The 44,728-nt window shown below is 70.5% G+C and carries 35 protein-coding genes and 1 pseudogene (1 of these 36 cut by a window edge); 13 read left to right on the top strand and 23 right to left on the bottom strand.

Going from position 1 to position 44,728, the window contains the following annotated elements; translation table 11 throughout:
• From AB0H86_RS36180 to tkt, 5 genes and pseudogenes are all read right to left on the bottom strand, one after another.
• Positions 1 to 350, bottom strand: a pseudogene (locus AB0H86_RS36180) (glucose-6-phosphate isomerase); the annotation flags it as partial.
• Positions 343 to 1,278, bottom strand: coding sequence for a glucose-6-phosphate dehydrogenase assembly protein OpcA (opcA, locus tag AB0H86_RS36175; protein WP_362448890.1), 936 nt, complete (start codon positions 1,276 to 1,278; stop codon positions 343 to 345). The pseudogene AB0H86_RS36180 and the gene opcA, both read right to left, overlap by 8 nt.
• Positions 1,275 to 2,858, bottom strand: a complete 1,584-nt coding sequence (zwf, locus tag AB0H86_RS36170) for a glucose-6-phosphate dehydrogenase (protein ID WP_362448888.1) — start codon at positions 2,856 to 2,858, stop codon at positions 1,275 to 1,277. The genes opcA and zwf overlap by 4 nt, the downstream gene beginning before the upstream one ends.
• Entirely contained in the window at positions 2,855 to 4,024 is a 1,170-nt protein-coding gene (tal, locus tag AB0H86_RS36165) for a transaldolase (protein WP_362448886.1), read from the bottom strand. Before tal ends, zwf begins: the two co-directional genes overlap by 4 nt.
• 19 nt (positions 4,025 to 4,043) lie before the next feature.
• Positions 4,044 to 6,137, bottom strand: coding sequence for a transketolase (gene tkt, locus AB0H86_RS36160; RefSeq protein ID WP_362448884.1), 2,094 nt, complete (start codon positions 6,135 to 6,137; stop codon positions 4,044 to 4,046).
• 146 nt (positions 6,138 to 6,283) lie between these two features.
• Here tkt and AB0H86_RS36155 point away from each other — a divergent pair, with 146 nt between their 5' ends.
• A complete protein-coding gene (locus tag AB0H86_RS36155) occupies positions 6,284 to 7,189 on the top strand; it encodes a helix-turn-helix domain-containing protein (RefSeq protein ID WP_362448882.1) in 906 nt (301 codons plus the stop codon).
• Positions 7,190 to 7,260: 71 nt separating this feature from the next.
• On the opposite strand, the gene AB0H86_RS36150 is transcribed toward AB0H86_RS36155, so the two are convergent.
• From AB0H86_RS36150 to AB0H86_RS36125, 6 genes are all read right to left on the bottom strand, one after another.
• Positions 7,261 to 8,661, bottom strand: coding sequence for a glycoside hydrolase family 16 protein (locus AB0H86_RS36150; protein WP_362448880.1), 1,401 nt, complete (start codon positions 8,659 to 8,661; stop codon positions 7,261 to 7,263).
• A gap of 167 nt (positions 8,662 to 8,828) precedes the next feature.
• On the bottom strand, positions 8,829 to 10,931 hold the full coding sequence (locus AB0H86_RS36145; protein ID WP_362448878.1) for an MMPL family transporter: 2,103 nt from the start codon (positions 10,929 to 10,931) through the stop codon (positions 8,829 to 8,831).
• Between the two features lie 291 nt (positions 10,932 to 11,222).
• Positions 11,223 to 11,891 (bottom strand): response regulator transcription factor, encoded by a 669-nt coding sequence (locus tag AB0H86_RS36140; RefSeq protein WP_362448876.1) that lies wholly within the window; start codon positions 11,889 to 11,891, stop codon positions 11,223 to 11,225.
• On the bottom strand, positions 11,888 to 13,090 hold the full coding sequence (locus tag AB0H86_RS36135) for a sensor histidine kinase (RefSeq protein WP_362448874.1): 1,203 nt from the start codon (positions 13,088 to 13,090) through the stop codon (positions 11,888 to 11,890). The genes AB0H86_RS36140 and AB0H86_RS36135 overlap by 4 nt, the downstream gene beginning before the upstream one ends.
• Before the next feature lie 57 nt (positions 13,091 to 13,147).
• Positions 13,148 to 13,978, bottom strand: coding sequence for an IclR family transcriptional regulator (locus AB0H86_RS36130; protein WP_362448872.1), 831 nt, complete (start codon positions 13,976 to 13,978; stop codon positions 13,148 to 13,150).
• A 4-nt stretch (positions 13,979 to 13,982) separates the two neighbouring features.
• Entirely contained in the window at positions 13,983 to 14,408 is a 426-nt protein-coding gene (locus AB0H86_RS36125) for a MarR family transcriptional regulator (protein WP_362448870.1), read from the bottom strand.
• A 337-nt stretch (positions 14,409 to 14,745) separates the two neighbouring features.
• Between AB0H86_RS36125 and AB0H86_RS36120 the strand changes: the two genes are divergently transcribed.
• The 4 genes from AB0H86_RS36120 to AB0H86_RS36105 are packed head-to-tail and all read left to right on the top strand — an operon-like array spanning position 14,746 to position 18,544.
• Positions 14,746 to 15,663 (top strand): SDR family oxidoreductase, encoded by a 918-nt coding sequence (locus tag AB0H86_RS36120; protein WP_362448868.1) that lies wholly within the window; start codon positions 14,746 to 14,748, stop codon positions 15,661 to 15,663.
• Positions 15,664 to 15,674: 11 nt separating this feature from the next.
• Positions 15,675 to 16,550, top strand: coding sequence for an amidohydrolase family protein (locus AB0H86_RS36115; RefSeq protein WP_362448912.1), 876 nt, complete (start codon positions 15,675 to 15,677; stop codon positions 16,548 to 16,550).
• A gap of 12 nt (positions 16,551 to 16,562) precedes the next feature.
• Entirely contained in the window at positions 16,563 to 18,074 is a 1,512-nt protein-coding gene (locus AB0H86_RS36110; protein ID WP_362448866.1) for a long-chain fatty acid--CoA ligase, read from the top strand.
• Between the two features lie 14 nt (positions 18,075 to 18,088).
• A complete protein-coding gene (locus AB0H86_RS36105; RefSeq protein WP_362448864.1) occupies positions 18,089 to 18,544 on the top strand; it encodes a MaoC family dehydratase in 456 nt (151 codons plus the stop codon).
• A gap of 98 nt (positions 18,545 to 18,642) precedes the next feature.
• On the opposite strand, the gene AB0H86_RS36100 is transcribed toward AB0H86_RS36105, so the two are convergent.
• From AB0H86_RS36100 to AB0H86_RS36070, 7 genes are read right to left on the bottom strand one after another with little or no spacing between them, the layout of a single operon-like run.
• A complete protein-coding gene (locus AB0H86_RS36100; RefSeq protein WP_362448862.1) occupies positions 18,643 to 20,319 on the bottom strand; it encodes a histidinol-phosphatase in 1,677 nt (558 codons plus the stop codon).
• 56 nt (positions 20,320 to 20,375) lie between these two features.
• Positions 20,376 to 22,217, bottom strand: a complete 1,842-nt coding sequence (locus AB0H86_RS36095) for a LamG-like jellyroll fold domain-containing protein (RefSeq protein WP_362448860.1) — start codon at positions 22,215 to 22,217, stop codon at positions 20,376 to 20,378.
• Positions 22,218 to 22,265: 48 nt separating this feature from the next.
• On the bottom strand, positions 22,266 to 25,190 hold the full coding sequence (locus AB0H86_RS36090) for a glycoside hydrolase family 2 TIM barrel-domain containing protein (RefSeq protein ID WP_362448858.1): 2,925 nt from the start codon (positions 25,188 to 25,190) through the stop codon (positions 22,266 to 22,268).
• Positions 25,187 to 26,050, bottom strand: a complete 864-nt coding sequence (locus AB0H86_RS36085) for a carbohydrate ABC transporter permease (RefSeq protein ID WP_362448856.1) — start codon at positions 26,048 to 26,050, stop codon at positions 25,187 to 25,189. Before AB0H86_RS36085 ends, AB0H86_RS36090 begins: the two co-directional genes overlap by 4 nt.
• A 15-nt stretch (positions 26,051 to 26,065) precedes the next feature.
• Positions 26,066 to 27,028 carry a sugar ABC transporter permease gene (locus tag AB0H86_RS36080; RefSeq protein WP_362448854.1) on the bottom strand — a complete coding sequence of 321 codons (963 nt, stop codon included), beginning with the start codon at positions 27,026 to 27,028 and terminating at the stop codon, positions 26,066 to 26,068.
• Entirely contained in the window at positions 27,028 to 28,314 is a 1,287-nt protein-coding gene (locus AB0H86_RS36075) for an extracellular solute-binding protein (protein WP_362448852.1), read from the bottom strand. Before AB0H86_RS36075 ends, AB0H86_RS36080 begins: the two co-directional genes overlap by 1 nt.
• 48 nt (positions 28,315 to 28,362) lie before the next feature.
• Positions 28,363 to 29,382: a carbohydrate kinase family protein gene (locus AB0H86_RS36070; protein ID WP_362448850.1), complete on the bottom strand. Its 1,020-nt coding sequence runs from the start codon at positions 29,380 to 29,382 to the stop codon at positions 28,363 to 28,365.
• Between the two features lie 140 nt (positions 29,383 to 29,522).
• Here AB0H86_RS36070 and AB0H86_RS36065 point away from each other — a divergent pair, with 140 nt between their 5' ends.
• The 4 genes from AB0H86_RS36065 (at position 29,523) to AB0H86_RS36050 (ending at position 36,133) form a co-directional block, all read left to right on the top strand.
• Positions 29,523 to 30,299, top strand: coding sequence for a DeoR/GlpR family DNA-binding transcription regulator (locus AB0H86_RS36065; RefSeq protein WP_362448848.1), 777 nt, complete (start codon positions 29,523 to 29,525; stop codon positions 30,297 to 30,299).
• Positions 30,296 to 31,633, top strand: coding sequence for a 6-phospho-beta-glucosidase (locus AB0H86_RS36060; RefSeq protein ID WP_362448846.1), 1,338 nt, complete (start codon positions 30,296 to 30,298; stop codon positions 31,631 to 31,633). The genes AB0H86_RS36065 and AB0H86_RS36060 overlap by 4 nt, the downstream gene beginning before the upstream one ends.
• A gap of 72 nt (positions 31,634 to 31,705) precedes the next feature.
• Positions 31,706 to 34,762, top strand: coding sequence for a glycoside hydrolase family 38 C-terminal domain-containing protein (locus tag AB0H86_RS36055; protein ID WP_362448844.1), 3,057 nt, complete (start codon positions 31,706 to 31,708; stop codon positions 34,760 to 34,762).
• 120 nt (positions 34,763 to 34,882) lie between these two features.
• Positions 34,883 to 36,133: an alpha-L-fucosidase gene (locus tag AB0H86_RS36050; protein WP_362448842.1), complete on the top strand. Its 1,251-nt coding sequence runs from the start codon at positions 34,883 to 34,885 to the stop codon at positions 36,131 to 36,133.
• 75 nt (positions 36,134 to 36,208) lie between these two features.
• Here the strand turns inward: AB0H86_RS36050 and AB0H86_RS36045 are convergent, their stop codons facing one another.
• Positions 36,209 to 37,882, bottom strand: coding sequence for a carbohydrate binding domain-containing protein (locus AB0H86_RS36045; protein WP_362448840.1), 1,674 nt, complete (start codon positions 37,880 to 37,882; stop codon positions 36,209 to 36,211).
• Between the two features lie 186 nt (positions 37,883 to 38,068).
• A complete protein-coding gene (locus tag AB0H86_RS36040) occupies positions 38,069 to 39,208 on the bottom strand; it encodes an ATP-grasp domain-containing protein (protein ID WP_362448838.1) in 1,140 nt (379 codons plus the stop codon).
• 471 nt (positions 39,209 to 39,679) lie between these two features.
• Between AB0H86_RS36040 and AB0H86_RS36035 the strand changes: the two genes are divergently transcribed.
• Together AB0H86_RS36035 and AB0H86_RS36030 are read left to right on the top strand one after the other, a co-directional pair.
• Positions 39,680 to 40,540 (top strand): metallophosphoesterase, encoded by an 861-nt coding sequence (locus AB0H86_RS36035; protein WP_362448836.1) that lies wholly within the window; start codon positions 39,680 to 39,682, stop codon positions 40,538 to 40,540.
• Positions 40,537 to 41,217, top strand: coding sequence for a 4'-phosphopantetheinyl transferase superfamily protein (locus tag AB0H86_RS36030; protein WP_362448834.1), 681 nt, complete (start codon positions 40,537 to 40,539; stop codon positions 41,215 to 41,217). The genes AB0H86_RS36035 and AB0H86_RS36030 overlap by 4 nt, the downstream gene beginning before the upstream one ends.
• Positions 41,218 to 41,293: 76 nt before the next feature.
• Here the strand turns inward: AB0H86_RS36030 and AB0H86_RS36025 are convergent, their stop codons facing one another.
• Positions 41,294 to 41,533, bottom strand: coding sequence for a hypothetical protein (locus AB0H86_RS36025; protein WP_362448832.1), 240 nt, complete (start codon positions 41,531 to 41,533; stop codon positions 41,294 to 41,296).
• Between the two features lie 219 nt (positions 41,534 to 41,752).
• On the opposite strand from AB0H86_RS36025, the gene AB0H86_RS36020 reads away from it, so the two are divergent.
• Entirely contained in the window at positions 41,753 to 42,790 is a 1,038-nt protein-coding gene (locus tag AB0H86_RS36020; RefSeq protein ID WP_362448830.1) for an alpha/beta hydrolase, read from the top strand.
• 144 nt (positions 42,791 to 42,934) lie between these two features.
• On the opposite strand, the gene AB0H86_RS36015 is transcribed toward AB0H86_RS36020, so the two are convergent.
• Positions 42,935 to 43,585, bottom strand: a complete 651-nt coding sequence (locus AB0H86_RS36015) for a helix-turn-helix transcriptional regulator (RefSeq protein ID WP_362448828.1) — start codon at positions 43,583 to 43,585, stop codon at positions 42,935 to 42,937.
• Positions 43,586 to 43,809: 224 nt separating this feature from the next.
• On the opposite strand from AB0H86_RS36015, the gene AB0H86_RS36010 reads away from it, so the two are divergent.
• A complete protein-coding gene (locus tag AB0H86_RS36010) occupies positions 43,810 to 44,481 on the top strand; it encodes a hypothetical protein (protein ID WP_362448826.1) in 672 nt (223 codons plus the stop codon).
• Positions 44,482 to 44,681: 200 nt separating this feature from the next.
• On the opposite strand, the gene AB0H86_RS36005 is transcribed toward AB0H86_RS36010, so the two are convergent.
• Positions 44,682 to 44,728: the 3' portion of an ABC transporter ATP-binding protein gene (locus AB0H86_RS36005; protein WP_362448824.1), read on the bottom strand. It continues 769 nt past the right edge of the window; the window shows 47 of its 816 coding nt (coding positions 770-816); the start codon falls outside the window, past its right edge; its stop codon occupies positions 44,682 to 44,684.

Raw genomic sequence — 44,728 nt, 5'->3', positions numbered from 1 at the left:
TCGACCTCGACCACCGCACTCGCCGGAGCACGCAACGCGGTGTGCAGCACCGCCCGGTCCTCGGTGATATTGATCCGCTCACCCCCGAACATGGCGTCACGCAACCCGAACACGTCCGTGGCGACGGCCAGTTCCCGCAACAGGGCCAGCGTCTCGTCGGTGACCAGGTTCTTGGAGAAGTCGACGCGCAGGTCCCCCACGCGTACGACGTACCGCTCCGCGCGCCCGGGGTCCGTCGCGAACAGGTCACGCAGATGCGCGTGCCACTCGGCGCGGTGGTCCGCCAGAGCGGTCCACTCCGGCCGCTGGGTGAGCTTCGGGGTGTCGGCTTCGGAAGGGGAGTCAGACATGAGAGGGGATCTCCTTGGTGGCCTCGCCGCGCAGGGCGACGGCGTACATCTCGTCCGCGTCGAGGCGCCGAAGCTCCTCGGCGATGAGTTCGGAGGTGGTGCGGACCTTCAGTGCGAGGGTGCGCGAGGGCTGGCCGGGCAGGGTCAGTGTGGCCAGCGGGCCCTCGGGGCGGTCGATGACGATCTCGCCGTTCTCGGTGCCGAGGCGCACGGCCGTCACCACCGGCCCCGCGGTGACGACCCGGTCGACGGTGACGCCGAGGCGGGCCTCAAGCCAGCGGGCCAGCAGTTCCGCCGCCGGGTTCTCGTCCTCGGCCTCCACGGCCGCCGAGATCACCCTCACCCGGGCCTGGTCCAGGGCCGCGGCCAGCATCGAGCGCCATGGGGTCAGCCGGGTCCAGGCGAGGTCGGTGTCGCCCGGCGCGTAGGTGCGCACCCGGGTCCTGAGCACCTCCAGCGCGTTGTCCACCGCGTACAGGTCGGTGATCCGGCGCTGGGCCAGCGCGCCCAGCGGGTCCTTCGCCGGGTTGGCCGGCGCTTCCACCGGCCACCACACCACCACCGGGGCGTCCGGCAGCAGCAGCGGCAGGACGACGGAGTCGGCGTGGTCGGACACCTCGCCGTAGGTCCGCAGAATCACCGTCTCGCCGGTGCCGGCGTCGGCGCCCACCCGTACCTCGGCGTCGAGGCGGGAGCTGGTGCGGTCGCGCGGGGTGCGGGCGTGCCGCTTGATGACGACCAGGGTGCGCGAGGGGTGCTCGTGTGAGGCCTCCTCGGCCGCCTTGATCGCGTCGTAGGCGTTCTCCTCGTCCGTGACGATCACCATCGTCAGGACCATGCCCACGGCGGGTGTGCCGATGGCGCGGCGCCCCTGCACCAACGCCTTGTTGATCTTGCTTGCCGTGGTGTCGGTCAGGTCGATCTTCATGGCCTGCGCCAGCTCCGTCCGTCTCGTGCGAGCATCTCGTCGGCTTCCTCGGGTCCCCAGCTGCCGGACGCGTACTGCGCCGGCCTGCCGTGGTTCGCCCAGTAATCCTCGATCGGGTCGAGGATCTTCCAGGACTCTTCCACTTCCTGGTGCCGGGGGAACAGGTTGGCGTCGCCGAGGAGGACGTCCAGGATGAGTCGCTCGTACGCCTCCGGGCTGGACTCCGTGAACGACTCGCCGTAGGCGAAGTCCATGGACACGTCCCGGATCTCCATCGAGGTACCCGGCACCTTGGAGCCGAACCGGACCGTCATGCCCTCGTCGGGCTGGACGCGGATGACGATCGCGTTCTGCCCGAGCTCCTCGGTGGCGCTGGAGTCGAAGGGGGAGTGCGGTGCCCGCTTGAAGACGACGGCGATCTCGGTGACCCTGCGGCCCAGCCGCTTGCCGGTGCGCAGATAGAAGGGGACGCCCGCCCAGCGGCGGTTGTCCACCTCCAGCTTGACGGCCGCGTAGGTGTCGGTCTTCGACTGCGGGTCGATGCCCTCCTCCTGGAGGTACCCGGCCACCTTCGCGCCGCCCTGCCAGCCCTGCGTGTACTGCGCCAGCACGGTGTGCTCGCCCACCTCCTCCGGCCGCCGCACCGACTTCAGCACCTTGAGCTTCTCGGTGAGCAGCGACTCGGCGTCGAAGGCGATGGGCTCCTCCATGGCGGTCAGGGCCATGAGCTGGAGCAGGTGGTTCTGGATGACGTCACGGGCGGCGCCGATGCCGTCGTAGTAGCCGGCCCGGCCGCCGATGCCGATGTCCTCGGCCATCGTGATCTGCACGTGGTCGACGTACGACCGGTTCCAGATGGGCTCGTACATCTGGTTGGCGAAGCGCAGCGCCAGGAGGTTCTGGACGGTCTCCTTGCCGAGGTAGTGGTCGATGCGGAACACCTGGTCCGGCTCGAACACGTCGTGCACGAGCGCGTTCAGCTCACGGGCGCTCTTCAGGTCGCGCCCGAAGGGCTTCTCGATGACCGCCCGCCGCCAGGAACCCTCCGGCGGGTTGGCCAGCCCGTGCTTCTTCAGCTGCCGGACGACCTTCGGGAAGAACTTCGGCGGTACGGACAGATAGAAGGCGTAGTTGCCGCTCGTACCGCGCGAGGCGTCCAACTCGTCCACGGCGGACCGCAGTTGCTTGAACGCGGTGTCGTCGTCGAAGTCCCCGGGGACGAACCGCATCCCCTCGGCGAGCTGCTGCCAGACCTCCTCCCGGAACTCGGTGCGCGCGTGCTCGCGGACCGCGTCGTGCACGACCTGCGCGAAGTCCTGGTCCTCCCAGTCCCGGCGGGCGAACCCCAGGAGCGAGAAGCCCGGCGGCAGCAGACCGCGGTTGGCGAGGTCGTAGACGGCCGGCATCAGCTTCTTGCGGGACAGGTCGCCCGTGACGCCGAAGATGACGAGTCCGGACGGGCCGGCGATCTGCGGCAGCCGACGGTCCTGTGGGTGCCGCAGTGGGTTGGACCAGTCGGCGGGCGGCACGGCCGGGAAGGTGGTCACGGCCTCGGCCGCCTCGGTCGGTTCCTTGCTCATTCCTCGTCAACCCCCTTGCTGTTCAGGGACTTCGTCACGGCGTCCAGCAGGTCCTGCCAGGCCGCCTCGAACTTCGCGACACCCTCGTGCTCCAGCTGCCGCACGACCTCGTCGTACGAGATCCCGAGCCCCTCCACCGCCGCGAGGTCGGCGCGGGCCTGGGCATAGCCGCCGGTGACGGTGTCGCCGGTGATGTCGGCGTGGTCGGCGGCTGCGTTCAGGGTGGCCTCCGGCATGGTGTTGACCGTGCCGGGGGCGACCAGCTCGTCGACGTACAGCGTGTCCTTGTACGCCGGGTCCTTCACCCCGGTCGAGGCCCACAGCGGGCGCTGCTTGTTGGCACGGGCGCCGCCGAGGGCGGTCCAGCGCTCACCGGCGCGTGTCGCCTTGTCGGCAGAGCCGAACCTGTCCTCGTACGCCTCGTAGGCGAGCCGCGCGTTGGCGAGGGCGGCCCGCCCCTTCAGCGCCAGGGCCCCGGCGGTGCCGAGCAGGGTCAGCCGCTTGTCGATCTCGGAGTCGACGCGGGAGACGAAGAAGGAGGCCACGGAGTGGATCCCGGAGAGGTCCAGGCCCTTCGCCCGGGCCTTCTCCAGACCGGCGAGGTAGGCGTCCATGACCTCGAGGTAGCGCTCCAGGGAGAAGATCAGCGTGACGTTGACGCTGATGCCGAGGCCGATGACCTCGGTGATCGCCGGGAGGCCGGCCTTCGTCGCCGGAATCTTGATCAGGACGTTGGGGCGGTCCACCAGCCAGGCCAGCTGCCTGGCCTCGGCGATGGTGGCCGGTGTGTCGTGGGCCAGCCGCGGGTCGACCTCGATGGAGACCCGGCCGTCCCGGCCGCCGGTCGCGTCGTACACAGGCCGCAGGACATCGGCGGCGGCACGGACGTCGGCGGTCGTCATCATGCGCACGGCCTCGTCGACCGTGACGCCCCGCACGGCGAGGTCGTCGAGCTGCTCCTCGTAGCCTTCGCCGGAGCCGATGGCGGACTGGAAGATGGACGGGTTGGTGGTGACGCCCACCACGTGCCTCGTCCGGACGAGTTCGGCGAGGTTGCCGGACTCGATCCGCCCGCGGGAGAGGTCGTCAAGCCAGATGGAGACGCCCTCGTCGGACAGGCGCTTGAGTGCTCCCGCGTTCGCGGTCGCTTCGGTCACTGTGATCATCTTCTTTCGGGCGATCTGATCAACCGCGGGCGGCGGTCGGGTCTGTAGGCGAATCGAGCACGGCCCGGGCGGTCGCGGCGACGTTCTCGGCGGTGAAGCCGAACTCGGCGAACAGGGTCTTGGCGTCGGCGGAGGCGCCGAAGTGTTCGAGGGAGACGATGCGTCCCGCGTCACCCACGAACCGGTACCACGTCAGACCGATCCCGGCCTCGACCGCGACGCGGGCCTTCACGGACGGCGGAAGGACACGGTCGCGGTACTCGCGCGACTGCTCCTCGAACCACTCGACCGACGGCATCGACACCACCCGGGTGCCGACCCCCTCGGCCTCCAGTTGTTCCCGCGCGCCCACGGCGAGCTGGACCTCGGAGCCGGTGGCGATCAGGACGACGTCGGGGATCTCGGTGGAGGACTCCACCAGCACGTAACCGCCGCGCGCCGCGTCCGGGTTCGGCGCGTACGTCGGCACGCCCTGGCGGGTGAGCGCGAGGCCGTGCGGTGCCGGGTCGGTGGCGTGCCGCTTGAGGATCTCGGCCCAGGCGATCACGGTCTCGTTGGCGTCGGCCGGGCGGACGATGTTCAGGCCCGGGATGGCGCGCAGGGACGCGAGGTGCTCGACGGGCTGGTGCGTGGGCCCGTCCTCGCCGAGGCCGACGGAGTCGTGCGTCCAGACGTAGGTGACGGGCAGCTGCATCAGCGCGGACAGCCGGACGGCGTTGCGCATGTAGTCGGAGAACACCAGGAAGGTGCCGCCGTAGATACGGGTGTTGCCGTGCAGCGCGATGCCGTTCATCTCCGCGGCCATGGAGTGCTCGCGGATGCCGAAGTGGATGGTGCGGCCGTACGGGTCGGCCTCCGGCAGCGGGTTGCCCTTCGGCAGGAAGGAGCTCGCCTTGTCGATGGTGGTGTTGTTCGAGCCGGCCAGGTCGGCGGAGCCGCCCCACAGTTCGGGGATGACCGCGCCGAGCGCCTGGAGCACCTTGCCTGAGGCGGCGCGGGTGGCGACCGCCTTGCCCTCCTCGAAGACCGGCAGGGCGTCCTGCCAGCCCTCGGGGAGCTGACCGGCGACCACGCGGTCGAAGAGCCGCGCGCGCTCCGACTGGGCGCCGCGCCACTTGTCGAGCTGCTTGTCCCAGGCCGCGTGCGCCTCGGCACCCCGGTCGAGGGCCTGACGGGTGTGGGCGAGGACGTCGTCGGCGACCTCGAAGGTCCGCTCCGGGTCGAAGCCGAGGACGCGCTTGGTGGCGGCGACCTCGTCCTCGCCGAGCGCGGAGCCGTGCGCGGCCTCGGTGTCCCGCGCGTTCGGGGCGGGCCAGGCGATGATCGTGCGCATCGCGATGATCGAGGGGCGTCCGGTCTCGGCCTGCGCGGCCCGCAGCGCCGCGTGCAGGGCGTGGACGTCGATGTCGCCGTCCTCGCCGGGCTCGACGCGCTGCACGTGCCAGCCGTAGGCCTCGTAGCGCTTCAGGACGTCCTCGGAGAAGGCGGTCGCGGTGTCGCCCTCGATGGAGATGTGGTTGTCGTCGTAGAGGAAGACCAGGTTGCCGAGCTTCTGATGGCCGGCCAGCGAGGACGCCTCGGACGAGATGCCCTCCTCCAGGTCGCCGTCGGAGACGATGCCCCAGATGGTGTGGTCGAAGGGCGAGCCGCCCTCGGGGGCCTCCGGGTCGAACAGACCGCGCTCGTATCGGGCGGCCATCGCCATGCCCACCGCGTTGGCGACGCCCTGTCCGAGCGGCCCGGTGGTGGTCTCCACGCCGGCGGTGTGCCCGTACTCGGGATGACCGGGCGTCTTCGACCCGTGCGTGCGGAAGGCCTTGAGGTCGTCGAGCTCCAGCTCGTACCCGGCGAGGAAGAGCTGGGTGTAGAGGGTGAGCGAGGTGTGTCCGGGGGACAGCACGAAGCGGTCACGGCCCGTCCACTCCGGGTCGGCCGGGTCGTGACGCATCACCTTCTGAAAGATCGTGTACGCCGCCGGGGCCAGGCTCATCGCGGTGCCGGGATGGCCATTGCCCACCCGCTGTACGGCATCCGCGGCCAAAAGGCGGGCGGTGTCGACGGCACGCCGGTCGAGATCGGTCCATTCGAAGCTGTCCGGTGTCTGCGTGCTCATCTTCAAGAAGTCCTCGATCGGAGCGGGATAGCTGGTCTGACGTGTTCAAAGTTAAAAGTCTGACTTTTACGAGGGAAGGTCGTGGTGTGTCAGCCTGTGGTGAAAGTGGGACACCGGGCGCGTGATCGAGGCGGCACGAGAAGGACATGGTGGACAGAACCATCCAAGCCGGAGACGGTGACGGCGATATTGACGCGATCAGAACGTTCCCCTTCCCGGTCGAGTTGAGCGTCGGCGGTGTCGGCATGCAGGTCGGCCCCATGGGAACCGGCCGCCCCTGGCACGCCGACGCGCCCCTGCACCGCGTCCACCGCATCGACTTCCATGTCGTGATGCTCTTCGACGACGGCCCCGTACACCACATGATCGACTTCGCCGAGTACGAGGTGACGGCCGGCGACCTGCTGTGGATCCGCCCGGGGCAGGTCCACCGCTTCTCACGCACCAGCGAGTACCGCGGAACCGTACTGACCATGCAACCCGGCTTCCTGCCCCGGACCACGGTCGAGGCCACCGGGCTCTACCGCTACGACCTGCCGCCCCTGCTGCACCCCGACGAGCCCCGGTCGGCCGGCCTGCGCGCCGCACTCGCCCAACTCCAGCGCGAGTACGAGGACACCACGACCCTCCCGCCGAGCCTGCACACAACGGTCCTGCGCCACACCCTGACGGCGTTCCTGCTGCGGCTGGCCCATCTCGCGGCGAGCTCCGCGGAAGCGGCCCGGCAGTGGTCGGACACCACCTTCACCCTCTTCCGCGAGGCGGTCGAGCAGGGCTTCGCCACCAACCACAGCGTCAGCGCGTACGCCGACGCCCTCGGGTACTCCCGCCGCACCCTCGTGCGCGCGGTCCGCGCCGCCACCGGCGAGACCCCCAAGGGCTTCATCGACAAACGTGTCGTCCTGGAGGCCAAACGCCTCCTCGCCCACACCGACATGCCCATCGGCCGCGTCGGCGCCGCCGTCGGTTTCCCCGACGCGGCCAACTTCTCCAAGTTCTTCCACCAGCACACGGAGATGACGCCGGCGGCGTTCCGGGCGGAGCTGCGCTGAGTGGTGCCGGCGCCCGCCGACATGGAGGAGGGGCTCCACGCGCGCGTGGAGCCCCTGGTGGAAGTCGCCGGTCAGTGGCCGAAGTTGAACCAGTTCACGTTCACGAAGTCGGACGGCTGGCCGCTCGTGAAGGTGAGATACACGTCGTGTGTCCCCGTCACCGGGCTGATGTTGGCCGGGACCGTTCTCCAGGACTGCCAGCCGCCCGTGCCGGCGAGGGCGAAGCTGCCGACGGGGGTGGCGGTACGGCTGTCCAGACGGACCTCGACCAGGCCGCTGACGCCGCCCGCCGCGCCGCTCGCGACCCGGGCCACGAACTGGTTGGCCGCCGTGGAGCCGAAGTTGACGCCTTTGTAGAGGGCCCAGTCGCCGTTTGCGAGGGCGCCGATGTTCTGGCCGCCGCCCGTGTCGGACGTGGTCTCGGTGGTCGTACCGGACTGGGTGTCGTACGACTCGGCCTGGATGGCGGCGTAGGCGTCGCGGTTGCCGGTGGGCGGGGGAGTGGTGCCGCCCCCATCGGACGACAACACCTGGACGTAGTCGACGACCATCGGGACGCCGGAGCGGGTGTCGCCGTCCAGACCGCCGCCGAAGGCGTCCGGGAAGCCGCCGCCCATCGCGACGTTCAGGATCACGAAGTAGCCGTGGTTGGTGGCGTTGGTCCAGGTCGTCGCGTCGACCTGGTTCGCGGTGACGGTGTGGTAGTTGACGCCGTCGACGTAGAAGCGGATCGCCTCCGGGCTCGCCGAACGGTCCCACTCCATCGAGTAGGTGTGGAAGCCGGACTGGCAGGTCGTGTTCGGGCAGGCGACGGAGTTGCCGATGCCGGTGGTCTCGTTGCAGGGGCCGCCCGGGTTGGTGCCGCAGTGCATCGTCGACCAGACCTTGTTCAGGCCCTGCACGTTCTCCATGATGTCCAGCTCGCCGACGCCCGGCCAGTTCTGGTAGTTGCCGCGGTAGGGCGAGCCGAGTGCCCAGAACGCGGGCCAGTAGCCCTCGGCGGCGGTGCCCGTGACGTTCGGCATCTGGATCCGGGCCTCCACCCGTAGCTTGCCGCCGGACGGGGGCTGGAAGTCGGTGCGGTTGGTCTCGATGCGACCCGAGGTCCACTTGCCGGCCGCGTCACGCAGGGGGGTGATGCGCAGGTTGCCGTTGCCGTCGAGGGAGACGTTGCTGGTGCTGTTCGTCATCGTCTCGACCTCGCCGGTGCCCCAGTTGGCGGGGCCGCCCGGGTACGAAGTCCCGGTCGAGTACTGCCAGTTTGCGGTGTTCACGCCGGTGCCGGCGGTGCCGATGAAGTCGTCGAGGAAGACCTGTGTCCAGCCCGACGGGGGCGTGGGCGCGGCGGCGTCGGCGGACGGCGAGGCGACCGCGGCGGCCGCCGCCGCGAGCCCCAGTGTGCTGACGACGGCGACGAGTGCCCGTCGAAGCGGGCGGCGCCGTCTGCGGGGGGTGCCGGAGGTGTCACTCATGGGGAGGCCTCTCGGGTACGGAGGGGAATGAGCGGGTGCCTTCGAGAGCCCTGCCCCAACGTCCTGAGAGCGCTCTCACGGCGCGGCCAATGTGCTCCTCGTCGCCCCGGTCGTCAAGAGTTGAAGCAGGGAAAGTCCTTGCGTCGCAGGTGACTTCACCCCATGAATCACGGGCGCGTCGTCACGGACGGCACGGTCGCGGCCTCTTCGCGCAGCCCCAACCGCTCATGCGCCCGGCGCAGCGGCTTCGGTGCCCACCAGGCCCGTCGGCCGAGCAGGGACATCGTCGCGGGTACGAGCAGCATCCGTACGACCGTCGCGTCGATGAGGACGGCGAGGGTGACCCCGAGACCGAGCTGCAGGATGGGGGAGAAGCCACCCGTCATGAAGGCGCCGAAGACGACGGCGAGGAGCAGGGCGGCGCAGGTGACGACCCGGCCGGAGCGGCGCAGGCCGGTCACCACGGCCTCCTGGTCGTCCCCGCTCCGCAGCCGGGCCTCGCGCATCCGGGCGAGGATGAACAGCTCGTAGTCCATGGCCAGACCGAAGGCGATCGCGATGATCAAGGGCGGCGCGGACAGGCTCAGCGCGCCCAGGCCCTCGGCGCCGAGGAGTCCGGCCAGATGACCGTCCTGGAAGACCCACACCACCACGCCGAGCGCGGCGCCCAGACTGAGCAGGGTGGTGGCGATCGTCCGCAGCGGGATCAGCACCGAGCCGGTAAAGGCGAACAGCAGGACGAAGAGGCCGGCCAGGACGATCACGGCCGCCCAGGGCGCCCGGTCACCGAGCATCGCGCGGAAGTCGACCAGCTGGGCCGCGACGCCGGTCACCTCCACCGGCTCGTCGCCGCGGAGCTCACGTACCCGTTCGACCAGGCCGGTGGCGGCCGGGCCGTCCGCACTGCCGGGCGGCGGCAGTTCCACGACGGTGGCGCCGCCCCCCGGCTCGTGCGACTCGGCGTTCGGCGACAGGGCGCGGATCCGGTCGGCTGTCGCGCCGTCGGTGCCGGGTTTGAGGACGACGGTCACCGCGGGCACCCCGGTGCCGGGCGGGAAGTGCGCGGCGACGGTGTCGTACAGCTGCCGTGCCTCGGTGCTCGACGGCAGCTGGGTGGCGTCCCCGATGCTGATCCTCATGCCGGTGACGGGCAGCGCCAGCACCAGCAGGGCCGGGACGACCGTGACCAGGACGGCGACGCGGCGGCGCGATGCGAAGCGGGCCAGGCGGGCGAAGAGCCGGCCCTCATCGCCCTCGGCCGGGGCCCGCGACGGTGCGATCTTCGCACCGAACCGGGTGAGCAGTGCCGGCAGCAGGGTGACCGCGGCCAGCATGTCGATGACCACGACGGCGGCCACCGCCAGGCCCATGCTGCGCAGGAAGACGCTCGGGAAGACCAGCAGCCCGGTCAGGCTGACGGCCACGGTGAGCCCGGAGAACACGACGGTCCGTCCGGCCGCCACGACCGTGCGGTGCACGGCCTCGACGACGTCCGGCGTGTGCCGGCGCTCCTCGCGGAACCGGACCAGCATCAACAAGGCGTAGTCGACGGCGAGTCCGAGGCCCAGCATCGTGGTGACCTGGATCGCGTACACCGAGATGTCGGTGACCTGGCTGAAGGCGAACAGCGCCAGGAACGCCCCCGCGATCCCGCTGACCGCGATCACCAGTGGCAGCGCCGCCGCGCGCAACCCGCCGAACACCACGAGCAGCAGGGCCAGCACGACTGGCAGCGAGATCAACTCGGCGGTCTTCACGTCCTGCTGGGCCCGCTCGCCGAGTTGCCTGCCGAGCAGCTCGCCGCCGCTGACATGGACCTCGGGCGCCTGGATCTGCTTGACGCGGGCGACCGTCGAGTCCGTAGCGTCCTCCTCGGCGTCGTCGCTCAGACCCCCCTCGAAGGTGACGGGAATGATCAGGGCCCTGCCGTCCCGGGCGGTGAGACCGGGCGTGGTGTACGGGTCGGGTACGGCGGCGACCCCGGCGATCTCGCGCACCTCGGCGACGGCCCGTTCGACCTGGGAGCGCAGACCGGATTCGGAGACGGCCGTGCCCGCGACGACGGCGGTGACGGACTCGCCGGTCGGATCCACGCGGTCGAGGTACCGGTCGGCCAGGTCCGACTCGGTGCCGGGGACGTCGGGCACGTCGTCGGAGAGGTCGCCGAAGACGCCTGTCCCGAGCCCGAAGCCGAGCAGCAGGAGGACCACCCAGAGGCAGATGACGGTCAGCGGGCGGCGGGTAGCAGCCCGGGCGAGTGCGGAGAGCATGGTCCCTCCCGGCGGGTTGACGGTTGACGACGTCCTCAAGACTCGTGCCGGGGAGGTGATCGACGGATCGCCGGGGCGAGCGGTTCCGGGCCTCCGTCGTACGAGGGAGACGGTGCGGCGGCTCACTCCTCGGAGGGAGGAATGACCGGGACCCGTAAGGGAGTTGACCGACCGGACAGCCTCGATCCGCACGACCGCCACGGCGAGACCGGCCGACGTCGGCGCCGAGGTGATCGCCGAGCCGACGCGCACCCGTGGAACTCCCTGAACCGACGTCACGGAGGGGGACGACTAGGGGGCTCCCGGGGTCACGAGCCCCGTCTCGTAGGCGCGGATCACCGCCTGTACGCGGTCCCGGAGGCCCAGCTTGCTCAGCACGTTGCTGACATGGGTCTTGACGGTGTGTTCGCTCACGAAGAGGGTCGTGGCGATCTCGGCGTTGGACAGCCCGCGCGCCAGCATCCGCAGGATCTCCACCTCGCGCGCGGTCAGGACGTCCAGCCGGTCGGGCGTGATCTCCGTGGCGGTCTCCTCGCGGCGGCGCCGCACGATGTCCGCGACCAGCCGGCGGGTCACCGCCGGCGCGAGCAGCGAGTCGCCCGCCGCGACCACCCGGACCGCGTGCACCAGGTCGTCCCGGCGCACGTCCTTCAGCAGGAATCCGCTCGCGCCCGCGTGCAGCGCCTCGTACACGTACTCGTCCAGGTCGAACGTGGTCAGCATGACCACCTTGCAACTGGACTGCGCGCACACCCGTCGGGCCGTCTCCAGCCCGTCCATGACCGGCATCCGGATGTCGAGGAGCAGCACGTCGGGCGCGTGGTGCAGCACGGCGGCGACCGCCGCGGCGCCGTCCCCGGCCTCGGCGACCACCTCGATGTCCGCCTGCGCCTCCAGGATCATGGTGAAGCCGCTGCGGACCAGCTCCTGGTCGTCGGCGACGACCACCCGCAGGCTCACCCGGGCGCCGCCTGCCGATCGGCGCCGGCGGGAAGCCGTACGACGACCCGGAAACCCCCGTCGGGCCCGCGCCCCGCCTCGGCGCTGCCCCCGCAGGCCGCCGCCCGTTCCCTGAGCCCGATCAGCCCGTGCCCGCCGCCCGCGCTCGTGGAACCCCTGCCGTCGTCCGTCACCGTGAGCGTCAACTCGTCCTCACTCCAGTCGAGTTCGACCTGTGCGGAGGAAGCGTACGCGTGCTTCACCGTGTTGGTCAGGGCTTCCTGCACCGCGCGGTAGGCGGCGACCTCGGTGTCCGGCGGGAGCCGGCGCGGCTCGCCCCCCACCCGCAACTCCACACGCAGGCCTGCCGATTCGGTGACCCGCCGGACCAGCGCGGGCAGTGCGGCGAGGTCCGGCTGGGGCCAGAGGGCCACCCCACCGCTTCGTTCCTCCTCCTTCAACACCCCGAGGATCCGGCGCAGTTGGGCCATCGCGTCGCGCCCGCTCGCAGCGATCGCGTCGAACGCCGCCTCGGCGCGCTCCGGATCGCTGCGCACCACGACCGGCCCGGCCTCGGCCTGGACGACCATCAGGCTCACCGCGTGCGCCAGGATGTCGTGCATGTCCCGGGCGATCCGGGCCCGCTCCAGCGCGAGGGCCCGCGCGGTCTCCGCGGCCCGCTCCCGCTCCAGGCGCCTGGCCCGGTCCTCCACGGCGGCGGTGTAGGCGCGCTGGACGCGGGAGAGCACACCGAGGCCGTAGGCACAGATCATGCCGGTCAGATGGAAGGCGTACTCGAAGGGTTCGGAGTGCTCCCGGTGCTGCATGGTCAGGACGCCCCCGAGCAGCCAGCCCAGCAACATCGTGCGGCGCTGCAGGCGCGGACCCCGCGCGGCGAGGGTGTAGAGGACGACCAGCCCGCCGTACAGCACGTCCGGGGGCGGCGCGTGGTACACCGCCATCGCGGGGGTGGCCAGGGACACCGCCCAGGCGCTGGCGTACGGGGCCCGGCGCCGCCAGATCAGGGGCAGGGCGGTGGCGGCCCCGAGCAGCCAGCCCTGCCAGGACAGTCGGTCGTCGCCCTCGTCGGGGAACATCCACTGCAGGGAGACGGCGAACAGCACCAAGGCGGCGAGCGCCGAGTCGACGACGTACGGGTTCGCGGTCCTGAGACGGGTGACGGCGGGGTCGATCCACGTGTTCCAGGGGCGAGCGGGCATGGGCGGCTCCTCAGCGCACGGCCGTCCCAGTATCGCGACGCCCCGAGGGCCCCGTCCTCACCGGTGCGAGGGATGTCCTCCGGTCGCCCGCGACCCGCTGCGGGGCCGGCTCTCGTCCGGCTGCCACCCCAGCGCCCGGGAGATCCCGCGCGCCGCGAGCCGCACCGCCGGGACGAGCACCGGCACCTGGGCGTCGGCCTGCGGCACCACCACCGACACCGCCGCGACGAGGGTGCCGCCCGGTCCGCGCACGGGCGCCGCCACCGACAGGGCGTCCTCGGTGACCTGACGGTCGCTCACCGCCACGCCCGAGCGCCGCACCTCGGCCAGTACCCGGCGCAGCTGACCTGCGTCGGTGAGGGTGTACGGGGTGAGGGAGGCGAGCCGTCCCGCGCAGTACTCCTTCTGGAGTTCCGGATCGCCGTACGCGAGCAGGACGAGTCCCACGCCGGTGACGTGCAGCGGCCAGCGGGCGCCGACGCGGATGTGCACGCCGACCGACGAACGGCCCGAGATCCACTCGGTGTAGACGACCTCCGAGCCGTCGCGCACCGCCAACTGCACGTTCTCGTGCGTGGCTTCGTACAGGTCCTCCAGGTAGGGCAGCGCGGCCTGACGCAGCGCGAGTCCGCGGGGTGCCAGGGCGGCGACCTCCCAGAGCCGCAGCCCGACGTGGTAGACGCCGGACTCGTCCCGCTCCAGGGCGCCCCACTCGGTGAGGGCGCCGACGAGCCGGTGGGTGGTGGTCAGGGACAGGCCGGCCCGGCGGCTGATGTCCGTCAGGCACAGCGCCGGGTGGTCGTGGTCGAACGCGGCGAGGACGGACAGCAGCCGGTCGGGCGCGGAACGCGCCGCCTGCGACAGGGCGGCGTCGGCGGTCGTCGGCACGGCGTCACCCCAGCCCGGTCTCGGCGACTCTCTGCAGCAGCGAGTGGAGCACATCGCGCTCGGCCGGGTCGAGGGGCTGGAGCAGCTCGTTCGTGACCCGCAGTCCGGCCTCGTCCGTGTCGCGCAGGAAGGCGCGACCGTCCGCGGTGAGGACGACGACGCGGCTGCGCCGGTCGTCGGGGGAGGGACGGCGCTCGGCGAAGCCCAGCTTCTCCAGGTCGTCGACCAGGCCGACGATCGCGCTCGGGTCGTAGCCGAGGGAGGTGCTCAGTTCGCGTTGCAGGGCGCCCTTCGACGTGGCGAGGAAGCGCAGCAGCGCGTAATGGCGCAGGCGCAGGCCGGACTCCTGGAGGGAGGCGTTGAACAGCTGCCCCGAGCGCAGTCCGAGCCGGTACAGCAGATAGCCGGTGTCCGCGTGCAGCCCACGCATCCACGGCTCGTAGGCGTCGATCGGAGCGGGGCTCGCGGCAGGGGGCGTCGGGTGCGGCTGGCGGGCGATGGCGGACTCCCTGGTCGAGGCCCCGGTCGGGGCGGTCGTGCGTGGTGCGTCGGTGGTGCGTCGTGCGTGGTGCGCCGGTGTGGTGCGTGGCGTGGTGTGTCGGCGTGGTGGGTCGGTGTGCTGCTCCCAGTCTGAAGCCAGTCTGGCGCACCGGCCGGTCGACAACAACTATTGACGTCAACAATTATTGCTCTTAGCTTCGAACTCGAAGCCGCACCCCGCTCCGACCGGTTCTCGCGGTCGTGGCTCCTCGTGAAGGGACTCGCTCGTGCCCAGCATCGATCTCACCGGCAAGGTCGCCGTCGTCACCGGCAGCGGCCGGGGCCTCGGCCTCGCCTACGCGCAGGCCCTCGCCGCCCACGGCGCGTCCGTCGTCGTCAACGACGTGGACGAGGCCGTCGCCGAGGCGGCCGTGAAGTCCATCACCGAGGCCGGTGGCAAGGCCGTCGCCGAGGTCGTCCCGGTCGGCACGACCGAGGCCGCCGAGCGGCTGGTCGACCGTGCGGTGGAGGAGTTCGGGCGCCTCGACATCCTGGTCACCAACGCCGGCATCCTGCGGGACAAGGTGCTGTGGAAGATGACCGACGAGGACTTCGACGCGGTGATCACCACCCACCTCAAGGGCACCTTCACCTGCGCCCGTGCCGCCGCCGTCCGGATGCGCGAGCAGGGCGAGGGCGGCAGCCTGATCCTGGTCGGTTCCCCGGCCGGGCAGCGCGGCAACTTCGGGCAGACGAACTACGCCGCCGCCAAGGCGGGCATCGCCGCGATGGCCCGCACCTGGTCCATGGAACTGGGCCGCGCGGGCATCACCGTCAACGCGATCGTGCCGGTCGCCGCGACCGCGATGACCGAGACCATCCCCGCCTTCGCCCCGTACATCGACGCCATGAGGAACGGCGAGCCGCTGCCGGACTTCCTGCGCAAGGGCGAGGGCTTCGGCACCCCCGAGGACTGCGCCGCGCTCGTCCCCTTCCTCGCCTCCGAGGCCGCCCGGGGTATCACGGGCCAGGCCATCGGCATCGGCGGCGACAAAGTGGCACTCTGGTCGCATCCGCAGGAGATCAGCGCGGCCTACGCCGACGGCGGCTGGACCCCCGGGACACTCGCCGACGCCTTCCCCACGTCGGTAGGCGCCGAGCTCCAGAGCGTCGGCATCCCCGCCCCGAAGTTCCCGGAGGCCTGACCATGGCGACCATCGACGTCGAGGATCTGGTCGCGATCGACGTCCACACCCACGCGGAGGTGTCCTCGAAGGGCCACTCCTCGCTGGACGACGACCTGCACGACGCCTCCTCCGCCTATTTCAAGGTCGAGGGCAAGCGGAAGCCGACCCTGGAGGAGACCGCCGCCTACTACCGGGAGCGGAGGATGGCCGCCGTGATCTTCACGGTGGACGCCGAGTCCGCGACCGGCACCCGGCCCGTCCCCAACGAGGAGGTCGCCGAGGCGGCCGCCGCCAACGCGGACGTCCTCATCCCCTTCGCCTCCATCGACCCCTTCCGGGGAAAGGCGGGGGTCAGGCAGGCCCGCCGCCTGGTCGAGGAGTACGGGGTGAAGGGCTTCAAGTTCCACCCCAGCATCCAGGGCTTCTTCCCCAACGACCGGTCCGTGGCGTACGACCTCTACGAGGTGATCGAGGAGACCGGCACGATCGCGTTGTTCCACACGGGCCAGACCGGCATCGGCGCCGGAGTGCCCGGCGGGGGCGGGATCCGGCTGAAGTACTCCAACCCCCTCCATGTGGACGACGTGGCCGCCGACTTCCCGCAACTGAAGATCATCCTGGCGCATCCGTCCTTCCCCTGGCAGGACGAGGCCCTCGCCGTCGCCACGCACAAGCCGGGCGTGCACATCGACCTGTCCGGCTGGTCGCCGAAGTACTTCCCTCCGCAGCTGGTGCAGTACGCCAACACCCTGCTCAAGGACAAGGTCCTCTTCGGCTCCGACTTCCCCGTCCTCACCCCCGACCGCTGGCTCGCCGACTTCGAGAAGCTGTCGATCAAGGACGAGGTCAAGCCGAAGATCCTCAAGGAGAACGCCGCCCGCCTGCTCGGGCTGACGAAACCGTAAAGGGGCGTCACGATGCGCAACGAGGGACTGGGCTCGTGGCCCGCACGCCGGGCCCGCAAGACCCCGCACCGCACCGCCCTGGTCCACGGTGAGCAGTCGACGGACTACCGCACGCTGCACACCCGCACCACCCGCCTCGCGCACGCCCTGCGCGCCCGGGGCGTCCGGCGCGGCGACCGCATCGCCTACCTCGGCCCCAACCACCCCTCCTACCTGGAGACACTGTTCGCGGCGGGCACCCTCGGCGCGGTCTTCGTCCCCCTCAACACCCGCCTCGCCGGCCCCGAGATCGCCTACCAGCTCGCCGACTCCGGTTCCAGAGCTCTTGTCTACGGCCCCGCGTTCCAGGGGCTGGTCGCCGGACTGCCGGGCAACAGCGATGTCCGGACGTACGTCGAGGTCGGCGCCGAGTACGAGCAGGTGCTCGCCGAGGCACCGGCCGAGCCGATCGACGAGCCGGTCGCCCCCGACGACACCTGCATCATCATGTACACCTCGGGCACGACCGGCCGCCCCAAGGGCGCCATGCTCACCCATGGCAACCTCACCTGGAACGCGATCAACGTCCTCGTCGACACGGACCTGATCGCCGACGAACGCGCCCTGGTCTGCGCCCCGTTGTTCCACACGGCCGGCCTCAACATGCTCACCCTGCCGGTCCTCCTCAAGGGCGGCACCTGTGTCCTGGTCGAGGCATTCGACCCGGAGGCCACCTTCGACCTGATCGAACGGCACCGGATCACCTTCATGTTCGGGGTGCCGACGATGTTCGACCAGGTGGCCCGGCATCCGCGCTGGAAGGGCGCCGACCTGTCCTCCCTGCGGATCCTCACCTGCGGCGGCTCCCCGGTGCCGAGCCCGCTGATCGCCGCCTACCAGGAGCGCGGGCTGACCTTCCTCCAGGGCTACGGCATGACGGAGGCCGCCCCCGGCACGCTGTTCCTGGACGCCGAGCACGCCGTGAGCAAGGCGGGCTCGGCCGGAGTGCCGCACTTCTTCAGCGACGTCCGGGTCGTCGGGCCGGACCTCGCTCCGGCGGACGTCGGCGAGACCGGCGAGGTCGTGGTGCGCGGGCCGCACGTCATGCCCGGCTACTGGGGGCTGCCCGAGGAGACGGCCGCCGCCTTCGCCGACGGCTGGTTCCGCAGCGGGGACGCGGCCCGGACCGACGAGGACGGCTATGTCTTCATCGTCGACCGCATCAAGGACATGATCATCTCCGGTGGGGAGAACATCTACCCCGCCGAGATCGAGGACCTGCTCCTCGCCCACCCGGACATCGTCGAGTGCGCGGTCATCGGCGTGCCGGACGACAAGTGGGGCGAGGTGCCGCGCGCGGTGGTCGTACCGCGCGGGGGCGCTTCGCTGGATCCCGACGAGGTGCTGGCCTCGCTGGCCGGGCGGCTCGCCAAGTACAAGATCCCCAAGTCCGTGGTGGTGGCGGACGAACTGCCGCGCACCGCCTCCGGGAAGCTCCTGAAGTCCCGGGTGCGCAAGCGCTACGGAAATCATCAACTCCCTTAAGGAATCGGCTACTTATGAGCATCACCGTGAACGGCATCGACGAACTGAGGAAGCTGGCAGGAAGTGACCTCGGGACCAGCGAGTGGATCGAGGTGACGCAGGAGCGGATCGACACGTTCGCCGATGCCACGGGGGATCACCAGTGGATCCATGTGGACCCCGAGCGCGCGAAGGAGGGCCCGTTCGGCGCGCCCATCGCCCATGGGTACCTGACGCTTTCCTTGTTCATCCCGCTGTTCACCGAGCTGTTGGATGTCGAGGGTGTCTCGACGAAGGTCAACTACGGGCTGAACAAGGTGCGTTTCCCGTCACCGGTGAGGGTCGGGTCGAAGATCCGGCTGGTGGGGAAGCTGGTCTCTGTCGAGGACGTGGCGGGCGGGGTGCAGATCGTCGTCGACGGGATGATCGAGATCGAGGGGGACGCCAAGCCTGCGGCTGTGCTGCAGAGTCTGTCGCGTTTTTACGCGTGAGTGGATTTCCGTAGCGCCGTAGGGGTTGAGCTGTGTGGGGAACTGCGCGTCCGATGTGGCTGGTCGCGCAGTTCCCCGCGCCCCTTACGGGGCGCTCCTCAGTTGCCCACCACGTCCACGAAGATCGGGTTGGAGTAGAACCACGTGTCCGCCCACGGGTCGCCGTCTCCGGGCACGTGGGGGATCGGGCCGTGCGGGTCGATGGAGGCGCCCAGGTAGCCCGTGCCGTTGCGGTTGCCGTCGCTGCCGCGGAGGCGGACGTAGAAGGACTCGTCGCCGGCGGTCAGCGGGATGCGCAGGGTGTACGTCCCCTTCCGGCCGGAGACGTCCTTCGTCTGGACGACCTTGGTGTCGGGAGCCTTCCAGGCGTCCCGGTCGGTCGCCGGGCCGCGCACCGCGCCCCGGATCACGTCCACGTGCGCCAACTCCGGCAGGATTCCCTGGGTGTTGGGCCGAGAGGTGGTCGTGACGGTGACGTTCAGCGTGAGCTTCTCGCCCTTGCGGACCCGCAGCCGGCCGCCGAGGGTGGCGCCCCGTCCGTGGTCGCGGTCCCGGTTCAGCCGCACGTCGAGCCCGTCGAGCAGATGCCCGTGGTCGAGCCAGACCCGGCCCGCACGCAGGCCCGCCATCACCGCGCGGTAGCCGTAGCGGGTCACGCCCACATGGGTGCGGCTGAACTGGCCGGGCCAGAAGTCGCCGCCGGGCTGAGGGGTGTCGGTGTTCACCGGGTCGGGGATGTGGCCGGTGTTGTCGAAGTTCTGCCCCGGCGGCCAGTCGCCGTTCTTCCAGGTGTCGAAGACGACGCGGTGCACATCCGAGTTGGTGGTGATGGTGAACAACTTGCCCTCGGCGAGCATCGCGTCCCACATGCCGCCGACGGTCGCCGTCATCCAGTCGAATCCGCCGTACAGGACGTACGCGTTCTCCGGGTAGCCGGGCCAGGAGTTCACGGACGGCTTGTTGGTGTACTCGCCGCGCTGTGAGTCGGGTCCCTCCCAGCCGGGGATGCCCCCGCCCTGGGCGCCGGGCGCCCCCTCCATCCCGATCATGATCTCCGGCGCCGCGTCCCGCCAGTTGCGCATCTCGTGCGGTGAGTCGATGCCCAGCCGCAGCGGGTGGTTCGCGAGGACCAGGACGTCGTCGACGTAGCCCGAACGCCGTTGGTCGGCGAGCCACTTGATGGCCTTCACGGCGTGTGCCTCGTTGCGGGCCGTGTTCGGGTTGTCCGCCGCGCCGTCCGTGTAGTTGAGCAGCTTGCCGTCGTACGCGAGCTCGAACTGTGTGAGCAGGTCGACCTCGTGCGGTCCCGGCGCCGCGAACACCGTGCAGTGCTCGGCGGCCGGGATGTACCACTCCAGACCCTGGAAGATCAGCTGACGGGGGTTCGCGGCCCGCGCCTTGAGGATCTCCTGGTGCTCCAGCTTCGCCCCGTAGGACGCGTGCCCGAAGTTGGAGTGCTCGTTGAAGACCATCCAGTCGAGGCCGTACCTGGCTGACGCGGTGGCCAGTTGGGAGAACGTGTACTTCGCGTCGTGGCTGTAGACGGAGTGGATGTGGTGGTCGCCGACGAGGTAGGCGAGGCGGGGGTCGTCGCCGCCGAGCGGTCTGTCGTCCGACGCTGCCGCCACCGCCGGCGTGGCCGCCGAGCCGAGAGCGAACGCCGCACCGAACAGGCCCGCGCGGCGCAGGAGCCCGCGCCGGGAGACACCCTGCGCGTCGAGTTCGGAGGGGGAGACGGACGGGTCGGCCCAGGCGGGCAGCTGCTGATCGGTCATCGTGTCTGTCCTCAACGGATTCAACTGATTGAACGGATTCAGTGGATTCAGTGGATTCAGTGGTTCATGAACGAGGTGACGGGCAGCGCCCGTTCGACGATCCGGACGTCGCCGAGCCGTCCGTACAGGATCTGGTCGATCTTCCCGGCGTACTCGTAACCCCCCAGCAGCCACGGCAGTCCGACAGAGGTGAGCCCGACAGCGGAGGCGTGCGGATTGCGGGCGACGGGGCAGCCCTGGACGTACATCGTGGTGTGGGAGCCGTCATTGACGACGGCGACGTGCCACCACGCCTCCCGGGCCGTCTCGTCGCCCCAGTTCGTGGCGATGCCCTGCTGGTTGAGCGGCCGGACCGCCCACTGCGGGCCGGGCCCGTCGGACAGCGAGAGCGTGGCGAGCGGCTCGTCGGGGTCATCCGCGGTCTTGCCCGCGGCGCCGCCCGTGCCGGTCCGGCTGACCAGTCCCGACCAGGCGTTGTGGCCGGGGTCCCAGTCGGCCGGGACACGGTAGAAGGCCTCGATGGTGTAACCGGCCTTGAAGGTCGCCGAGTTGAGGGGCGCTCCGTCGACCGTGCGCAGGTAGGCGCCCTTCAGTGGGGACTTGTATCCCTGGAACTCCAGGCTGCCGTGGCCGGGCTGGTCGGGGTGGTGGTCCGACGACCAGCCCAGGGAGCCGCCGCCCACCGACACCGGGGTGAGGTCGTTGCCGCGGCCGGACAGGTCACGGACCGTGCCGGACACGGGTGACTCGAAGCGCCAGTACGCGACCGTGCCCGGGACGAGCATCCTCGACGCGGGGCGGGCCGGGCGGACGGGCACCGGGTCGAAGCCGGCGAAGCGGTCGGCGAAGTCGATGTCGACGGAGAACCGGTCGGCGTCGCCGCTCAGCTCGATCTCCTGCCGCTCCAGCTCGTTGAGCCCCTTCGCGGCACGGCCGAGGATCCACGGGGAGACCGTCTCCACGTCGATGACGTCACGGTCCAGGTCGAAGTGGTAGAGGCGGATCATCGCCGCGCCACCGAAGTACCGGTTCTGATAGTTCGTCAGGTGCAGGTGGACGTCGTTCCCCGCCGCGTTCTTGCGCGTGGCCCGGCCGGCCGGCCAGTAGTGCCCGCCCAGGGCGAGGAAGATCTGGTCGTGGTCGTCGATCAGCTGGTCCCACAGCTGCTGCCCGTACGCCGACAGGGTGTCGTCCTCGACGACCAGCTCGTGCGTGGTGAGGATGACGGGCGTCCCGGGGTGCTGGGCCAGGACGGCCTTGGCCCAGTCGTAGCCCTTCGTCGACAGCCGCCAGTCCAGGGCGAGCACCAGCCACTCGCGGCCGGCGGCCCTGAAGTGGTGGAAGGTGTTGTAGCCGTCCGGGGAGGCGCCGCCGAACGTCGGCTTGCCCTTGAACCGGTCCGGCCCGAAGGTGTTCAGGTACGGCGTCTGGCCCCGCTGGTCGTCGGTCGACGACTTCACGTCGTGGTTGCCGGCCAGGACGCTGTAGCCGACGCCGCGCCGGTCCAGCAGTCCGAACGCCTCGCCGATCGCGGTGACTTCGGCCTGGGCGCCGTTCTCCGTGAGGTCGCCGAGGTGGGACAGGAAGACGATGTTGTCGTCCTCGCCGTGCTCCAGCAGATAACGCAGAGAGGCCTCGACGGGGGCCTTGTCGATGCTCGGCCCGTCGAAGAGGTACTGCGTGTCGGGCATGACGGCGAGCGTGAAGCGACGGCTGTCGGGATCGGGCCGCCAACTCGCCTGGGAAGCCTGGGAAGCCGGGGCTGCCTCGGCGGTCGTCGGCAGCGCGAGGCCGGCTGTGGCCGCCGCGCCCAGCAGGGCGCTCGCCCGCAGGAAACCGCGTCTGCCGGCACCGGCCTGCGCGGCCTCACCCTGGTCGTGCTCATGCGAAACGCACACGTGTGCTCCGTAACACTGCGTAAAGGTGACAGAGGAGGTGTGGGGGGTTCAGAGCGCGCGCAGGGTCCAGCTCCAGCGATGGGTGCCCGGTGCGACGAGGTAGGAGGGAGAGGTGTCCGGGCCGCACGAGGCGGTGCCCAGGCCGCGGTGGGCGGCGTCGAGGTGGACGACGCAGCCGGCCCGTGGGACGAGTTCGTCGTGGTGGGTCACGGAGGTCAGGTCGTCGGCGCGGTAGCGGGTCACGGAGACCTGCCGGGGTTCGTCCAGTACGACCGTCAGCCCGGTGGCGTCCGGTGCCGACAGGGTGAAGCGACGTACGCCGTGCCGCCCACCGCTCTCCTGCGGGCGCAGGTAGGGGGTGAACAACTCGTCCACGGTTACGGAGTGGTGGCCGACCGGCGCCCCGAAGGCGCGGTCCGGATACGCCTCCCAGGGGCCCTGCCCGTACCACTCCATCAGGTCCAGGCCCGCCACCGTCTCGAACACGGAGCCGACCCGTGCCACGTCGGTGAGCGAGTCCGGCAGCTCGGCCGACTCCTCGACCTGGACGCCACCCTCGACCGGGGTGAACACCTGCGTGTGCCGGATGACACCGGCCGCCGCGGCGTACTCCGCGGACACCGTGACGCGGCCCTCCGCCCGGCGCACGTCGACGACCTTGCGGACCAGCGTGTCGAGGCCCCAGGCCCGCCAGTTCACCGCCATCCCGCCGAGTTCGTCGTTGTCGGTGGGGGCTCGCCACAGCGACAGCGTGGGCGCCGAGGCGAGTAGGGGATGGACGAGCAGACCGTCACCGTCGACCTCGACGGAACGATTCCGCGCGGGCGGGAGAGGAGCCCGAAGGTCAGCCGCCCGCAGTCGCACCTGTGGCAGGCACACCTCCGTCCCGCGCGGCGCCCACGGCTCGTCCCCGGCGGTGGTCACGCGCAGGGTCAGCCACGCCTCCCCGCCGTCCTGGGGCAGTTCGAAGGGCAGCGGCACCGCGGCCGTCTCGCCCGGCCGCAGCTCGGGCAGCTCGGCCGGCGCCGTCAGGGTGCCGCCGTCGGCCAGGGACAACCGCCACTCGGCGGACAGCCAGTCCAGGCCGCGGAAGTGCTGGTGGTTGCCGATGACGATGCCCTCGTGCCGGAAGCACTCCAGCCGTACCGGCGCCGCGATCTCCCGGTGCTCGTACATCACGGGCTTGGGAGTGCGGTCCGGGAAGACCACCCCGTCGGCGATGAACGCGCCGTCGTGGATCGCCTCGCCGAAGTCGCCGCCGTACGCCCAGCGATGTCCGGGCGCGGCGGCACCGTTCTCATAGAGTCCGGCGCCCCCACGCCCGACCGGTCTGCCGTCGTTCACACGCTGCAGGATTCCGTGGTCCCAGAACTCCCAGATGAAGCCGCCCTGAAGACCTGGGGTGGACTCGATGGCCGCCCAGTGGTCGGCCAGCGTGCCGTTGCTGTTGCCCATCGCGTGGGAGTACTCGCACTGGATCAGCGGCTTGGTCTGCTCCCCGGACAGCGCGTGCGCGACGCAGTCCTCCAGCGGCGCGTACATGGGGCAGGCGATGTCGGAGGCGAGCTCCGGGTCCGCCCAGCCGCGCTTGGCGGCGCCCTCGTACTGGATAGGCCGGGTCGGATCGTGCCGGCGCACCCAGCCCGCCGCCGCGTCGTGGTTCGCGCCGTAGTCGGACTCGTTGCCCAGCGACCAGACGATGATCGAGGGGTGGTTCTTGTCCCGCAGCACCATCCGGGAGACCCGGTCGACGAAGGCGTTCAGATAGCGCGGGTCGTCGGCGATCTCGTGGGCGTGGTCGTGGGACTCGATGTCGGCCTCGTCCACCACGTAGAACCCGAGCTCGTCGGCCAGGTCGTACAGCGCCGGGTCGTTCGGGTAGTGGGAGGTGCGGACCGCGTTGAATCCGAAGCGCTTCAGCAGCAGCAGGTCAGCGCGCATGTCGTCGTACGTCACCGTCCGCCCGGTCAGCGGATGGAAGTCGTGCCGGTTGACGCCCCGGATGTACACCCGCTCGCCGTTGACCAGCAGGTCCCGGCCGACGATCTCGACATCCCGGAAACCGATCCGGTGGTGCGAGGCGTCGGCGACCGTGCCGTCGGCGCGGTGCAGCCGGACGGTCAGGTCGTACAGTTCGGGCTCCTCCGCGTTCCAGGTGCGTACGTCCGTGACGGTCGTCAGCAGCCGTGCCTCGCCGAGGAAGTCGGAGACCCGCTCGTCCTCGGCGTTGGCCCGGTCGAACTCGCCGTCCTGGGAGAGGAGATGACCGTCCAGCTCGCCGCTGACGTACCACCCCTGCGGCAGCGCCCTGCCCGTGTCCCGCACCTGGCAGTCCACCCGCAGGTCGCCGTACCGTCCCGCGCGCACGGTCACGTCCGCGAGCCGCAGCTGGTCGGTCGCGTACAGCAGCACCGACCGCGTGACACCGCCGTGCCACCACTGGTCCTGGTCCTCGATGTGCGAGGCGTCCGACCACTTCACCACGGTCAGCCGTACGGTGGCCCGCTCGCCGGGGCGTACCGCCTCGGTCAGGTCGAACTCGGCGGCCAGATGCGAGTCCTTGGAGATGCCCACCGCACGCCCGTCGACATGCACCAGCAGCACGCTCTCGGCGGCCCCGACCTGGAGCACGATCCGCCGCCCGGCCCACTCGGCGGGCACGTCCACCGAGCGCTCGTAGACCCCCGTCGGATTGGCGGCGGGAGTGAGCGGAGGGAACTGCGCGAACGGCATACCGATGTTGGTGTACTGCGGAAGGTCGTCCGTGCCCTGCGTCGTCCAGACTCCGGGGACGTACGAGGACGACCAGTCGTCCGCCAGTGGCGCGTCCGGCGCCGGCAGCAACTGGAAGCGCCAGTCGCCGTCCAGCTTCAGCGCGCCGGCGCGGCGGTCGACGGCGTTCATCGGCAGCCGACGCCAGGAGGTCACCTCGGGTGTCTCCCAGGGGCGGAGCGCGAGCAGCGGGTCGGTCACTTGATGGCTCCCTTGCCGAGGTCGCCGATGATCTGCTTGGCGCCGACCGCGAACACGATCAGCAGCGGGATCAGGGCGAGCAGCGCGCCGGTCATCACCATGCCGTAGTCGGTGGTGCCGTGGACGCCGTTGAGCTGCGACAGCGCGACCTGGAGGGTGACGTTGTCCGGGTTGGTCAGGGCGATCAGGGGCCAGGCGTAGTCGTTCCACTGGCCCATGAAGGTGAAGATGCCGAGGAAGGCGAGGCCCGGGCGGACCACGGGAAGCGCCACATGCCAGTACTGGCGCAGGAAGTGCGCGCCGTCGATCCTCGAGGCGTCCAGCAGTTCGTCGTGGATCGCGCTCTTCATGTACTGACGCATCCAGAAGATGCCGAACGCGTTGGCCGCCGCCGGCACGATCAGCGCCGTCATCGAGCCGATCCAGCCGATCTTCGACATGATCACGAACTGCGGGATGATCGCCATCTGCGTCGGCACCATGAAGATCGCCATCAGCAGGACGAACAGCGCCCTGCGGCCCGGGAACTCGAACTTGGCGAAGACGAACGCGGCCAGCGAGTCGAAGAACAGGACCAGGAAGGTCACCGCGCTTGCCACCAGCAGCGAGTTGAACATCGAGCCGAAGAAGTCGATGTTGTCGAAGAGGCTGCGTACGTTCTGCAGGAAGTGCGAGCCGGGCAGCAGCTTCGGCGGGTAGGAGAAGATCTCGGTCGACGTGTGCGTCGACATGATGATGGCCCAGTAGAACGGGAAGGCCGACAGCAGCAGCCCGATGACGAGGACCGCGTGCAGCGCGATGCCCCGGCGCCGGGAACCCTGGATGCCCTTGGAGCTTGTGGTGTCCTGGACGGATGCCATGGTGTTCCCGCCTCCCTAGTCTTCGTCCCGGCGCTGCACCAGGCGCCAGTTGATGATCGAGAAGATGACGACGACGAGGAAGATGCCCCACGCCACGGCGGCGCCGTAACCGAAGTCGTTGTTGTCGAAGGTCTGCTGGAAGAAGTAGAGGACCATCGTCCGGCCCGCGTGGTCCGGACCGCCGGAGAACGTCGAGTCGTTCGAGGTGTTCTGCAGCAGCACCTGCGCCTCGGTGAAGCTCTGCAGGCCCGTGACCGTGGAGACCACGAGCACGAACAGCAGGGTCGGCCGCAGCATGGGCAGCGTGATCCGGAAGAACGTCTGCACGGGCCCGGCGCCGTCCACGCGCGCCGCCTCGTACAGCTCGCTCGGGACGGTCTGCAGCCCCGCGAGGAAGATGATCGCGTTGTAGCCGACCCACTGCCAGGTCATCAGCGTCGCGATGGCGACCTTGATGCCCCACGGCGTGTTCAGCCAGGCCACCTGATCCAGGCCGACAGCCCGCAACAGGGCGTTCACCAGGCCGAAGTTGGTGGAGAACACCGAGCCGAAGACGATCGCGATCGCCACCACCGAGGTGACGTTCGGCAGGAAGTAGGCGAAGCGGTAGACGTTCTTGAAGCGGACCGCCGCGTTGAGCATCACGGCCGTGATCATCGCCAGGAAGATCATGGGGAAGGTGGCCAGCGCCCAGATGATGATCGTGTTGCCGATCGAGCTCCAGAAGTCGCTGTCGCTCACCAGGTACCGGTACTGCGACAGGCCCGCCCACTCCATCGAGCCGAGGCCGTCCCAGCGGTGGAAGGAGAGGTAGAGGGAGAAGCCGACGGGGATCAGGCCGAAGGCGAGGAACAACAGATAGAACGGGGATATCGCGGCATACAGGTGCCAGTACTTGCGCCACCCCTTCTTCGGCCGCGTGGCGGGTGGGTCCGCCAGGACCACGGGGGGCCGCTCCAGCGCGGGGACGGTGGCCATCAGTAGCTCACCCCCAGGTGCTGCGCGATCCGCCGGCACTTGCTCATGGCGTCACTCCAGGCCTTCTTCGGGTCCTTGCCGAGAACACCGACGTTCTTGATCTCGTCCTTGATGGGCTGCCCGAGCGCCACGTCGAACGGGCTGTTGTAGGCGACCACGATCTTCTGCGCGGCGGGCCCGAAGACGTCCGTCGTCACCTGGCCGCCGAAGAAGGGGTCTGCCTCGCGCAGTTGCTTCAGGCCGTACGAGGCGGGAGTGGACGGGAAGAGGCCCGCGTCGACGTAACCCTGGGCCTGGTTGGAGGCGTTGAGCATCCACGCGATGATCTCGAAGGCCCGCTCGGGCTCCCGGCACGCCTTGGTGATCGACAGGAACGAACCGCCGTTGTTGGCGGGCCGCACGGGCATGTCGGCGACCCGCCATCTGCCCTTGGTCTTCGGCACGCCGTTCTTGAGGTCGTAGGTCGCCCAGGAGGCGCCCAGCTGGCTGGGCAGCTTGCCGTCCTCGACGGCCGACAGCTGGTCCGGGGTGCCGGTGACCAGGTTGGAGACGAGCCCCCGCCGCTTGGCCTCCACGGCCAGAGCCCACGCGGCCCGCACATGCTCCTGGTCGCCGATGAAGGCGCGGTCCTTGTCGACGTACCGCTTGCTGCCCTGCTGCACCACGTTCTCGAAGACGCTGTTGACGTCGGTGAGCAGGGACGTCCCCGGGATCCGCTTGCGGAGCCGCTCGCCCGCCGCGAAGAACTTCTCCCAGGTGTCCAACTCCCGGGACACGTCGGCGGGTTCGTACGGCAGCCCGGCCTTGCGGAAGACCTCGTACTGGTAGAGGTGCGCGACCGGACCGCAGTCGATCGGGAAACCGATCATGGAGCCGTCGTCGGCGATGCCCTGGTCCCACTTCCACGGCAGGTACTGGCTCTTGTACCTGTCCGCGCCGAGCGTCCGCAGGTCCACGAACTGGTCCGCGTTGGGCAGGTAGGACGCCATGTCCTCGCCCTTGAGGCCCGCGATGTCGGGGATGTGGGCGCGGCCGGACATCGTGGTGATCAGCTTGGACCGGTAGTAGCCGCCGATCTTGACGGCCTTGAGGTCGACCGTGCTGTCGTACCGGGCCCTGGCCTTGTCGATGACCGTGTCGCCGAGGCCGCCGTCCCAGTACCACAGGACCATGTTGCGGCCGGTCGAGCCGGTCGGAACGGCACAGCCGGACGCCAGGCCGCCGAGCGCCGTGGCGGCCGTGCCGGCCAGGCCCGCGCGCAGCAGGCCTCTACGTGAGAGCCACACAGCTCCCACCGTCCTTTCGGATCTGTTCTGTACTTCGCGTGTGGGGGATCAGTACTGCCGGGCGGGCGGGGTGACGGGCGCGTACCGCACGGGAGGACCGGGGTCCTGCGGCAGCCGCTCCGCCAGGAAGCCGTACGCCCGCTTCAGTTCGGGGTCGGTCAGGGCGCGCCACCAGCGGTCGACGCCGTACCAGCCGGGGGCCGCGAGGGCGCCCCCGTGGTGCCGTACGGACAGTCCGGCGGCCAGTACCGCGAACCGCAACCGTTCCTCCAGCGGCCAGCCGCCGAGCGAGGCCGCGACGAAGCTCGCACCGAAGACGTCCCCGGCGCCCGTCGCGTCCAGGACGTCCACGGCCAGAGCCGGTACGTCCGCGTACTCGCCGGTCGTCTGGTCGACCGCGACCGCGCCGTCCCCGCCTCGTGTGACCACGGCCACCGGGACCAGTTCGGAGAGGGTGCCGAGGGCCGCGACCGCGCTGTCGGTGCGGGTGTAGGCCATCGCCTCGGTCTCGTTGGGGAGGAAGGCATGGCACAGGGCGAGCTGGTCCAGGAGGGCGGCGGACCACTCCTCGGTGGGGTCCCAGCCGACGTCGGCGTAGATCTGCGTGCCGTTCGCGGCGGCCTTGGCGAGCCAGGCGCGCGGTTCGGCCTCCAGGTGCACGAGGGCCGTGCGTGCCTCGGGCGGGTCGCCCATCAGGTCGTCCTGCGAGTACGGCGGCTCCTGGCCGTGTGTGACGAGGGCCCGGTCGTGACCGTGCGCCAGCGCGATCGTGACCGGCGTGTTCCAGCCGTCCGCGACACGCGAGAGCGTGAGGTCGACGCCCTCCTGGCCGGTGAGGACCTCCTGGCAGTACGCGCCGTAGAAGTCGTCGCCGAAGACCGTGGCCAGGGAGGTCCTGAGGCCGAAGCGGGAGGCGGCGACGGCCAGATTGGCGATGCCGCCCGGTCCGCAGCCCATGCCGGCCGTCCAGATCTCCTCGCCCGGTGTCGGCGGCCTGCCCAGACCGGTGAGGACGAGGTCGTAGAAGAGCAGCCCGGTCAGCAGCACCTCGGGCCGGTCGTCATCCACGTGAAGGTCCTCTCATCCGGAGAGCTCGTCAAAACTCTTCATTTCGGTGACCGGAATCGTCCGCTGATCCGCGAGATTGGTCAATACCCGAGCAGAACTGAGCATGGAAATGATTGAAGATGACGAGTAGTGTTCACGTCGTGCTGGCAGAACGACGACATCAACTCATCCTGCGCGCCCTGCGCTCCGGTGGCCCCGCGGCCGTGACCGATCTCTCCGAGCAGCTGGGTGTGAGCCCCGCCACGATCAGGCGTGACCTGGTCAAACTCGAGGACGACGGCATGCTGACGCGGGTGCACGGTGGCGCCGTGGCCGACGAGGGCGACCAGCCCTTCGCCGAGGTCGCCGAGGTGCGCGTGGTGGCGAAGGACGCCATAGCCGCGCGGGCCGCCGCCATGGTCACGGACGGTCAGTCGGTGCTGCTCGACATCGGCACCACCGCCTACCGCCTGGCCCGGCAGCTGCACGGCCGCCGGCTCACCGTGATCACCAGCAACCTGGTGGTCTACGAGGAGCTGGCGGACGACGAGGGCATCGAGCTGGTGCTGCTCGGCGGCATGGTCCGGCGCGAGTACCGCTCCCTGGTCGGCTTCCTCACCGAGGACAATCTGCGCCAGCTGCACGCCGACTGGCTCTTCCTCGGCACCAGTGGAGTGCGCCCCGGTGGGCAGGTGATGGATACGACGGTCGTCGAGGTCCCGGTGAAACGGGCCATGATCAAGGCCAGTGAGAAGGTCGTCCTGCTCGCCGACTCGGCGAAGTTCCCGGGCACGGGCATGGCGAAGGTCTGCGGTCCCGAGGACCTGGACGCGGTGGTGACGAACGCGCCGGTCGACCCGGCGACGCTGGCCTCCCTGGAGGAGGCCGGTGTCGACGTGGTGCCGGCAGGGACACAAGGAAAGGCGGGCGCGGCGTGAAGCTGACGATTCTGGGCGGCGGCGGGTTCCGGGTGCCCCTCGTGTACGGGGCGCTCCTCGGGGACCGCGCCGAGGGCCGCGTCACCCATGTCGTGCTGCACGACCTGGATTCCCGGCGGCTGTCCGCGGTGACCCGGGTGCTCGCCGAGCAGGCCGCCGGGGTGAGCGACGCGCCCGAGGTGAGCGCCACGACCGACCTCGACGAGGCGCTGCGCGGCGCCGACTTCGTCTTCTCCGCGATCCGCGTCGGCGGTCTGGAGGGCAGGGCGAACGACGAGCGGGTGGCGCTGGACGAGGGCGTCCTGGGTCAGGAGACGGTCGGCGCGGGCGGCATCGCCTACGGTCTGCGGACCGTCCCGGTCGCCGTCGACATCGCCCGGCGGGTGGCCCGGCTGGCCCCGGACGCCTGGGTCATCAACTTCACCAACCCGGCCGGCCTGGTCACCGAGGCCATGTCCCGCCATCTCGGCGACCGGGTCATCGGCATCTGCGACTCGCCGGTCGGCCTCGGCCGCCGTATCGCCCGCGTCCTGGGCACCGACCCCCGCGAGGCCTGGATCGACTACGTCGGCCTCAACCACCTCGGCTGGGTACGCGGCCTGCGCGTGGCCGGCCGGGACGAGCTCCCGCGGCTGCTCGCCGACCCCGACCTGCTCGGCTCCTTCGAGGAGGGCAAGCTCTTCGGCGTCGACTGGCTGCGGTCGCTGGGCGCGATCCCGAACGAGTACCTGCACTACTACTACTTCAACCGGGAAGCCGTCCGGGCCTACCAGCAGGCCGAGAAGACCCGCGGCGCCTTCCTGGCCGACCAGCAGGCCCGCTTCTACGAGGAGATGAAGCGCCCCGACGCGGCCGCCCTGACCGCCTGGGACCGCACCCGCGCCGAGCGCGAGGCCACCTACATGTCCGAGAACCGGGAGACGGCCGGCGCCGGCGAGCGCGACGCCGACGACCTCTCCGGCGGCTACGAGAAGGTGGCCCTCGCCCTGATGCGGGCCATCGCGCGCGACGAGCGCACCACCCTGATCCTCAACGTCCGCAACCAGGGCACCCTCTCGGTGCTCGACGAGGACGCCGTCATCGAGGTGCCCTGCCTGGTCGACGCCAACGGTGCCCACCCGGTCGCCGTCGCCCCGCTGCCCGACCACGCCACCGGCCTGGTCTGCTCGGTCAAGGGGGTCGAACGCGAGGTGCTGGCCGCGGCCGAGTCCGGCTCCCGTGCGACGGCCGTGAAGGCGTTCGCGCTGCATCCTCTGGTGGACTCGGTCAATGTGGCCCGCAGGCTGGTGGAGGGCTACACAGACGTCCACCCAGGCCTGGCGTACCTTGTGTAAGCGGGCCTAGTAAGCGCTTTCTGGCCTTCGGGCTCTTCCCCTCCCTGGCTTCCCGGTTCTCTGGAGATCTTCATGCACGACGAACGACGCCGGATCGAGGAGCGCGTCGAGCGCGTCCACAACCAGCGCATCAAGGCCGCGATCTACGCGGACACCGTCCCCCTCGAGGTCGTGGCCTGGCACGCGCCGGGCGAGCCGGTCCCCTTCGAGGAGGCCGCCGCCGCGCCCTACGAGCCCTTCGCGATGGACACCCCGTGGGGCCCGCCGTGGGGCACGACCTGGTTCAAGATGCGCGGGCAGGTGCCCGCCGAGTGGGCCGGAAAGCGCGTCGAGGCCGTCATCGACCTCGGCTTCGTGGGCGACTGGCCGGGCAACCAGGCCGAGGCGCTGGTCCACCTGCCCGACGGGACACCGCTCAAGGCGGTCAACCCGCTCAACCAGTACGTGCCGATCGCCAACCCGGCGACCGGCGGCGAGACGATCGACTATCTCGTCGAGGCGGCCTCCAACCCCGACATCCTCGCCGACGACTTCTCGAAGACCACCCACCTCGGTGACGTCCTGACCGCCGGCGACAAGCCGCTGTACACCTTCCAGCGCGCCGACATCGCCGTCCTGGACGAGGAGGTCTGGCACCTCGACCTGGACCTCCAGGTGCTGCGCGAACTCATGGTCCACCTCGGCGAGCACGAACCGCGCCGCCACGAGATCATGCACGCCCTCGACCGGGCCATGGACACCCTGGACCTGGACGACGTCTCCGGCAGCGCCGCCGCCGTCCGCGAGGTGCTCGCCCCCGTCCTGGCCCGGCCCGCGCACGCCAGCGCCCACACCGTCTCCGGTGTCGGCCACGCGCACATCGACTCCGCCTGGCTGTGGCCGATCCGCGAGACCAAGCGCAAGACGTCCCGCACCTTCTCCAACGTGACGTCCCTGGCCGACGAGTACGACGACTTCATCTTCGCCTGCTCCCAGGCCCAGCAGTACGAGTGGGTGCGCGACAACTACCCCAAGGTGTGGGCCCGCATCCAGGACTCGGTCAAGAAGGGCCAGTGGGCGCCCGTCGGCGGCCAGTGGGTCGAGGCCGACGGCAACCTGCCCGGCGGCGAGGCCATGGCCCGCCAGCTCATCCACGGCAAGCGGTTCTTCATCGAGCACTTCGGCGTCGAGACCAAGGGCGTCTGGCTGCCCGACTCCTTCGGCTACACCGCCGCCTACCCGCAGCTCGCCAAGCTCGCCGGCAACGAGTGGTTCCTCACCCAGAAGATCTCCTGGAACCAGACCAACAAGTTCCCCCACCACACCTTCTGGTGGGAGGGCATCGACGGCACCCGCATCTTCACCCACTTCCCGCCCGTCGACACCTACAACGCCCGCTTCAGCGGCGAGGAGATGGACCGCGCGGTCCGCAACTACCGTGAGAAGGGCGGCGGTACCCGCTCTCTCGCGCCCTTCGGCTGGGGCGACGGCGGTGGCGGCCCCACCCGCGAGATCATGGAACGCGCGCGCAGGCTCGCGGACCTGGAGGGCTCGCCCAAGGTCGTCGTGGAACACCCCGACGACTTCTTCAAGGCCGCCCGGGACGAGTACCCGGACGCCCCGGTCTGGAACGGCGAGCTCTACCTGGAGCTGCACCGCGCCACCTACACCTCCCAGGCCCGCACCAAGCAGGGCAACCGGCGCAGCGAACACAAGCTCCGCGAGGCCGAGTTGTGGGCGACGACGGCCGCGCTGAACGCGCCGGGCTACGCGTACCCGTACGAGAAGCTCGACCGGCTGTGGAAGACGGTCCTGCTGCACCAGTTCCACGACATCCTGCCCGGGTCGTCGATCGCCTGGGTGCACCGCGAGGCGGAGGCCGAATACGCCCGGGTGGCCGAGGAGTTGGAGGTGCTGACCGCCGAGGCCCTCGCCGCGCTGGGCGCCGGAGGCCCCCGCGTGTTCAACACCAGCCCCTACGACCGCTCCGACGTGGTCCGTACGGCCGATGGCGCACCCGCGTACGTGGAGGTGCCCGCGAGCGGCAGCGCGCCGCTGACCGACGCCCAGCCCCCGCAGCCGGTGAAGGCCGAGGGGCGGGTCCTCGACAACGGCCTGGTCCGGGTCGAGGTCGCGACGGACGGCACGCTGTCGTCCGTACTCGATCTGCGGTCCGACCGCGAAGTCCTCGCCGGCCAGGGCAACCTGCTCCGCCTGCACACCGACCTCCCGAACTACTGGGACGCCTGGGACATCGACAAGCACTACAAGAACCGCTACACGGACCTGTTGGAAGCGGAGTCGGTGGCCGTCGTCGAGGAGGACCCCCTGCTCGGCGCGATCCGGGTGACGCGCTCCTTCGGCAAGGGCTCGACGATCACCCAGACCATCACCCTCCGCGCCGGCAGCCCCCGCATCGACTTCGACACCGAGATCGACTGGCACGAGGCCGAGAAGATCCTCAAGGCCGGCTTCCCGGTGGACGTCCGGGCGGCGCACTCCTCCGCGGAGATCCAGTTCGGCCACGTCCAGCGGCCCACCCACACCAACACCAGCTGGGAGGCGGCCCGCTTCGAGGTCTCCGGCCACCGCTGGGTGCACATCGGTGAGCCCGGCTACGGCGTCGCGGTCATCAACGACTCGACGTACGGCCACGACGTCACCCGCACGGTCCGCGAGGACGGCGGCACGACCACCACGGTCGCCCTCAGCCTGGTGCGCGCCCCGCGCATCCCGGACCCCGAGGCCGACCAGGGGGCGCACCGATTCCGGTACTCCCTGCTCCCCGGCGCTAGCATCGACGACGCGGTCGCCGAGGGCTACGCACTGAACCTGCCGCTGCGGGTGGCGGACGCGGCGGGCGCCCCCGAGCCGGTCGTCTCCGTGGACGGCGAGGGAGTGACCGTCGAGGCGGTCAAGCTCGCCGACGACGAGTCCGGCGACGTGGTGGTCCGCCTCTACGAGTCCCGCGGCGGCCGTGGCCAGGGCGTGCTGCGCACCGGGTTCCCGCTGGCCGGCGCCCAGGTCACCGACCTGCTGGAGCGCCCGCTGGAAACCACCGACGTCTCCGACGACGGCACGGTCGCGGTGACACTGCGCCCGTTCCAGGTGCTGACGCTCCGTCTGCGGCGCGGCACCACCAGCCGCTAGCACCGGCGCCCGGGGGCGGGCGCGCTCGCCGCGCCCGCCCCCTTCCCCCGAGTCCCCTAGAGTTGCCCCGACTTCCCCCTCAGTTCCCCCAAGTGGCCTGTCCTGTCGAGGAGTTCAGCCATGCCCATGCAGCAGTGGTTCACCGACGCCAAGTTGGGGATCTTCGTCCACTGGGGGATCTACGCCGTCGACGGCGTCCAGGAATCCTGGTCGTTCTACGACGACATCGTCCCGCACGACCGGTACATGTCCCAGCTCGACCGCTTCACCGGCGCCCGGTACGACCCCAGAGCCTGGGCCGACCTGTTCGCCCGGGCCGGTGCCCGGTACGCCGTCCTCACCAGCCGCCACCACGACGGCGTCGCCCTGTGGGACACCGCGTACGGCGATCTCGACCTGGGCCGCGACTACCTCACCGGCTACGCCGACGCCCTGCGCGAGAAGGACCTCAAGGTCGGTCTGTACTACTCGCACTCCGACTGGAACCACCCCGACTACGCCTCCACCCGCAAGCCGGGCCGCCCGCCGGAGCAGGAGGACAACCGCTACTCCGAGGTCGCGGCCGAGGACGAGGACCTGGCTGCCTGGGAGCGGTTCATCGCCTACCGCGACGGCCAGATCCGCGAACTCGCCTCCCGCTACCGGCCCGACCTGATGTGGTTCGACGGCGAGTGGGACCGCAGCGAGGAGCAGTGGCGCATCCCCGAACTCGCCGCACTCATCCGCTCCTACTCGCCCGACGTCGTCTTCAACGCCCGCATGCTCAGCGAGGGCGACTACGCCACTCCCGAACAGGGCGCCCCCATCGAACCGCCCGCCGGGCCCTGGGAGTTGTGCCTGACGATCAACGACTCGTGGGGTTACCAGCACCACGACCACAACCACAAGTCGCTCAGTCAGCTGATCCGCTACTTCACCGAGACCATCGGCGGGGGCGGCAACCTGCTGCTGGACGTCGGCCCGCGGGAGGACGGCACCATCCCCGAGCCGCAGGTCGAGCGTCTCGAAGGCCTCGGGGAGTGGATCCGCAGGCACTCCGAGGCTGTGTACGGGACGGTCCGCGGGCTGCCGGCCGGGCACCACTACGGGCCCAGCACCCTCTCCGCCGACCGCCGCACCCTCTACCTCACCCTGTACGACATCCCGCGCGCCGAGATCGGCGTACGCGGCCTCGTGACAAAGGTCCGCAAGGTCTCCGTCCTCGGCACCGGCACCGAACTCGCCCACCGGGTCGTGGGCGGGCTGCACGAGGCCGTCGGCGTGCTGTGGATCGACCCGCCCGCCGCGGCGGACCTCGACCCGCACGCGACGGTGCTCGCGGTCGAACTGGACGGTGAGCTGGAGCTGTACCGGGGAGCGGGCCGCTTCTGAGCCGGGGACACCCGGCCCGGCAAAGGCTGACCCGCCACGGCCCCGGCACCTCGACGGTGCAGGGGCCGCGCGCGCTCAGCCGGTGAAGCCGGCCGTGATGGACGTGAACTGCCAGGCGTTCTGGCTGATGCCGGAGCAGTTGCTGGTCACGCCGCCGCCCGGGCAGGAGCGGTCGCGGTTGACCGACCAGAAGGCGAGCCGGGCGATGTGGTGGCCGTTCGCCCAGTCGCGGATCTGCGTCCAGATCGCGGTCGAGGTGAGTTCCTGCTGGTCGGACAGACCGTTCATGCCGGAGATCCCGACGTGCGCGTAGGCGGTGGCGTCGTCCCAGCCGAAGGTGGACTTCAGCTTCGCCTTGAGCCCCTCCGTCGCGTTCACGGTGTTGCCGTACATGTCGGCGCCGCCGCCGAAGTCGAACGGCATGATCGTGAAGACGTCGATGTTCGCGTTCAGCGCCTTGGCCTGCTCGATCAGCCGGTTGCCCCAGGACGTCGGGCCGGTCGTGGAGGTGCCGAAGGTCAGGATCGTGCGCAGGCCCGGGTTGTTCGTCTTGACGATCTTCAGGGCGTTCAGGATCCGGTCCTGGACGGTCGCGTTCTCGAATTCGTCCGTGTTCTCGATGTCGACGTCGATCGCCTTCAGCCCGTACGCGTCGATCACCTTCTGGTAGGCACCCGCGAGCGCCTCCGCCGTCGAACAGTTCGGGCCGAGCTTGTTGCCGCTCCAGCCGCCGATCGACGGCACGATGTCACCGCCGGCCGAGCGGATCGAGTTGATGACACTCTGGTCGTTGCCTCCGGTCAGCGGCCTGCTGCCGTCCCAGGCGGGGTTGCAGCCGCCGGAGGAGAGGACGAACGCCATGGTGTACCACTTGATCCCGGTCGCGCTCATCACCGAGGTCGCGCTCGGCGGATCGCCCCAGCCGAGGTACAGATACGGCGCGGCCTGCTTGAAGCCGGTGCCGCCGCTGCCCTGCTCGGTGGTGACGCTCACCGGGCCGGAGGCCGCCGACGTGTTCCCGGCGGCGTCCCGCGCCTTCACCGTGAAGGTGTACGCCGTGGCGGGCGCGAGTCCGCTGACCGTGGCGGACGTACCGGAGACGCTGAGCACCTGGTTCGAGCCGCTGTAGATGTCGTAGGCCGTGACCCCGACGTTGTCCGTCGAGGCGTTCCAGCTGAGGGACACGCTCGACGACGTCCGGCCCGTGGAGGTCAGTCCGCCGGGCACCGTCGGCGCCTGGGTGTCCGTACTGCCGCCGGGGCCGTCGAGTGAGATGTCGTCGGCGTAGTAGGTGCCCTGCGCGTACCAGCCGTGCACGTAGACGGTGGCGCTGGTCTGGGAGGCGCCGGTCGTGAAGGACACGCTCAGTTGGCTGTACGCCGACGGTGACGACGTCCATGTCGAGGCGCCGCCGTCCACCCCGAGGTAGACGTAGGAGCCGCGTACCCAGCCGCTGAGCGTGTACGCCGTGTTGGGGCGGACGGCGACGGTCTGCCCGCACTTGGCGATGTCACTCGAACTCACCGCGCCCGCGAGGGCCTTGGTGCCGCCGTGCACGGGGGAGGAGACGACCGAGCCGAGGCCGCCGCCGCAGGACCAGGGGGAGAGGCCCGACTCGAAGCCGGGGTTGGGCAGGACGTTGGCCGCATGGGCCGTACCGGGCAACGCGACGGCCCCCGCGAGGGCGAGGGCCGCGGTCCCGAGAAGAGCGAGGAGGCGACGTCCGGGACGTCTGAGTGGGTTGCGCACGCGATCTCCCTGAAGAATGGGGGTGTTCGGGAGTGCAGAGATGTGCTGAACGATGCGCAACCAAGTTGGTATGGACCAATCGCCCTGTCAAGGGTCGAGGACAGGATTGGTCCATACCTGTAACCGCGGGGAGCGTGAAGGCCGCGGGCGGAGCCGAAGGCGTCCTGAAGCGGAGCCGAAGGCGGCCTAAAGGGGCAGGGCGCTCGCCGCGCTCGCCGTCTCGGTCCTGACCGGCGAGTCGACCTGAGCCGGCTCGATCGGCGCCCGCTCCATCGCCGGAGGCAACGACTGCTGCGGAATCGACACCGCCCGCAACGGCCGCGGCCCCGACACCACCGAGTAGTCCTGCCCCAGGAACGGCGGAGCCATCTCCCCCGGATCCTCGCCGAGCGCCAACTGGACGGCGGCCCAAGGGGCGTTGACCCCGCAGAGGGACAGCTGGTGCAGCCCGCCCGCCGGGCGTGTGTTGACGTCCATCAGGACCGGCGTGTCGCCGAACATCCGGAACTGGATGTTGGACAGGTAGTGCAGCCCGAAGCCCTCGGCGATCTGTCGCGCCGGCTCCAGCCACTGCTCGGCGAGCGTGAACCCACGACGGCGGCCGTTCTTGGTGCGGCCGATGGCCAGCCGGATCCGGTTGTCGGGTCCGGTGAGGCAGTCGACCGACACCTCCGGCTGCTCCAGACGCGGCATGACCAGCCAGTCCACCGGTTCGTCGGCCTGCTTCAGCGCTTCCAGCACCAGATCGAGCGGGACGTACGGGCTAGGGAAGCCGTTGAGTTGCGTGAGCGAGAAGGGGGTTCGGGTGATGACCCGGAAGCCCACCCCGCCCGCGCCGGACGCGGGCTTGAAGCACGCCTTGTGCCCGCCGGCCTCCAACTCCTCGACGGCCGCGAGCAGTTCGTCTGCCGACCGGGCCCGCCACCACGGTGGCACCGGCACCCCGATCGCCTGGACGGCCTCGTAGGCGATCACCTTGTCGTGGAAGACGGCCACGGCCTCCGGCGGTGGCGCGAGCAGCGCCGTCCCGGCCGCCTCGAAGTCGGCGCGGTGCGCCACGATCGCTGCCTGGTGCAGCCGGGGCACGAACACGTCGATGCCGCGTCGCATGCACTGGTCCAGCGCGTACTCCACGTACCCGGCCGGGGACAGGCCCTCCGGCTCCAGGTCGGCGGTGTCGGCGGCGGCCAGGACGGGGGAGTCGGCGTCGCCGTGTGTCGCATGGATCTCGACGGCACGATCGCTCGGATTTCTCCGCAGCTGATCCATGAAGAACACGTTCTCCGCGTACGTGCGGTTGAGCCAGACGCGTACGCGAGAGACCATGCAGGCCGTCCTTTCAAGGTTCGCGGGCACAGCGAAGCAGGCCGTGCCCGGCAAAGGGTGTTGGGAGGTACACCAAACCGCCCCCGTGCGAAGGGACATTGTGGCGGTGGTGTTGGGGCGATCATACGGCGTCCGAAGGGTCGCGCGTGCAACGTGCGTGTTACGGATTATCCGATCAGGTGGACACCGAGCATCCGGGCGGGCAACACCGCTGGTGCGAGGCGTACGGAACACCGTCGGCACGAGACAGGTCGTTATCCGGTCGTCATCCGGCCATCCAGCCATCCAGCCATCCGGCCGTCCGGTGATCCGGTAGTCGGACATGAGGATCGCGGGCGCGCGGGTGGACCACGGACCGCGCGCCACCGGACGGCCGACCGGACCCGTCGCCCGGGCGAGCCGAGCCGCCCTTGTCCCCGGGCCCCCGGGTGTGTTCTCGTGGTCACATTCGGGAGTCGGAGGAGGCGAGAGGTGACGTCGACGGTCGGCGGTGCCGGACAGCTGCTGGCCATCAGTGACCTGCACATCGGCTACGAGGAGAACCGCGCGCTGGTCGAACGGATGCGGCCGGAGACCGACGACGACTGGCTGCTGGTGGCCGGCGACGTCGCGGAGACCGTGGCCGACATCCGCTGGGCGCTGAAGACGCTCGCGGGCCGTTTCCGCAAGGTCGTCTGGGCCCCGGGCAACCACGAACTGTGGACCCACCCCAAGGACACCGTCACCCTGCGCGGAGTCGCCCGCTACGACCACCTCGTCGACGTCTGCCGGGAACTCGGTGTGACGACACCCGAGGACCCCTACCCCATCTGGAACGGCCCGGGTGGTCCGGTCGCGGTGGCCCCGCTCTTCCTGCTCTACGACTACACGTTCCTGCCGGCCGGCTGCTCGACCAAGGACGAGGGGCTGGAGTACGCGCACGGCACCGGGATCGTCTGCACCGACGAGGCCCTCCTGCACCCCGATCCCTACCCGACCCGCGAGGCCTGGTGCCGGGCCCGGGTCGCCGAGACCGAACGCCGGCTCGCCGCGCTGCCCGACCACCTGCCCGCCGTCCTCGTCAACCACTACCCGCTGGACCGGCACCCCACGGACGTCCTGTGGCACCCCGAGTTCGCCATGTGGTGCGGCACCCGGCTCACCGCCGACTGGCACCGCAGGTTCCGCGTCGAGACCATGGTCTACGGCCATCTGCACATCCCCCGCACCACCTGGCACGAGGGCGTCCGCTTCGAGGAGGTGTCGGTGGGCTACCCCCGCGAGTGGCGCAAACGTGCCGAACCACCGGGGCGGCTGCGCCGCATCGCACCGAGGGAGGTCCGGGCGCTGTGATCGAGGAACTGATGCCCGGCTCGGTGGTGACCGTGGAGGTGTACGGCCACGACGAGATCGAGAACCCGGGGCTGTACCCCGAGGAAGAGGCCGTCGTGGCCCAGGCGGTCCGCAAACGGCGCCGCGAGTTCGCCGTCGTGCGCTCCTGCGCCCGCCGGGCCATGGAGAAGCTCGGCGTGCCGCCCCAGCCCATTCTGCCCGGGGAGCGCGGCGCCCCGCAGTGGCCGGCCGGACTGACCGGCAGCATGACCCACTGCGACGGATACGGCGCCGCCGCCCTGGTCCGCACCACCGACCTGGCCTCCCTCGGCATCGACGCCGAGCCCGACGGACCGCTCCCGGACGGTGTCCTGGACGCCGTGGCGCTGCCCGCCGAACGGGAGCGCCTGCTCCGGCTCACCCATGACCACCCCGCGGCCCACTGGGACCGGCTCCTGTTCAGCGCCAAGGAGTCCGTCTACAAGGCGTGGTTCCCCCTCACCCGGCAGTGGCTCGACTTCTCCGAGGCCGACATCGAGATCGGCGTCGACCCCGGCGAGCGGCCGCACGGCTCCTTCCGCGCCGAACTCCTCGTCCCCGGGCCGCTGGTGGGCGACCGACGGATCGGGCGGTTCGAGGGCCGCTGGGCCTTCGGACGCGGGTTGGTGGCGACGGCCGTCACCGTGCCGCACGACTGACGTACGGCACGACAGCCGTGGCTCACGACTGACGTACGGCACGACCGACGTCGTCGCGCCTGCCGCCCCGCGGCACCTACGGCTCCGGTGGGCACCAGGTGTGCAGCAGCCGGAAGAACGCCTCCTCGTTGCCCGTCAGCCCCGCCTGAGCCAAGGCCTGTTCCGCCTCGGCGAGCACGGCGGGCGGAACGACGGGTGGTCGGCCCGCGCCAGACCCGCCGGGCGCCACGTCGAACGCGGCCCGCACCGTGTGCAGCAGCCGAAGATAGGCCTGGACGGCGGTGCGCTCGTGGTCGGTCAGTACGGCGGTGTGCATCGGGCGGCTCTCCCCAGGTCGACTGCTTGGGTCACGCCGCACACGGCGGCGCACATCCAGCTTGCCGCCCGCCACTGACAATCCGGCCCCGCCGCACACCGGTTCGCCCGCTTAGCGGAGGCGAAACCTCTCCGAAATCCCTGGCGGGAATGCCCCTCTACGCTGGAGTGAAGGGCTTTCGGGCGCTCCCCGACGACCGACGGAACAGGAGGCGAGTCCGTGACCGACGCCCCGCGACTCCACTCGGCGTACACCGTACGGCTGCGCCCCGTGGGCGACGCGGAACTCCAGCTCCGGTACCGCGTCGTGCACGGCTACCGGCGCGCCTACCTGATGGCCGGCGACGGCCCGGCACTGGTGCTCATCCACGGCATCGGGGACTCCTCCGCGACCTGGACCGAACTGATCCCCGACCTCGCCCGCACCCACACCGTCATCGCCCCCGACCTCCTCGGCCACGGCGCCTCCGACAAACCGCGCGCCGACTACTCGGTGGCCGCCTACGCCAACGGAGTGCGCGACCTGCTCACCGCCCTCGGCATCGAGTCCGCGACCCTCGTCGGGCACTCGCTGGGCGGGGGAGTCGCCATGCAGTTCGCCTACCAGTTCCCCGAGCTCACGGAACGACTCATCCTGGTCAGCGCGGGTGGAGTGGGCCGCGAGGTCAACCCCGTCCTGCGGCTGGTCTCCCTGCCCGGCGCCCATCTGATGCTGTCCGCGCTGCGGCTGCCCGGTATGCGGCTCCAGGTCGGCCTGGCCGCCCGGCTGATGAAGCTTCTCGACACCGATCTCGGCCAGGACGCGCAGGAGTTGCTCACCCTGGTGGACGCGCTGCCCGACGAGACCTCCCGCAACGCCTTCATCCGCACCCTGCGCGCGGTCGTCGACTGGCGTGGACAGGTCGTGACCATGCTGGACCGCGCCTATCTCACCGAGGGCATGCCGACCATGCTGCTCTGGGGCGACCGGGACAGCGTGGTGCCGGTGCGGCACGCGTTCAGGGCGCACAAGGCGATGCCGGGCAGCCGACTGGAGATCTTCGAGGGCGCGGGCCACTTCCCGTTCCACAGCGACCCGGCCCGTTTCGTCGCCCTCGTCGAGGAGTTCACCACCGGTACGGATCCCGCCGACTGGAGCCTCGAGCACTGGCGCGACCTCCTGTGCGAGGGCCCCATCACCCCGGGCCGCCCGGACGACGCCCGCGATCGCGTGAGGGAACGCGATCTGCGGGAGGTGAGCGAACGCAGCGCGACCTGACCCGCATCGCCGGTCGGCTCAGGGCCCGTCCAGGTCGAAGCGGCTGCGGGCGGCGACCTTCAGGACCGGGAAGGGGCAGCTCCGCCACCAACTCGCCGCACAGGCGGCGCCTCTCCCTGCCGTTGCCGATGGTTCTCCCCCGGATCAGGACTCGGGCCGCTTGACGCTCTCCAGGAGCATGTCCAGCCACTCCGCGACCTTGTCGCGGTGCTGGTCGGTGGGCAGCTGAGCGGCGCGCCAGGCGATCTGGCGAACGCCGTGGTCCTGCAGCAGCCGCTCCAACGGGTCGTCGAGCGCCGCGGCCGCCTCCCGTTCGGCGAGCTTCTGCAGGAGCTCCTGCTCGGAGCGCTGGAGGGCCCCCGCGAGCGCCTCGGGGTCCTCGGCCGTCAGGAAACCCGCGTGCACCCGGAAGAAACGCTGAATGGCGTCGCAGTGCTCCATCGTGGGGCGCCGGTCGCCGTTGATGAGCGCGCCGGCCTGCTGCCGGGACATTCCCGCGCCGTCGGCGATCTCCTGCTGGGTGTACTTGCGCCCGTTGGGCTTGAGCCGGGTGCGCCGCAGCAGGTCCAGGCGTTGCAGGAACCGGGCCTGCACATCGGGCTCACCGGCGGGCCGACCGCTCAGCAGGGCCTTGACCACGGGCTCCGGAACACCGGAGGCGACGGACAGCGCGGCGGTGTCGAAGACCTCCGCATGCGCTACGCCGAGCCGGTCGGCCAGTGCGGTGACTCGGCCGACGACGGCCGACAGCACAGCCGACGCCACATCGCCGGGACCCTCGAAGCCGACCGACACCGACAGATCTCCTAGGTCTCCCACTGGCTTCTCACAAGCGGAAGCCGTGAACTCCCCGGAGAGTAGCGGGTTGTTCGAACTTACATCCAGGTCTCGCCACAACTGTGGCCAATTTCAGCCTTCAACAGGCACGAAATGCCACGATAGTTGACACCGCTCGCGTCGGGGCAGCAGGATCAAGAGCGCCGCGTGAAGGCCGCATAGGCAAGAGGGGTGACCTCCCGATGGCATATCAGGCAGGTGGGCAGCGGTCCGTACCGCGGTCTGTCCCCGAAGGCCTTGAGGCCCAGACATATCTCCAGGACTACGCCACCCTCCTGGAAGCCGTCACGTTCCCGTCCGTCGTCCTCGATCACCGCTGGGACGTCGTACTCGCCAACACCGCTTTCGCGTCACTTTTCCGTGGTGTGGGTCCCCACCCGACGGCCATGCCGGGCGACAACTTCCTCAGATTCGTCCTCTTCCACCCCGACGCGAGCACCGTCCTCGCCGAGCACGAGTCGCGCTGGTGCCTGCCGATGCTGGCGCACTTCGCCGCCGCCGTGGAGCGGCACGGCCAGGACCACGCCCTGCAGTCCATCCAGCGCGAGATCGCCCAGGATCCGATCATGGACGCCGCCTACCGGCACGGGCTGCCGCACTGGATCCGCGAGGTCGGCGAGCAGGCCGTCGAGCACGACGGGGCGGTCCGCCCGCTGGTCCACCCCGATCCGCGCTGGGGCGCCACCGACTGCCGGATCGTCGACGAGACCCCGAGGGCGTTGAGAGAAATGGGCTACACCCGGCTGACGCTGGTGCTGCGCCCCGCGCGCCGTTCGGGACCCGCGACGCGACGGACGGTGCGTCCGCGCCGTGCGGCGGGCCACCTCAGCGTGGTGCCCGCCCCCGAGATCTGACAGGCACCGCCGGCGTTCAGGTCGCCGACGGCGCCTCGTCAGCTCATCCCCGGGCCCATCGGCCTGCGGCCGGCAGGTTCTCGTGCCCGTCCGCCGTCACCAGCACGTCGTCCTCGATCCGGACGCCGATGCCGCGTGACGACTCGTCACCTCGGCCATGTACGCGGTCGGTGGGCGGCCTGGTAATCCACTCGTACGGCTCAGTGAGGTGGAGACGTGTCCTTCCCGGCGGTCTCCGCAGCCACCG

This window comes from Streptomyces sp. NPDC050997 (genome assembly GCF_040660135.1).
Lineage (GTDB): Bacteria > Actinomycetota > Actinomycetes > Streptomycetales > Streptomycetaceae > Streptomyces.
This window is presented reverse-complemented; position numbering and strand designations above follow the sequence as displayed.

Bases quoted from the DNA above. Each gene is read 5' to 3' on its own strand.
- opcA (WP_362448890.1), bottom strand. From the start codon at position 1,278: ATGAAGATCGACCTGACCGACACCACGGCAAGCAAGATCAACAAGGCG.
- zwf (WP_362448888.1), bottom strand. From the start codon at position 2,858: ATGAGCAAGGAACCGACCGAGGCGGCCGAGGCCGTGACCACCTTCCCG.
- tal (WP_362448886.1), bottom strand. From the start codon at position 4,024: ATGATCACAGTGACCGAAGCGACCGCGAACGCGGGAGCACTCAAGCGC.
- tkt (WP_362448884.1), bottom strand. From the start codon at position 6,137: ATGAGCACGCAGACACCGGACAGCTTCGAATGGACCGATCTCGACCGG.
- AB0H86_RS36155 (WP_362448882.1), top strand. From the start codon at position 6,284: ATGGTGGACAGAACCATCCAAGCCGGAGACGGTGACGGCGATATTGAC.
- AB0H86_RS36150 (WP_362448880.1), bottom strand. From the start codon at position 8,661: ATGAGTGACACCTCCGGCACCCCCCGCAGACGGCGCCGCCCGCTTCGA.
- AB0H86_RS36145 (WP_362448878.1), bottom strand. From the start codon at position 10,931: ATGCTCTCCGCACTCGCCCGGGCTGCTACCCGCCGCCCGCTGACCGTC.
- AB0H86_RS36135 (WP_362448874.1), bottom strand. From the start codon at position 13,090: ATGCCCGCTCGCCCCTGGAACACGTGGATCGACCCCGCCGTCACCCGT.
- AB0H86_RS36125 (WP_362448870.1), bottom strand. From the start codon at position 14,408: ATGCGTGGGCTGCACGCGGACACCGGCTATCTGCTGTACCGGCTCGGA.
- AB0H86_RS36110 (WP_362448866.1), top strand. From the start codon at position 16,563: ATGCGCAACGAGGGACTGGGCTCGTGGCCCGCACGCCGGGCCCGCAAG.
- AB0H86_RS36105 (WP_362448864.1), top strand. From the start codon at position 18,089: ATGAGCATCACCGTGAACGGCATCGACGAACTGAGGAAGCTGGCAGGA.
- AB0H86_RS36100 (WP_362448862.1), bottom strand. From the start codon at position 20,319: ATGACCGATCAGCAGCTGCCCGCCTGGGCCGACCCGTCCGTCTCCCCC.
- AB0H86_RS36085 (WP_362448856.1), bottom strand. From the start codon at position 26,050: ATGGCATCCGTCCAGGACACCACAAGCTCCAAGGGCATCCAGGGTTCC.
- AB0H86_RS36080 (WP_362448854.1), bottom strand. From the start codon at position 27,028: ATGGCCACCGTCCCCGCGCTGGAGCGGCCCCCCGTGGTCCTGGCGGAC.
- AB0H86_RS36055 (WP_362448844.1), top strand. From the start codon at position 31,706: ATGCACGACGAACGACGCCGGATCGAGGAGCGCGTCGAGCGCGTCCAC.
- AB0H86_RS36050 (WP_362448842.1), top strand. From the start codon at position 34,883: ATGCCCATGCAGCAGTGGTTCACCGACGCCAAGTTGGGGATCTTCGTC.
- AB0H86_RS36040 (WP_362448838.1), bottom strand. From the start codon at position 39,208: ATGGTCTCTCGCGTACGCGTCTGGCTCAACCGCACGTACGCGGAGAAC.
- AB0H86_RS36025 (WP_362448832.1), bottom strand. From the start codon at position 41,533: ATGCACACCGCCGTACTGACCGACCACGAGCGCACCGCCGTCCAGGCC.
- AB0H86_RS36010 (WP_362448826.1), top strand. From the start codon at position 43,810: ATGGCATATCAGGCAGGTGGGCAGCGGTCCGTACCGCGGTCTGTCCCC.